Annotated in this window: 51 protein-coding genes (1 of these 51 only partly in view); 19 read left to right on the top strand and 32 right to left on the bottom strand. The window is 67.1% G+C overall.

What is annotated here, in order from left to right; genetic code table 11:
• On the top strand, positions 1–19 hold the 3' portion of the coding sequence (locus tag CFE50_RS00255) for a hemolysin family protein (protein ID WP_286729433.1). Its footprint begins 1,346 nt before the window's first position; only the last 19 of its 1,365 coding nucleotides appear in the window; the start codon falls outside the window, past its left edge; the stop codon is at positions 17–19.
• A 12-nt stretch (positions 20–31) separates the two neighbouring features.
• On the opposite strand, the gene CFE50_RS00250 is transcribed toward CFE50_RS00255, so the two are convergent.
• The 4 genes from CFE50_RS00250 to CFE50_RS00235 all read right to left on the bottom strand — a co-directional run bounded on the left by CFE50_RS00250 (position 32) and on the right by CFE50_RS00235 (position 9,694).
• The gene (locus CFE50_RS00250; RefSeq protein WP_286729431.1) at positions 32–1,933 is read right to left on the bottom strand and encodes a sensor domain-containing diguanylate cyclase; all 1,902 of its coding nucleotides are present in this window, start codon (positions 1,931–1,933) and stop codon (positions 32–34) included.
• 187 nt (positions 1,934–2,120) lie between these two features.
• The gene (locus CFE50_RS00245) at positions 2,121–3,008 is read right to left on the bottom strand and encodes a M23 family metallopeptidase (RefSeq protein WP_286729428.1); all 888 of its coding nucleotides are present in this window, start codon (positions 3,006–3,008) and stop codon (positions 2,121–2,123) included.
• 142 nt (positions 3,009–3,150) lie between these two features.
• A complete protein-coding gene (locus CFE50_RS00240; RefSeq protein WP_286729426.1) occupies positions 3,151–4,719 on the bottom strand; it encodes a hypothetical protein in 1,569 nt (522 codons plus the stop codon).
• Positions 4,712–9,694, bottom strand: a complete 4,983-nt coding sequence (locus CFE50_RS00235) for an AAA domain-containing protein (RefSeq protein ID WP_286729422.1) — start codon at positions 9,692–9,694, stop codon at positions 4,712–4,714. The genes CFE50_RS00240 and CFE50_RS00235 overlap by 8 nt, the downstream gene beginning before the upstream one ends.
• A gap of 1,434 nt (positions 9,695–11,128) precedes the next feature.
• Between CFE50_RS00235 and CFE50_RS00230 the strand changes: the two genes are divergently transcribed.
• Entirely contained in the window at positions 11,129–11,929 is an 801-nt protein-coding gene (locus CFE50_RS00230; protein ID WP_286729419.1) for a helix-turn-helix domain-containing protein, read from the top strand.
• 216 nt (positions 11,930–12,145) lie between these two features.
• Here the strand turns inward: CFE50_RS00230 and CFE50_RS00225 are convergent, their stop codons facing one another.
• From CFE50_RS00225 to CFE50_RS00195, 7 genes are all read right to left on the bottom strand, one after another.
• Positions 12,146–13,042, bottom strand: coding sequence for a peptidoglycan DD-metalloendopeptidase family protein (locus CFE50_RS00225; RefSeq protein ID WP_286729416.1), 897 nt, complete (start codon positions 13,040–13,042; stop codon positions 12,146–12,148).
• 77 nt (positions 13,043–13,119) lie between these two features.
• Complete coding sequence (locus CFE50_RS00220; protein WP_286729414.1) at positions 13,120–14,040, bottom strand: response regulator; 921 nt, start codon at positions 14,038–14,040, stop codon at positions 13,120–13,122.
• A gap of 72 nt (positions 14,041–14,112) precedes the next feature.
• On the bottom strand, positions 14,113–14,838 hold the full coding sequence (gene phoU / locus CFE50_RS00215) for a phosphate signaling complex protein PhoU (protein WP_241808632.1): 726 nt from the start codon (positions 14,836–14,838) through the stop codon (positions 14,113–14,115).
• Positions 14,839–14,896: 58 nt separating this feature from the next.
• Entirely contained in the window at positions 14,897–15,724 is an 828-nt protein-coding gene (pstB, locus tag CFE50_RS00210; RefSeq protein ID WP_241808631.1) for a phosphate ABC transporter ATP-binding protein PstB, read from the bottom strand.
• A gap of 15 nt (positions 15,725–15,739) precedes the next feature.
• On the bottom strand, positions 15,740–17,452 hold the full coding sequence (pstA, locus tag CFE50_RS00205) for a phosphate ABC transporter permease PstA (protein WP_286729410.1): 1,713 nt from the start codon (positions 17,450–17,452) through the stop codon (positions 15,740–15,742).
• On the bottom strand, positions 17,439–19,724 hold the full coding sequence (locus tag CFE50_RS00200) for an ABC transporter permease subunit (protein ID WP_286729407.1): 2,286 nt from the start codon (positions 19,722–19,724) through the stop codon (positions 17,439–17,441). Before CFE50_RS00200 ends, pstA begins: the two co-directional genes overlap by 14 nt.
• A 94-nt stretch (positions 19,725–19,818) precedes the next feature.
• On the bottom strand, positions 19,819–20,790 hold the full coding sequence (locus CFE50_RS00195; RefSeq protein WP_286729404.1) for a PstS family phosphate ABC transporter substrate-binding protein: 972 nt from the start codon (positions 20,788–20,790) through the stop codon (positions 19,819–19,821).
• A gap of 266 nt (positions 20,791–21,056) precedes the next feature.
• Between CFE50_RS00195 and CFE50_RS00190 the strand changes: the two genes are divergently transcribed.
• From CFE50_RS00190 to CFE50_RS00180, 3 genes are all read left to right on the top strand, one after another.
• The gene (locus CFE50_RS00190) at positions 21,057–22,364 is read left to right on the top strand and encodes an MFS transporter (protein ID WP_286729401.1); all 1,308 of its coding nucleotides are present in this window, start codon (positions 21,057–21,059) and stop codon (positions 22,362–22,364) included.
• A gap of 11 nt (positions 22,365–22,375) precedes the next feature.
• Complete coding sequence (locus CFE50_RS00185; RefSeq protein ID WP_286729397.1) at positions 22,376–23,557, top strand: M20 aminoacylase family protein; 1,182 nt, start codon at positions 22,376–22,378, stop codon at positions 23,555–23,557.
• 102 nt (positions 23,558–23,659) lie between these two features.
• Positions 23,660–24,526 carry an SMP-30/gluconolactonase/LRE family protein gene (locus tag CFE50_RS00180; RefSeq protein WP_286729394.1) on the top strand — a complete coding sequence of 289 codons (867 nt, stop codon included), beginning with the start codon at positions 23,660–23,662 and terminating at the stop codon, positions 24,524–24,526.
• A 20-nt stretch (positions 24,527–24,546) separates the two neighbouring features.
• Here CFE50_RS00180 and CFE50_RS00175 read toward each other — a convergent pair whose 3' ends face one another.
• Genes CFE50_RS00175 through arnB form a run of 9 tightly spaced genes read right to left on the bottom strand, consistent with a single transcriptional unit; the run spans position 24,547 to position 35,020 of the window.
• The gene (locus CFE50_RS00175) at positions 24,547–26,229 is read right to left on the bottom strand and encodes a glycosyltransferase family 39 protein (protein ID WP_286729391.1); all 1,683 of its coding nucleotides are present in this window, start codon (positions 26,227–26,229) and stop codon (positions 24,547–24,549) included.
• Positions 26,229–27,626 carry a UDP-glucose dehydrogenase family protein gene (locus CFE50_RS00170; RefSeq protein WP_286729388.1) on the bottom strand — a complete coding sequence of 466 codons (1,398 nt, stop codon included), beginning with the start codon at positions 27,624–27,626 and terminating at the stop codon, positions 26,229–26,231. Before CFE50_RS00170 ends, CFE50_RS00175 begins: the two co-directional genes overlap by 1 nt.
• The gene (locus CFE50_RS00165; RefSeq protein ID WP_241807521.1) at positions 27,623–28,024 is read right to left on the bottom strand and encodes a DMT family transporter; all 402 of its coding nucleotides are present in this window, start codon (positions 28,022–28,024) and stop codon (positions 27,623–27,625) included. The genes CFE50_RS00170 and CFE50_RS00165 overlap by 4 nt, the downstream gene beginning before the upstream one ends.
• Positions 28,021–28,362 carry an EamA family transporter gene (locus CFE50_RS00160; RefSeq protein WP_286729384.1) on the bottom strand — a complete coding sequence of 114 codons (342 nt, stop codon included), beginning with the start codon at positions 28,360–28,362 and terminating at the stop codon, positions 28,021–28,023. Before CFE50_RS00160 ends, CFE50_RS00165 begins: the two co-directional genes overlap by 4 nt.
• Positions 28,359–30,002, bottom strand: a complete 1,644-nt coding sequence (gene arnT, locus CFE50_RS00155) for a lipid IV(A) 4-amino-4-deoxy-L-arabinosyltransferase (protein WP_286729382.1) — start codon at positions 30,000–30,002, stop codon at positions 28,359–28,361. Before arnT ends, CFE50_RS00160 begins: the two co-directional genes overlap by 4 nt.
• Positions 29,999–30,880 (bottom strand): 4-deoxy-4-formamido-L-arabinose-phosphoundecaprenol deformylase, encoded by an 882-nt coding sequence (gene arnD, locus CFE50_RS00150; RefSeq protein WP_286730839.1) that lies wholly within the window; start codon positions 30,878–30,880, stop codon positions 29,999–30,001. The genes arnT and arnD overlap by 4 nt, the downstream gene beginning before the upstream one ends.
• 11 nt (positions 30,881–30,891) lie before the next feature.
• The gene (arnA, locus tag CFE50_RS00145) at positions 30,892–32,871 is read right to left on the bottom strand and encodes a bifunctional UDP-4-amino-4-deoxy-L-arabinose formyltransferase/UDP-glucuronic acid oxidase ArnA (RefSeq protein WP_502694655.1); all 1,980 of its coding nucleotides are present in this window, start codon (positions 32,869–32,871) and stop codon (positions 30,892–30,894) included.
• A 14-nt stretch (positions 32,872–32,885) separates the two neighbouring features.
• Positions 32,886–33,875 carry an undecaprenyl-phosphate 4-deoxy-4-formamido-L-arabinose transferase gene (gene arnC, locus CFE50_RS00140; protein WP_241807518.1) on the bottom strand — a complete coding sequence of 330 codons (990 nt, stop codon included), beginning with the start codon at positions 33,873–33,875 and terminating at the stop codon, positions 32,886–32,888.
• The gene (arnB, locus tag CFE50_RS00135) at positions 33,872–35,020 is read right to left on the bottom strand and encodes a UDP-4-amino-4-deoxy-L-arabinose aminotransferase (protein WP_286730835.1); all 1,149 of its coding nucleotides are present in this window, start codon (positions 35,018–35,020) and stop codon (positions 33,872–33,874) included. Before arnB ends, arnC begins: the two co-directional genes overlap by 4 nt.
• Positions 35,021–35,319: 299 nt before the next feature.
• Between arnB and CFE50_RS00130 the strand changes: the two genes are divergently transcribed.
• The 5 genes from CFE50_RS00130 (at position 35,320) to CFE50_RS00110 (ending at position 39,188) form a co-directional block, all read left to right on the top strand.
• Positions 35,320–35,595 carry a hypothetical protein gene (locus tag CFE50_RS00130; RefSeq protein ID WP_007161495.1) on the top strand — a complete coding sequence of 92 codons (276 nt, stop codon included), beginning with the start codon at positions 35,320–35,322 and terminating at the stop codon, positions 35,593–35,595.
• The gene (gene zapA, locus CFE50_RS00125) at positions 35,592–35,882 is read left to right on the top strand and encodes a cell division protein ZapA (protein ID WP_286729371.1); all 291 of its coding nucleotides are present in this window, start codon (positions 35,592–35,594) and stop codon (positions 35,880–35,882) included. The genes CFE50_RS00130 and zapA overlap by 4 nt, the downstream gene beginning before the upstream one ends.
• A gap of 627 nt (positions 35,883–36,509) precedes the next feature.
• On the top strand, positions 36,510–37,061 hold the full coding sequence (locus CFE50_RS00120) for a chorismate mutase (protein WP_286729368.1): 552 nt from the start codon (positions 36,510–36,512) through the stop codon (positions 37,059–37,061).
• A 58-nt stretch (positions 37,062–37,119) separates the two neighbouring features.
• Positions 37,120–37,797, top strand: coding sequence for a response regulator transcription factor (locus CFE50_RS00115; protein WP_241807515.1), 678 nt, complete (start codon positions 37,120–37,122; stop codon positions 37,795–37,797).
• Positions 37,794–39,188, top strand: coding sequence for a sensor histidine kinase (locus CFE50_RS00110; RefSeq protein WP_241807514.1), 1,395 nt, complete (start codon positions 37,794–37,796; stop codon positions 39,186–39,188). Before CFE50_RS00115 ends, CFE50_RS00110 begins: the two co-directional genes overlap by 4 nt.
• Positions 39,189–39,305: 117 nt before the next feature.
• Here the strand turns inward: CFE50_RS00110 and CFE50_RS00105 are convergent, their stop codons facing one another.
• The 4 genes from CFE50_RS00105 to CFE50_RS00090 are packed head-to-tail and all read right to left on the bottom strand — an operon-like array spanning position 39,306 to position 43,809.
• Complete coding sequence (locus CFE50_RS00105; protein ID WP_502694666.1) at positions 39,306–40,535, bottom strand: thiolase family protein; 1,230 nt, start codon at positions 40,533–40,535, stop codon at positions 39,306–39,308.
• A gap of 23 nt (positions 40,536–40,558) precedes the next feature.
• Complete coding sequence (locus tag CFE50_RS00100; RefSeq protein ID WP_286729358.1) at positions 40,559–41,110, bottom strand: DUF3237 domain-containing protein; 552 nt, start codon at positions 41,108–41,110, stop codon at positions 40,559–40,561.
• Entirely contained in the window at positions 41,103–42,335 is a 1,233-nt protein-coding gene (gene mhpT / locus CFE50_RS00095) for a 3-(3-hydroxy-phenyl)propionate transporter MhpT (RefSeq protein WP_286729355.1), read from the bottom strand. The genes CFE50_RS00100 and mhpT overlap by 8 nt, the downstream gene beginning before the upstream one ends.
• 10 nt (positions 42,336–42,345) lie before the next feature.
• Positions 42,346–43,809 (bottom strand): alginate export family protein, encoded by a 1,464-nt coding sequence (locus tag CFE50_RS00090; protein WP_286729352.1) that lies wholly within the window; start codon positions 43,807–43,809, stop codon positions 42,346–42,348.
• A gap of 394 nt (positions 43,810–44,203) precedes the next feature.
• Here CFE50_RS00090 and CFE50_RS00085 point away from each other — a divergent pair, with 394 nt between their 5' ends.
• Complete coding sequence (locus CFE50_RS00085; RefSeq protein ID WP_007160277.1) at positions 44,204–44,539, top strand: I78 family peptidase inhibitor; 336 nt, start codon at positions 44,204–44,206, stop codon at positions 44,537–44,539.
• A 55-nt stretch (positions 44,540–44,594) separates the two neighbouring features.
• Here CFE50_RS00085 and CFE50_RS00080 read toward each other — a convergent pair whose 3' ends face one another.
• On the bottom strand, positions 44,595–45,242 hold the full coding sequence (locus tag CFE50_RS00080; protein ID WP_286729342.1) for an HAD hydrolase-like protein: 648 nt from the start codon (positions 45,240–45,242) through the stop codon (positions 44,595–44,597).
• A gap of 97 nt (positions 45,243–45,339) precedes the next feature.
• Between CFE50_RS00080 and CFE50_RS00075 the strand changes: the two genes are divergently transcribed.
• Entirely contained in the window at positions 45,340–46,236 is an 897-nt protein-coding gene (locus CFE50_RS00075) for an alpha/beta hydrolase (RefSeq protein ID WP_286729339.1), read from the top strand.
• Here CFE50_RS00075 and CFE50_RS00070 read toward each other — a convergent pair.
• Both CFE50_RS00070 and CFE50_RS00065 read right to left on the bottom strand, forming a co-directional pair.
• Positions 46,233–46,721 carry a GNAT family N-acetyltransferase gene (locus CFE50_RS00070; RefSeq protein ID WP_241807509.1) on the bottom strand — a complete coding sequence of 163 codons (489 nt, stop codon included), beginning with the start codon at positions 46,719–46,721 and terminating at the stop codon, positions 46,233–46,235. The genes CFE50_RS00075 and CFE50_RS00070 overlap by 4 nt on opposite strands.
• A 37-nt stretch (positions 46,722–46,758) precedes the next feature.
• Positions 46,759–47,349 carry a TetR/AcrR family transcriptional regulator gene (locus CFE50_RS00065; RefSeq protein ID WP_286729335.1) on the bottom strand — a complete coding sequence of 197 codons (591 nt, stop codon included), beginning with the start codon at positions 47,347–47,349 and terminating at the stop codon, positions 46,759–46,761.
• A 76-nt stretch (positions 47,350–47,425) separates the two neighbouring features.
• On the opposite strand from CFE50_RS00065, the gene CFE50_RS00060 reads away from it, so the two are divergent.
• Together CFE50_RS00060 and CFE50_RS00055 are read left to right on the top strand one after the other, a co-directional pair.
• On the top strand, positions 47,426–48,055 hold the full coding sequence (locus tag CFE50_RS00060) for a glutathione S-transferase family protein (RefSeq protein WP_286729332.1): 630 nt from the start codon (positions 47,426–47,428) through the stop codon (positions 48,053–48,055).
• Between the two features lie 149 nt (positions 48,056–48,204).
• A complete protein-coding gene (locus CFE50_RS00055; RefSeq protein ID WP_286729329.1) occupies positions 48,205–48,963 on the top strand; it encodes an SDR family oxidoreductase in 759 nt (252 codons plus the stop codon).
• A 305-nt stretch (positions 48,964–49,268) separates the two neighbouring features.
• On the opposite strand, the gene CFE50_RS00050 is transcribed toward CFE50_RS00055, so the two are convergent.
• Together CFE50_RS00050 and CFE50_RS00045 are read right to left on the bottom strand one after the other, a co-directional pair.
• Positions 49,269–49,556: a helix-turn-helix domain-containing protein gene (locus CFE50_RS00050; protein WP_027598600.1), complete on the bottom strand. Its 288-nt coding sequence runs from the start codon at positions 49,554–49,556 to the stop codon at positions 49,269–49,271.
• A gap of 5 nt (positions 49,557–49,561) precedes the next feature.
• Positions 49,562–49,876: a type II toxin-antitoxin system RelE/ParE family toxin gene (locus tag CFE50_RS00045; protein ID WP_286729323.1), complete on the bottom strand. Its 315-nt coding sequence runs from the start codon at positions 49,874–49,876 to the stop codon at positions 49,562–49,564.
• A 196-nt stretch (positions 49,877–50,072) separates the two neighbouring features.
• On the opposite strand from CFE50_RS00045, the gene CFE50_RS00040 reads away from it, so the two are divergent.
• Entirely contained in the window at positions 50,073–50,606 is a 534-nt protein-coding gene (locus CFE50_RS00040) for a DUF924 family protein (protein ID WP_169854642.1), read from the top strand.
• A gap of 11 nt (positions 50,607–50,617) precedes the next feature.
• Here CFE50_RS00040 and CFE50_RS00035 read toward each other — a convergent pair whose 3' ends face one another.
• Positions 50,618–51,565 (bottom strand): GlxA family transcriptional regulator, encoded by a 948-nt coding sequence (locus CFE50_RS00035; protein ID WP_074583442.1) that lies wholly within the window; start codon positions 51,563–51,565, stop codon positions 50,618–50,620.
• Between the two features lie 97 nt (positions 51,566–51,662).
• Here CFE50_RS00035 and CFE50_RS00030 point away from each other — a divergent pair, with 97 nt between their 5' ends.
• From CFE50_RS00030 to CFE50_RS00020, 3 genes are read left to right on the top strand one after another with little or no spacing between them, the layout of a single operon-like run.
• Entirely contained in the window at positions 51,663–52,469 is an 807-nt protein-coding gene (locus CFE50_RS00030) for an SDR family NAD(P)-dependent oxidoreductase (RefSeq protein WP_286729318.1), read from the top strand.
• Positions 52,470–52,495: 26 nt separating this feature from the next.
• Entirely contained in the window at positions 52,496–53,260 is a 765-nt protein-coding gene (locus CFE50_RS00025; RefSeq protein WP_286729315.1) for an SDR family oxidoreductase, read from the top strand.
• Positions 53,261–53,311: 51 nt separating this feature from the next.
• The gene (locus CFE50_RS00020; RefSeq protein ID WP_286729313.1) at positions 53,312–54,484 is read left to right on the top strand and encodes an MFS transporter; all 1,173 of its coding nucleotides are present in this window, start codon (positions 53,312–53,314) and stop codon (positions 54,482–54,484) included.
• Between the two features lie 42 nt (positions 54,485–54,526).
• Here CFE50_RS00020 and CFE50_RS00015 read toward each other — a convergent pair whose 3' ends face one another.
• Entirely contained in the window at positions 54,527–55,042 is a 516-nt protein-coding gene (locus tag CFE50_RS00015; protein WP_286729310.1) for a carboxymuconolactone decarboxylase family protein, read from the bottom strand.
• Positions 55,043–55,165: 123 nt separating this feature from the next.
• Here CFE50_RS00015 and CFE50_RS00010 point away from each other — a divergent pair, with 123 nt between their 5' ends.
• A complete protein-coding gene (locus tag CFE50_RS00010) occupies positions 55,166–55,987 on the top strand; it encodes an AraC family transcriptional regulator (protein WP_144945668.1) in 822 nt (273 codons plus the stop codon).
• Here CFE50_RS00010 and CFE50_RS00005 read toward each other — a convergent pair.
• The coding region (locus tag CFE50_RS00005) for an integrase core domain-containing protein (protein ID WP_286730833.1) at positions 55,984–56,115 on the bottom strand (132 nt) is incomplete at its 5' end. The genes CFE50_RS00010 and CFE50_RS00005 overlap by 4 nt on opposite strands.

Raw genomic sequence — 56,115 nt, 5'->3', positions numbered from 1 at the left:
CCAGCCGGAGGAACGCTGAGGCGACGCGGCCTCAGCCGCGCCCGCTGGCCAGTTCCGGCAGGCCATCGCTCAGGCAGACGCGATTGCGCCCGCCGCGCTTGGCCGCATAGAGCGCCCGATCGGCGTCTTCCAGGAGCCCCAGGCCGTGTTCGAGATTGCTCGGCACGGCTACCGCGACCCCGACGCTGATCGACGGCCGCAGGCGGCCCTGCTCGGTCTGCAATTCCAGCCCTGCCACCTCCTGGCGGATGCGCTCCGCCAGCGTCCGGGCCGCCTGCTGGTCGCTCCCGGGCAGGGCGATGACGAATTCCTCGCCGCCATAGCGCGCCGCCACCTCCCCCGCCCGCTGAACGTGCCTGCGCAGCACCTCGGCCACGCACCTCAGGCATTCGTCGCCCAGGGTGTGGCCGTGGGTGTCGTTGACCGCCTTGAAATGATCGATGTCCACCAGGAGCACCGCCAGCGGCCGTTCGGCGCGGATGGCGCGGCGGATCTCCTGCTGGAAGACCCGCTCGAAATGCCGGCGATTGCCGAGTCCGGTCAGGGAATCGGTCTGGCTCTGGTGCAGCAGTTCGCGATTCAGCCGTTCGAGGCTGGCCTTGGCCTGCTGCAACTCGACGGTGCGCAATGCCACGCGCAATTCCAGTTCGACAAAGGAGGCTTCGCGCTCCCGGGCCAGGGCGCTGGAGGCTTCCAGCGCCTGCCGCTGCGCCTCGATCCGCGCCCGGCGTTGCAGACTCAGGCCTTCGGTGAGCCCCAGCGACAGCATCACGAAGCCCAGGGCGAAGCCGGCCATCTGTCCATGGAAGGCCGGACTGTCGGCGGGCAGCCAGCCGGCGACCGCCAGCAGCTGGATCGAGCTGCCCAGCAGCAACAGGGCCCAGGCCGCGCTGAACCACAGCGCCATGCGGCTGCCGCGCAGCGCCAGGTAGGTAGTGGTACCCAGCAGCCCGAGGCAACTCAGCGCCATCATGCCGAGCATTTCCTGGAAGCTCAGCAGGTGCGGCCAGATCAGCGCGATGACCAGCGCCACGTTCCAGTAGCCGATCAGCAGGCGATTGCCGAAATCGATCCAGCGGTCGCCGTGATAGAGGCTGAGCAGGTAGCGCACGAACAATCCGCCACTCAGAAAACACAGGGCGGTAAAGACCAGGTGGGCACGCAGGGCGAAGGCCGGACTCTCCGGCCAGAGTTGCCAGGCGCCATAGCCGCTGGTGACCGCCTGATAGCCGATGACGCTGAGCAGATAGAGGGCATACCAGCCAAAGCCAGAGCGGCGGCCAAAGCTCCATAGCGTGAGGGTCAGCAGCAGCATGGTGATCAGGCAACCAAAGAAGCTGCCGACCAGCCAGGCATCCTGCTGCGCCTCGTGCAGATAGGCGGCCGGCGTCACCAGCCGCAGCGGCAGGACAAAGGTCTCCCGCGAATCCAGCCGCAGGTAGACCTCCTCCACCGCGCCAGCGGTCGGCGCCAGGGCGAACATCAGCTGGCGCCCGGGCAGTGTCCGTTGCGAGGCCGGCAAGGCCAGGCCGCTCTGCTGCAATGGACTCCAGCGGCCATCGGCATCGCGGGTGCGCAGGTCCAGGCGATCCAGCACCGGCCAGCTCGGAATCAGCCACCAGGCCTGGTCATCGCGGCCCTGGATGGCGAAGCGCAGCCAGAGGCCCTGGCGGCCGTCGTGGAGCAGCATTTCCAGTTCATCGGGTGCATGCCAGCCGTCCTCGCCCCCGCGTGGGCGGGCGGCGGCCTCGGCAAAGGTCAGACTGGCCGGCGCCTTGAGGATCTCCAGCGCCGGTCGCGGATCGTAGCTGCGCCCCGGATCCTCGAGCCGCAAGACCTGCGCCTGGCCGTCGAGGGCGATCAGCAGCCATACCAGCAGGTGCAAAGCCCGATTGCGCCCACCGGCGCACAGGGCGGCCAGGAATCCATTCATGGGGCGGCATCCATAGCCTGAAGGAAGGGAAGGCCACGGTAGAACCCGCGGCCTGGAGGAATAGCGTGGTGATAGCATAACGCCACCAACCCCATTCCTGCCAAGGGATTTCTGACCGCGCAAAGGGGCCTGGTCACCTTGCAGACCCCGTGGCATTACCCTATCTGGAAAGCCCTCATGCGAGGTTTTAGCGGTCGCCTAGCGCCATGTTGGGCAGGGCTGCCAGCGGCCGCACGAAGCGGAAGGGAATGGAGACCATTTCACCGCCTTCGTGAGACTGGACCACGAAGTGCAGATGGGGACCGGTGCTGCGTCCGGTGTTGCCCGATTCCGCGAGGGGCGTGCCGACCTCCACCCGCTCGCCCGGCCGCACCTTGACCGACCCACGGCGCAGGTGCAGATAGGCGCTCTGGCTGCCATCCTCGTGAGCGATGCGCACGAAGTTGCCGGAGGGATTGGGACCATGGCCGAACTGGCCGTTTTCCACGTCGATCACCGTGCCGGCACGGGCGGCGCTGATCGGGGTACCCTCGGGCATGGCGATGTCCACCGCATAGCGCCCCTTGGGCGTGTTGTGGCTGAAATCGCCGCCCGCGCCCTGGGTCACGTAGTAGACGCCCTGGCGCCAGGGCCAGGCGTAGCCGTAGCCGATGCCGTTATCGGCACCGCCCGGAACACCGCTCGCCAGCGCTGGCAGGGCGCCGACCGGCAGCTGCGGACTGTAGCTGAAGGCCTGGTCGAAGTGCATGGGAAAGCCCTGCTGCCGCTTGCGGATCACCGCCAGCTGCACCGTGGAGCGTGGCTCGATGACCTGGCGGATCGGGCGCTCGCCACCGGCCACGTTGACGGTGCGCTGCAGGCGCAACTCGACCCGCACGGGCACGTCGAAATCGTTGCGAACCTCGAAAATGCGGCCTTCACTGGCATTGCGCACCTTGAGCTTGACCTGCCCCTTGCGGGCCGGACTCTTGGCGGAAGTCTTGGTCAGGGTCGCCTTTTCGGCCGCCGGCGCGAGGGCGGGCACGGCCAGGGCGAGGCTCAGGCAGGTGATCAGGGCGGTCAGGCGTCGGTCCATGGCATAGGGCCACCATGATGGGCAAGGACAGAACCTAACAAAGCCGTGCAGACTGGGCGATGGCCAAACCACGGCTTTGTGAAGCCGCTGGCAAAGCATCGTCGTAAAAAGCCCTAGTTTTGCAGGGCTTTCGATTGGCTCTTCATACGGAAGGCTGTGACCGTTCCCCGTCCGCATCTGAAGCGCTTGGTGTTTTTCCAAGTGAAAGTCTGGGCTTTCTGTTGGCCGTGCTGTAGAGGGCCTTACACGGTCCTAACAGCTCGTCTGCATTCCGAGCGCCGTCACTCCAGGCAAGTTCTGCCTTTCCCCTATGCCTCACTAGCTCATCAAGATAGGCTTCTATCTTTTCCATTCGATCAGGATCAATCGTGACGTATCCAACCGGGACAGTCACCGCACTGGAGCTGTCGGGTTGCACATGGTACTGAACCACCGCGAGCTGACCTGGGATCAGTAGGATCTCGACTCTAGACGCCATATCGCTGCCCCGATACACAATCCCGTTAGCGATGCGGGTGTGGTACAGCGATTTCAGCCTTTGGCAATCTTTGAAGTCATCGAGCCCCATGATCGCCGTAACCCAGCCACGATCCTCGCCATTCTCGGAAAGGAGCTTCGACAGTTTGAAGCCGAAGTCACGCAGCCCCGTGTTAGCAGCCCATAATGGCACATTGCTGGCGAGCCAAAACGCACGATGGGTATCGTTTGGCTTCCACTGCTTGGATACAGTCTCCAGCATCCGATCTAGCGTCTTCTGATTATTTTTGGCAAAGACAGGCCCGACGATCGCGCGGGTGTCGGTCGAGCCAAAGCCGGTTTTACGATTGGCATGATCGATCAGCCATAGGCCAAGATCCAGGCCGCGATCATCCACGTAGCGCTCAAGCACTGGGTCGTCGAATACACGGCAGTACCGTTCGAGGCTCATACCTGGCACCGGCATCCGCTTACCCAGGTCATTCAGGTAATCGGAGAGCTTGGCCTGGATCTCCATCGACAAGGGCCGATGCCGGGTCGAGCCATCCCCTTCCTGGATGGCTTTGATGACATCGACAGCTCCGTCCTGGTTTGGCTTCACCCAAATGTCGATGTCGATCGGAATCTGCACAAATCTGCCCGTGCCGCAGCTTTCGACCTTGTAGAGACGGGTTTTGCGCTTCTCGAATTCAGGCCTGTTCGAGTAGTCCAGGAACGCCCTGAACTGCCTTCCGAAGGCCTCAGCCACTCGGCCAGGTGCAGGACTATGGTTCTCCGAAGGAATCGGGATCTCGGGAAGGCCATACCGCCCCTTCTGCAGATTCTTGCTGGGCATCACCGTTACCGTGAGCGCCTCGAAGACTACGCTTTCGTTTTTGGTCTCGTACTTGGTGAGGCTCGGTGTGGCATCAGGATTGCCCTTGGTACGGTCAAGCAGGATGGTGCTCGGCACAAGGTTGTTCTGGTCGTTGTACTTCACCAGTTTGTTTTTGGTGAGCGTGTCGATGAGAACCTCAATCTCTCGCGCGTTGATGTCGAAGTAACCCTGGAGCTCGCTGGGTGCAAGTTCTCCCATCGCGATTAGCAGACGGCAGGTAAATTCCTCAATCGCGGGCAGCGGTATTTCCTGCGTCCAGGCACAGCCGATGTCATACCGGTAGGCAGGGATCATCAGGGAGATGACGTTACACAGGCGGGTACCACCCTGTTCGTTGTTTTCGTGCGTTTCAAACATGGCGGTTGCCCTCAATCACAGTGGTGCCATCCACCAGCTCGTATTCCTCTTTGCCAGCGGCAATTTGCTTGGCAATGAAACCCAACACATCGGCCAGAGCTGATTGCTGATTGCCGGCCTCCCACATCTGCTTGGAGCCAATGATGACAAGGCGCTCCTGTGCGCGTGAGAGCGACACGTTGATCCGGGACGGCTCAATCAGGAAGCCCTGTTTTCGCTGAGGATTGTGGCGTACCAGATTCAGGATGATGATCTGGCGCTCCTGGCCCTGATAGGAGTCGACCGTCGCGATATCAATCAAATCGCGCAGGGGCGCCATCCATTCCTGACGCGACATCTCGGTCTCGATGATCTTCTTTTGCGCGCTGTACATGACGATGATCCCGATCGGATAGGGATGCTTTTCGCTCTTGGTCTCTTTCAGTTTGTCCAATGAGGAGGAGTTTGCGATCTTGCGCAACAGATCCATGCAAACCTGCATCTCGTGGATGTTGATGTACTTGCCGCTACCTTTGCTTAGATCCTCTTCCCACACCGAGCGGGCGCCAGAGCCACTGTCGATCCAGCTCACCGGCTTATTCATGGGATAGGGCAATTCGCTGAACCAGGGCTTCGCCGCTTCTCGATGGCTGCGCAGCTTGCCGCCATAGAAGCAGTGGCTGATCACCTCCCCGATGGGCTCGATCATGCGGTACTGGGTATCCAGCGTGACCCCATCGTTCGCGATGAAGGCTCGTTCGAAGTCAGTTTTCTTGACCTCGGCCTCATCGATCTTCAAGTGTCGTGCGACATGCTTGATCTGATGATTGTCGTAATGAGGCGGAAGCTGGCGATGGTCGCCGACCAGTAGAGCGCGCTTGGCGCACTGCAGCACGATCATCAGCTCCGAGGCCTGTGCCCTACCCGCCTCGTCCACGATGACCCAATCAAAGCTTTGCTCTTCGATGTTCAGCCAGCGGGCGCCCATGCCTACCAGCGTGCCCGTGACCAGCTGACTAGTCTTTACGAAGAACTGGTCAAAACTACCCTGACCAGAGGTCAGTACATCAATCCAATCCTTGCTGATAGTGATCAGCTGCATCAAGCGTTGCAGCGCCAGCTGGTTCGTGACGCCGTGCATGATCGCTATCTGCCTGACCAGCTCCTTCCAGTAGCCAGGATTGACGACTTCAGGCAGAGAGAATTCATAGCCCCGCGTGCGGATGATGTTCTCGACAATGGCCACACCGTCGGTAATGCCCCGAGAATACTCATCTTTCTTGATGTGGTAGTCGGTCGTTTGCTCACCACGCTTCTCCAGGAGCAACAGCTTATCCCCTAGTGTCGCGATGCGGGCCAACAGCGGGCTGATACTGCGATGAAGCTTGGCTACTTCCTCGACGAAGTCCTTATCGAGAAGCAAGCGCTTCGCCAGGGCATTGATGCGCTTTTCATACTCCCGCTGGAATTTGTGCTGCATGCGCATCTGCAAAGCACTGGGATGGCACTGCAACAGCTTCTCGTCAATCTGGTGCTCCCGACCAAGGCGCACCACACTGATCGTGTTGCCCATCTCCTCACAGAGCTCGCGAGCCTTGATGGCCACGGTGTCGACGGAGGTATGTGATTGGCCGACTAGCAAGATGTTGCGCGCCAGGTTATTGCTGAACAAGTAATCAATTAGCTTGCTAACGAAGCTCGTTTTCCCGGTGCCGGGCGGCCCCTGAATAACTTGGAGCGGTGCCCGGCTGATAACCTGCTGAAACGCAACAATCTGCTGTGGATTTAGAACTTCAGGCGAACCCTTGTAGTTGTCGTATCTGCTACGGATGGACTCTTCCGAGGGCACCGCGTGATGAGGGCGTGCACTTATTTCACCCTCTTCATCGAAATAAGAAGGCAGCGACGGAATCCGTGCTTTACCCGCCAGTACGCTGTCCATCGCACGCTGCCGGCGAAAGCGAGACGCGTGATTAAGTTTGGATTCAAAAAAGAGCTCTGTGCCTGCAGGGATTTTCTTGCGGAAAGAGCCCAGTGATTCCCCCTGCGGTTTTACGGCAAGGGTGATACCGCCCGATTCCTCAGGCACGACCCAGCCAAAGTGGCGCTGATCGCTCGCCAGGTAGATGCCGATCTCCTCGTCTTCGCCGCCCGAGAAATCTAGCTCGTTACCCGACTTGAGGACGCAGGGGATGTGCCAGTGACCCGTCTTGCTTTCGGTAATGGCGCCTTCACCTACCTCAACCTTGAGGCGTTGTTCACCCTCGGTTTTGAGAAGCGCCTGCCAGATATGGTGGGGCTTGATGGTCTGCGCAACCGTTTCGCTCTCATCAAGGTCGAGAGTCCCTTCCTCGTCCAGGCCAAACATCTCGTCGAGCAGATCGATGACGTCATCTTGATTCAAGACGAAGTTCAGCAGCGAGTCCGGCAAGTTGTGAGGTGTGAGGCCGCGTTGAATCATGACCGGACGGGTAAAGGTTGCCGCTGCGCGAAATGCCGCCTGGGCGTACTCGTGCAAACTGGTCTCTTCGATCCATGCGGTGGTGATGAATCGCTTCTCGGGGTTTATCCGAAAACGGAGCTTCTGGTAATTCCCGGTCAAGGTGCAAAAGAGCTCACCTACGTACTTGTCCGAAATCTGCACGTTGAGGTGGTATTCAAGACCCGATTCCTGAAACAGAGCGGGCTGTTCTGGAAGCGAATTGTTCGGGAAAACAAGCCTTATGGGTGGCTCCTCGGGCTTTTCAGGCTCATCCTTTTTGGCGAGCAGCTGATCGATGCAAGCCTTAAGCAGGCCAAGCTCTACCGGCACTCCATAGGGCTGCTCCGCCGCCGCCTGGATCTCAGATTCAAGCTCGACAGGGATCTCATCGCCAAAGAGCTCTGCGACCATGCGGTAAACGGCAAATTTGTCGCGGCCAAAGCTATCGGTTGCGGCAGGGTTGGACGGGCCGTAGCTGGTGTTATGCGGCTCGGATGCGCCACCCCAGTCTAGGGCGTCGATCAGCACGAGTTTGGCTGACGGGATGCCCTCCTCGGCATCACTGGTCTGCACGAGTACGTTATCAGGGTGGAGGTCGCCGTGTGCAAATTCACTGGCATGGATCTTCAGGATGATGTCGCACAGCTGCTGCGCGATGCCAAGGCGCTCCTCGACCATTACGAGGTCGCCGACATAATCCGCCCAGGTTTGGCCTTCTTCGTAACGCGTGACGATGAACAACCCTTCGCCTTGGCCAAACATGCCGTGTTTGAGCACCTGGGTGATTGGCAGCGCATTGTTGATGGCTGTCTCGATGCGCATACGCATCCGCAAGAGACGCCGGTTGATGCCCGGATTTTTTCCGTCGATAGCGGCTTTCTGCCAGAACTTCAGGTACCCCTGCTCACCGCCGACGGTGCAGCGGTAAGCGATTTTTTCGCCCATGAGCGGCGGCGCCGCGCCTGGGATAGGCGGAAAGTGCGTAATCAGGTAGAAGGGGCTGAGGTCGCTCTTTATGAAATCACCAGCGGTAAGGCCTGCGATAACCTCTGCGTTGTCATCGAACAGTCGATCATCACCGAGGGCGATCGTGTTGAAGGTCGCATGCATATCGGCAGCGTTCGCAAAGCGGTTCTGGTGTTCCAGATCCATGGCCTTGGCGAAGAAAGCGTCAAGCTTCCCTTCAAACGGATCGTTCTCGACAGGTGTCCAGACGCACAACCCCTCTTCAGTTTTCATTTTCTGGTCAGGGAAGCAGATCTTGTGCGCAACGATGGCAAGCAGGTAGACGTCTTGGGCAAAAGGATCGTGAATATCTCCATCCTCGCCATAAACGTCTTCTGGAAGCAGCGACTGATTACTTTTGATCAGGCTGCTGAGCTCCTTCACAGTACCTTTTTCGGGCAGGAAAGCATTGTGGAAGCCACTGACCAGGATATGGGCGCTGTCTTCGGCGTACCAGAGCACTTGTGGCTGGATATCGCGGTGCGCCACAGACATCGTGTGCATTTCGGCAAAGGGCTGTAGCAACGCGCGGACGATGTCCAGCTTCTGCTCGGGCGACCACTTATGAGCGTTGCCGGCGATGAAGTCGCTCAGGCGACGTGTATTGCTCTTGAGCTCGTAGGCCGCAACACAGTCTTCGCCGATGTTGTCTTCGTCAGGCGCTTCGATTGGCCTGAGCATGTAATTCTGGAGGGTGCTGTTGGTCGCAGAGGCGGTGCGGTAGAGATGATCTTCCCGAGTCACGATTCGCTGCCAGATAGCGTCCTCGCGATGTATCAGGCCCAGAACCGTCAGATCCCAGCGGCGTATCAGCGCTTTCTGGTTGTGGTATTTCTCGTGCTCAGCAGAGTATTCGGAGAATAGGCCATTTCCATGCTGGTGATCCGGGGTATCCGTAAGGGCGCGATAGCCCTTGATCTTAAACGTAGCGGGCTCTACACGCGTCCCGGTGAAGAATGCATCGAAGTGCTTGAGGTTCGCGGGATCATTAGGTCGCTTGAAGTTGATTCCGTCGAACCGAAGGAATTGATGCCCCGTGATCAGTTTGGCGTAACCAGCCTCCCCTCGGATGGTCATGAACTCATCAAGGGTATGGACGAAAAGCCGATCGTTTGGCTGCAGAGTGGCTGGCTTCGAGGTACCACACATTACGACATGGGCTTCGACGCTAGGATAAAAACCGAGCTTGTGCTGCAGCTCCGTCTGAATGATCTTCAGCAGGCGCAGCGCCTGGTCGCGCTTGGTGTGGTAGGGACTCTTTGAACGGCGCTTGCCGTTTACATACCAATTTCCGTTGTAGGAGGTGAGCTCACCATTCCAGTTTTTGAGCTCAACGACCAAGAGCCGGTCGTGGGTCACGATCAGCAGGTCGAATTCCATCGAGCCTTGCGAGTCCGTTACAAGGACAGAGGCATAGGCGTGCCAGGAGTCGCGAAGCTCCGCCTCCATTCGAGCGACCGCCTTGGTCTCACTGCCGTGGAGCCCTTGGCCTCTAACGATGATCTTCATGCCGCGTCCTCGTGTTTCGGGAGGCTAGGCATCTGCTTAGGCATCCTGCCTCCATCAATGCAATCCGTGTCTTGGAGCAGCAGCTTGTCGATAAAGGCTGACTTTTCCGGGTGATCGCATCCTAGCCTAAGACTGGCTTGGCGGGAAGATGTGAAGCGCGTCAATTTTTTGCAAATTCTGAAGCAACAAAACCGCCGTTTTGATTTTATATCAATGTGAATTTTAGATTTTTTACAATATAAAATATATTTTTAAATTGACCAGCCCAGCCAATTGCTCTGCCACTGCGATCTTATCAACAGCAACACGGTTATCGATAACAGCCTAATATTGAATACATAAACCGGCACCTGATCAAACTTAATTTTCTTTGCAGGTCACAAAAAGATTTGCTCCAGATACTCGCAAAGCATTTAAGTTTTCGGCAGCCATATACTACTATGCCTAAATTTTTATTTTTCCAGCTTCCCTGTGAATCACACCACAAGCCCGACCCAAGTCGCCCTTTAAGTGTTAGCGAAGCTTTTCGATGCCAGCACATCAATTAAAGGTTACCGCGACCTCTAAGCTACTCTCAACCCCTAGTTCGTACGAGAACCAAAGTTTCTTTGGTTCGATACTCATCAAATAAATGACCAGTGATGATTGGCTGGTGATCAGCAAGACTTGCAATTGGATCTGTTAGTTAGCGCTTTCAGGATCATCTAATTTACGTAGAAACAGCAGTGACCGATGACCTATCAAAAACTATTTGCATGACGCGACCAGTTAGCTTTTTTGACAAAAACACTGCCGGTCAACTCACGGCCTTACTTGTGCATGATATGGAGCGCGGCGTAGAGCAAGCGTATCCAATAACAGTATTAGCGTACTCCTCAAGTCGAAGGCGCTATTTATTCCATCGTACGTCGATCCGCACGCATCCCTAGGCCTCAGCTGATATAGCGATGGCCTATGAGGGATGAGGGATGAGGGATCATCTATCACACGGCGTCAGGGTCGCCTTTTCGGCAGCCGGCGCGAGGGCGGGCACGGCCAGGGCGAGGCTCAGGCAGGTGATCAGGGCGGTCAGGCGTCGGTCCATGGCATAGGGCCACCATGATGGGCAAGGACAGAACCTAACAAAGCCCAGCAAGGCGGGCGACGGTCAAACCTCGGCTTTGTGAAGCCGCTGGCAAAGCATCGTCGTGAATAAAAAAGCGTGGCACTCAAATCCCTGTGCCACGCTGCCACCGATCGGACGGTAGTTCAAATACAGGCCTGATGGTTCAGGCAGGTCAGCCAAGCGGCGGGTGTTCTGTGCGACACTCCCGCAAGAGGCAGGTTTTCGGCGTGCAGAGGGATCACCCCTTGGGCGCGCCCAATGCTCCGGCCATAGTGCTGCAGGTTAGGCCCTGGCACCTTGACCCTGCCCAACCGAAACGGACAGCTGTTATGCAGGAACAGACAATCGACCCGACGCGGAGCGTGGTGGCGGATGCCCCCGTTCCGCCCGCCGGGCCGCTGGTATCCCAGCTAGGCACCTTCGCCCATGGCCAGGTGTGGCCGCCGCACGTGCACGATCAGGCGCACCTGATGTACACGGTCAACGGCGTGCTGGAGGTCACCACCCACGAAGGGGTCTGGTACGTACCGCCCAAGCAGGCGATCTGGATTCCGCCGCGCATCGAGCACCAGGCGCGGGCCAATGGCGAGGCCACCCTGCAGGTGGTGATCATCGAATTGCCGAGCGGCCTGCCCTGTCCCCAGGCGGCTACCCGCATGGTGCTCATCTCGCCGCTGCTGCGCGAACTGCTGCGCTGCCTGAGACGCGGCGGCGCGGCCTACAGCGAAGCCGAGCTGGGCAGCCACGTACGGGCGCTGATGCTGGCGGAGCTGGTGTTTCTTGAAGAGACCGCGCTGCACCTGCCGGCGCTGGCCGACCGGCGCCTGCGTGCCATCCAGACCAGCCTGCACGCCGACCCCGCCGACGACACGGCGCTGGCGACCTGGGCGCAGCAGTTGCACCTCTGCTCGCGCAGCCTGGCGCGGCTGTTTCTCAAGGAGACCGGCACCAGCTTTTCCACCTGGCGCCAGCACACCCGGCTGATGCTGGCCCTGCCGCGGCTGGCCGCCGGCGAGTCGGTGACGCGGGTAGCCCTGGATCTGGGCTATGCCTCGCCGTCAGCCTTTACCCGGATGTTCCGCCGGGTGCTGGGCGTCTCGCCGAGCGAGTACCTCGACGCCCAGGGCTGAAACTAGGCAAGGGTCAGAGCCTGCTCAAAGGCTAGCGAGCTAGAGCCAAACAAGGCCTAGGCGGCCCCACGAAAAGCCCTGAGGAAGCGGATCGGACCCGCGCCTGGGTTTACAGATGGTAAATGAGCATTAAGACGGGGCCGCCCAGGCGGGGCTGGCCTTCCAGGGGCTTTCCGACGCCGTTTGGCCGACGCGCAGCAGCCTTTGAACAGGCTCTCAGGGGCCGCCGACGGCGAAGTTCGGCAGGCTGTCCACCGCCTGGGCGAAGCGGAAGGGAATGGATTCGACCGCCTCGCCGGTGTTGCGCTGGACCACGAAGTGCAGGTGGGGCCCGGTGCTGCGCCCGGTGTTGCCCGAAGACGCCAGCGGCTGGCCCGGGCGCACCCACTGGCCTTCGGCGACCTTGATCGAACCGCGCTGCAGGTGCAGGTAGACGCTCATGGTGCCGTCGTCGTGGAGGATGCGCACGAAGTTGCCGGAGGGGTGGGTGCCGCGCCCGTCCTGGTCGTTCTCCACCTCCACCACCTGGCCGGCGCGCGAGACCACGATGGGCGTGCCCTCGGGCATGGCGATGTCCACCGCATAGCGACTCTTGGGCGTGTTGTGGCTGAAGCCACCGCCGGCGCCCTGGCTGACGTTGAAGGGACCGCCCAGCCAGGGCAGCGGATAGGCGAAACCGGAGGCGAAGACAGGGGTGGCACTGCCCATCAGGGTGGTGAGCTGCGGGGTATAGCGCTGCGGACGGCCCGGGTCGGGCGCGATCAGCGTCGCCAGACGGGTCAGGCTGCGCGCCGGCAGGACCTTGCGGATGGGCGCCGCGCCCACCCCGCTGACGTTCTGCAGCGCCGAGAGGCGCAGGGTGACGGTCACCGGCAGGAAACTGTCGTTGCGCACCTCCAGCACCGTGCCGCCGGCATAGTGCCGCGGCTGCAGCTTGACCCGCTGGTCGAGCCGCTCGATGGGATCGTCGCTGAAGGTCATCACCTTGGCGCCCTTCTGCGCCTTGTCGGTGTAGGTGACCACGCCGTTGGCATCGACGTACTTGTAGATGGGCGCCGCCAGGGCGGGACCCGCGAGGGCGAGCGACAGCAGCAGGCGACAGGCAAGGGGCATGGGCAGGGCGTCAGAAATCCGCGGTGTCTCAGCGCGAAGCAGTCTCCGTGCCAGGCCCTTCATCGCGCCGCCCTGCCCTAGGCGCCCGGCACGTAGTGCCGCTGGGCGGTGCCCTTGGCGATCAGCCGCGACAGGTAGTCGAGCTTGGCCGGGTCCCGGTCGATGAAGCGGAAGTTGACCTGCACCCACTCGCTGGCCGGCGTCGCTTCCACCGCGCTGAGGGAATGCAGATAGCCATTGAGGCGCGCCACGTCATTGCCGTCTTCGCCCTGCTCCAGGTCGAGCACGGCGGTTTCCAGGATCTGCGGCAGCGGATCGCCACGGCGCACCACCAGCAGGGCTTCCTTGATGCTGATGGCCTTGATCAGACAGGCCATGCTGGCGTTGGGCAGGCGCAACTGGCCCTGACCGAAGTTGGCGGCGGCCTTGCCACGGGCGGGTGGCGGCGGCGCGGTGCTGGTGAGCAGGGCGGCACTGGAGGCGGCGGCCGGCGCCGCGACCGGTGCGGCGGCGGGCTGGACCACGTCGCTGCGGCCAGCGGTCAGGGCACCGAGGGAGTCATTGGCGAAGCCGGTGGCCGGGCGCGGCTGGGCGCCGGCCTGCAGCTCGGCGAGCTTGCCGGTGCGCTGCAGGGCCTTCTTGACCTTGGCCGCCAGCTGTTCGTTGGAGAACGGCTTGCCCATGTAGTCGGACACGCCGGCCTGGATGGCCTGGACGACGTTTTCCTTGTCGCCGCGGCTGGTGACCATGATGAAGGGCACGCCCTTGTGGTCCGGCTGGGCACGAAACCAGCTCAGCAGTTCCAGACCGGTCATGCCGGGCATTTCCCAGTCGCAGAGGATGAGGTCGAAGCGCTGCTTGCCGAGCAGTGTCTGGGCGCGGCGACCATCGGCCGCCTCGTCCACCGTCAGCCCGGGAAACAGATTGCGCAGGCCCTTCTTGATCAGATCGCGAATGAAGGGCGCATCATCCACCACCAGTACGTTCAACTTGCTCATCGGTCACTCCATGCCAAGTCTTCCAGCATAGCAGGCAGGTCCGGGACGACACCCGGGGAGTGACCGGGCGGATCATTCGCGCGACCGATTGACCTCTTCGGCCATGCGCTTGAGGCCCATGTGCCGTACGTCGGTGCCCTGCACCAGGTAGATCACCAGTTCGGCGATGTTGCGCGCATGGTCGCCGACCCGTTCCAGCGAGCGCAGCACCCAGATGATGCTCAGCACGCGGGAGATCGAGCGCGGGTCTTCCATCATGTAGGTGGCCAGTTCGCGCAGCGCGGACTTGTATTCGCGGTCGATCAGCTTGTCGTACTGGGCCACCGAGAGGGCCAGGTCGGCGTCGAAGCGGGCGAAGGCGTCCAGCGCCTGGTGGACCATCTTGCGCACCTGTTCGCCGATGTGGCGGACCTCGACGTAGCCGCGCGGGGCCTCGCCGTCCTCGGTCAGCTCGATGGCGCGACGGGCGATCTTGGAGGCCTCGTCGCCGATGCGCTCCAGGTCGATCACCGACTTGGAGATGCTGATGATCAGGCGCAGGTCGGAGGCCGCGGGCTGACGGCGAGCGAGGATGCGCAGGCATTCCTCGTCGATGCCGCGCTCCATGATGTCGATCTGGTCGTCGATGGTGCGTACCTGGCGCGCCAGGCCGGCGTCGGCGTCGATCACCGCGCGCACGGCGTCGCTGACCTGCTTTTCCACCAGACCGCCCATGGCCAGCAGGTGGCTGCGGACCTCTTCCAGTTCGACGTTGTATTGCTGGGAGATGTGCTGCGTGTGGCCTTCTTTGTTGATCATGCTGTCAGTCCTGCCTGAGAGGAGCGAGTCGCCGGGTGGGGCACCGGCCTGCCTGGAACTAGCCGTAGCGGCCGGTGATGTAGTCTTCGGTCTGCCGCTTCGCCGGATTGGTGAAGAGGGTGTCGGTGTCGCCGTGTTCGACCAGCTGGCCCATGTACATGAAGGCGGTGTAGTCGGAGACCCGCGCCGCCTGCTGCATGTTGTGGGTGACGATGACGATGGTGTACCGCTGTTTCAGTTCGTGGATCAGCTCTTCCACCTTGAGGGTGGAGATGGGATCCAGCGCCGAACAGGGTTCGTCGAGCAGGAGCACATCGGGCTGCACGGCGATGGTGCGGGCGATCACCAGGCGCTGCTGCTGGCCGCCGGAAAGGCCCAGCGCCGACTCGTGCAGGCGATCCTTGACCTCTTCCCACAGCGCCGCGCCGTGCAGCGCCCATTCCACCGCCTCGTCGAGCACCCGCTTCTGCTTGATGCCCTGGATGCGCAGGCCGTAGACGACGTTCTCGTAGATGCTCTTGGGAAAGGGATTGGGCTTCTGGAACACCATGCCCACGCGCCGCCGCAACTCGGCGATCTCGGTGCCGCGGGCATAGATGTTCTGGCCGTCGAGCAGGATCTCGCCGTCGATGCGGCAGTCTTCCACCAGGTCGTTCATGCGATTGAAGCAGCGCAGCAGGGTCGACTTGCCGCAGCCGCTGGGGCCGATGAAGGCGGTGACCCGCTGCCGCGGGATCTCCAGGGCGATGTCGTGCAGGGCCTGCTTCTTGCCGTAGAACAGATTGAGCCGCGGCACCGACAGGGCCACGCCACCTTCGTTCGCCGCAGGCTGGGCGCTGGCCGCGTAGGCGGCGGCGGTTCTGAAGATGGAGGAATCGGAAGGCATGGGTTCTCCGAGGCGCTAGTCTTCCAGCAGCCGGTACTTTTCGCGCAGCCGGTTGCGCAGGAACACGGCGGACAGGTTCAGCCCGGCGATCACCAGCACCAGCAGCAGCGCGGTGGCATAGACCAGCGGGCGGGCGGCTTCCACGTTGGGGCTCTGGAAGCCGACGTCGTAAATGTGGAAGCCCAGGTGCATGATCTTCTGATCCAGGTGCAGATAGGGATAGTTGCCGTCCAGCGGCAGCGAGGGCGCCAGCTTGACCACCCCCACCAGCATCAGCGGCGCCACCTCGCCAGCGGCGCGGGCCACGGCCAGGATCAGCCCGGTCATCATCGCCGGGCTGGCCAGCGGCAGCACCACCTTCCACAGGGTCTCGGCCTGGGTCGCGCCCAGCGCCAGGGAACCCTCGCGGATGCTCCGCGGGATGCGCGCCAGGCCTTCTTCGGTGGCGACGATCACCACCGGCACGGCGAGGATCGCCAGGGTCAGCGAAGCCCACAGCAGCCCCGGGGTGCCAAAGGTCGGCGTGGGCAGACTGGCCTGGAAGAACAGCTGATCTAGCGAGCCGCCCAGCACATAGACGAAGAAGCCCAGGCCGAAGACGCCATAGACGATGGCCGGCACCCCGGCGAGGTTGTTGACGGCGATGCGGATGGTGCGGGTCAGCGGCCCCTGGCGGGCGTATTCGCGCAGATAGATGGCGGCGATGACGCCGAAGGGGGTGACGATCACCGCCATCAGCAGGGTCATCATCACGGTGCCGAAGATGGCCGGGAAGACGCCGCCCTCGGTGTTGGCCTCGCGCGGATCGGCGCTGAGGAATTCCCACAGCTTGCTGCCATAGAAGCCGAGCTTGGCGCCCAGCCCCATGGCGTTGGGCTGGTAGGCGCGCACGATGCGCGACAGATTGAGTTCCAGGGTGCGGCCCTCGACGTCGCGCAGCACCACGCTGTCGCGGCGGCGCTCCTGGCGCAGGCTGGCCAGCTGGTCCTCCAGGTCGCCGTAACGGGCTTCGAGCTCGGCGCGGCGGGCGGCGAGATCGGCCTGGGCGGTGGCGTCGAGACCACCGTCCAGCTCCAGGCTGCGGCCCTCCAGGCGCAGGCGTTCCAGGGCGTAGTTGACGCTGCCGATGTCTTGCTTTTCCAGGCGCTCCAGCTGGTCGCTCAGGTCGCGGGTGCGCAGCAGGCGGCGCTGCAATTCGGGCACGGCCGCGACGCCCTTGGCCACCTGGCGTCCCGCTTCGCGCACCTCCAGCGCATAGCCGTAGAAGTTGCCCCACTCGCGGCGCTCCAGCACCAGGGCGTCGGCCGGGGTCTGGCGATCTTTCAGCCAGTCGCCGACCAGCCAGACGAAGTCGCTGCCATAGAGGTCGCGATTGCCCAGCTTGAAGAGTTCGCGGGTCAGGGTTTCGCCGCTGTCGGCCGGCAGGGTCACCCCGGCACTGCGCAGCCGCTCGGCCGGTAGCGTCTCCTGGTCCACCACCTGACCGAGTACCAGGCGCGCTTCCAGGCCCGGCGGCGTGTAGCGCGCCTGCACCACCTCGGCCGGCCAGAAGTGCGCCAGGCCGCGCACGGCGAGGATGCCGATCAGCCCCAGGGTCATGAGCACGGCGATGGCCACGGCGCCGGCGCTGAGCCAGACCCCGGGGGCGCCGCCGCGCAGCCAGCCGCCCAGGGAGCGCCGCGGCCGGGCGCCCTGCCGCGGCGGCGCGCCAGCGCTAGAGGGCCGCATATTTTTTCCTCAGCCGCTGGCGGATCAGTTCGGCCAGGGTGTTCATCAGGAAGGTGAAGCTGAGCAGCACCAGTGCGGCCAGGAACAGCAGCCGGTAATGGGTGCCGCCCACCTCGGATTCGGGCATCTCCACGGCGATGTTGGCCGCCAGGGTGCGCATGCCCTCGAACAGGTTGGCATCCATGATCGGGGTGTTGCCGGTGGCCATGAGCACGATCATGGTCTCGCCCACGGCGCGGCCCAGGCCGATCATCAGCGCCGAGAAGATCCCCGGGCTGGCGGTGAGCAGCACCACCCGCACCAGGGTCTGCCAGGGGGTGGCGCCCAGCGCCAGGGAACCCAGGGTCAGGCTGCGCGGCACGCTGTAGATGGCGTCTTCGGCGATGGAGAAGATGTTGGGGATGACCGCGAAGCCCATGGCCAGGCCGATGATCAGGGCGTTGCGCTGGTCGTAGGCGATGCCCAGGGTCTGGCTCAGCCAGAGGCGCAGGTCGCCGGCGAACAGCAGGCCCTCCAGCCAGGGACTGAGCCACAGCGCCAGGGCGGTGGTCAGCAGCACCACCGGCAACAGCAGCAGGCTTTCCCAGCCTTCCGGGAGGCGCTCGCGCAACGTCAGCGGCAGGCGCGACCAGCCAAAGCCCGCGGCTAGGATGGCCAATGGCAGGAGCAGCAGCAGGCTGAACAGTCCCGGCAGGTGATTTTCCACGAAGGGCGCGAGAAACAGCCCGGCGAAGAAGCCGAGGATCACCGTGGGCAGGGCCTCCATCAGCTCGATGACCGGCTTGACCGTGCGCCTCATGCGCGGCGCCATGAAATAGGCGGTATAGACCGCCGCGGCGATGGCCAGGGGTGCGGCGAACAGCATGGCGTAGAAGGCCGCCTTGAGGGTGCCGAAGGTCAGCGGTGCCAGGCTCAGCTTGGGTTCGAAGTCCGCGGTGGCGGCGCTGGACTGCCAGACCCGCGCCGGCGCCTCGTAATTCTCGTACCAGACCTTGCCCCAGAGCGCCGACCAGGATACCTCGGGGTGCGGATTGTCCAGGCGGAAGCCGAGCAGCCGGCCGTTTTCTTCCAGCAGCAGCCGATCGGCGCGCGGCGACAGCGCCAGCACCCCGGCGGCGGGGGCGATCTGTTCGCGCAACAGGGTACGTCCGGCGGTGCTGTGGAAGACCCCCAGTTCGCCCGTGGAGTCCAGCGCCACGAAGCCCTTGCGCCGCTGCTCCGGCACCAGCTGGACGATGGGCGCGGTGCCCAGCTGGAAGCTGCGGATAGGCCTTAGCACCGGCTCGCCGTCCTGACCGCGAACCATGAACCACTGGCCGATGCCGCCCTTGGCGGTCCCCACCAGCAGGGACACACCGCCCAGCAGCTGGGCGCTGGCGGTGACCTCGTCGTCGGCCGCGTCGAGCAGCTTGTAGTGGCCGTTGAGGCTGCCGTCGCGGAGGTCGAAGACATCCGCCTGGGCGCGGCCGTTGAGGGCATAGAGCCAGTGCCCGCGAGGGTCGAGGTAGAGCGCCTTGGCCGCGGCGTTGAGCGGTCCGAGGGTGATCGAGGTACGCACGGGAGCGGCCGCGCCACCGGTCACCGGCGCCGCCAGCCCGGTCAGGCGCAGGGCGATCACCCGGTTGCCCTGGGCACCGGCCAGCACCAGCAGGTCCTCGTCACCGGCGATGGCGACCCGCTCCAGGGCGCTACGGGAGGCGCCCAGGTCCAGCGGCTCGCGCCCGTAGGGAAAGTCCAGTTCCGGGGTGATGACCCGGTTGCCCTGGGGATAGCGGGAGACATAGCGCTTGTGCGCCACCAGCACGCGACCATCGGACAGGCCCAGGGCGATCAGCCCGCGCGGGGCGTCCTGGGCCTGGCTGCTGATGGTGACGCCGGGCGGCAGCGGCAGGCGTTCGCGCATGACCGGCTGGCCGTCGGCGAGGGTGAAGAAGGTGGCCTCGCCGGCTCGGGAAAGATGCAGGCCGAGGCGATCCTGCTCGTCGATGCCGAGCAGCAACGGCGCCCCGGCGGCCGCCAGCCAGTCGGGCTGGGGCAGCGGCTGGGCCTCGAGACTGGCGCCGCGCAGCAGCGGCAGCACCACATAGGCCAGATAGAAGAAGATCAGGGTGATGGTGGCCAGCACGGCCAGCCCACCGGCCAGCACCGAGCCCCGTATCAGTCGGTCCTGCAGGGCCCGCCAGCGTCGCCGCCGGCGCAGTGCAGGCGTGTTGAAGTCCAGCCGAGCGGGGCCGCGAGGATCGGGCGGGGACGGGGGTACCGGGGATATCATGGCGCAGAGCCTAATCACGTCGTGTGACAGAAAGGTTACAGCGAATGGACGGCCAGAGGCGCTACGCCCGGGACGGGCGCAGGGTGCCGAGCGCCTAGTAGCCCAGGGTCTTCAGGGCCTGCTGCACCACCGCCGCCGGCAATGGGATGTAGCCGTCCTTGACCACGGCTTCCTGGCCGCTGCGCGAGAGGATCAGCCGCAGGAATTCCCCCTCCAGGGGATTGAGCGGACGATTGGGCGCCTTGTTCACATAGACGTAGAGATAGCGCGCCAGGGGATAGCGCCCGGAGAGGGTGTTCTCCTGGTTGTCCTCGACGAAATCGGTGGTGCCCGGGCGGGCCAGCGCCAGGGTGTGGACGCTGGCGGTCTGGTAGCCGATGCCGGAGTAGCCGATGCCGCCCAGGGACTGGCTGATGGCCTGGACCACCGAGGCCGAGCCCGGCTGCTCGTTGACGTTGGCGCGGAAGTCGCCACGGCACAGCGCCGCTTCCTTGAAGTAGCCGTAGGTGCCCGACACCGAATTGCGGCCGAATCTCTGGATCGGCCGCCTGGCCCAGTCGCCGGTCAGCCCCAGGTCGCCCCAGGTCTTGAGTTCGTGCGGACCGCCGCAGAGCCGGGTGCTGGAAAAGATCGCGTCGACCTGCTCCAGGGTCAGCTGGCGCAGCGGATTGTCCTTGTTGACGAAGATCGCCAGGGCATCGATGGCCACCGGCACCGCGGTGGGCGGATAGCCGAAGCGCTGTTCGAAGGCCTGCAGCTCGGCGTCCTTCATCTTGCGACTCATGGGACCGATGCCGGCGGTGCCCTCGGTCAGCGCCGGCGGCGCCGTGGACGAGCCGGCCGCCTGGATCTGGATATTGAGGTTGGGATACTCGCGCTTGTAGCTCTCGGCCCAGAGCGTCACCAGGTTGGCCAGGGTGTCGGAGCCCACGCTCGACAGATTGCCGGAGATCCCGCTCACCTTCTGGTAGACGGGGATGGCCGGGTCAACGCCCTCGGCCCGAGCGGTCGTGCCACCGAGCGCCAGGGCGAGCGCCACAGCGGTCAGCGGACCTTTGATGTCCATGCCGGATTCCTCGCGGGGATGGGAGACGGACCTGGGCCGGCGACGCTCAGGCGCAAGCCGGCACTCTAGGCGCGCATTGTGACGGATTTATGAGCAAGCGCCAGCCGCAGCGGCAGGTTCGACTAGGCTGCAAGAGGGCCTGCGCTGCACCACCCTGGCGCACGCCCGATCGCCGGCCCCGCCACGACCGCCCAGCCACGCGGCCCGCGCGGACCGGACCGTCATTTGCATAGCTAAGCATTCATCTCAGTGCAGAGGAACGCACCATGGCCCAGGCTCTTCCGACGTCCTCCTCCCGCGCCGACGTGGCCCCCGCCAGCACGGTCGCCACGCCCTCGCGGGCCAAGCTGATCGCCGCGGCCAGTCTCGGCAACGGCCTGGAGATGTTCGACTTCACCGTGTTCAGCTTTTTCGCCGCCATCATCGGCCAGCTCTACTTCCCTTCGGATACGCCCTACGGCTCCCTGCTGATGGCGGTTGGCGTCTTTGGCGTCGGCTTCGTCATGCGCCCCCTGGGCAGCATGGTGCTGGGCGCCTATGCCGACCGCCACGGGCGCAAGCAGGCCATGCTGCTGACCATTTCGCTGATGGGCCTGGGCAGCGCCCTGATCGCCTTTACCCCGACCCATGCCCAGATCGGCATCGCCGCGCCGCTGATCCTGCTGCTGGGACGGCTGCTGCAGGGCTTTTCCGCCGGCGGCGAGATCGGCGCCGCCACCACCCTGCTGCTGGAATCGGCCAGCCCCGGCCGGCGCGGCTTCCATGTCAGCTGGCAGGTGATCAGCCAGGGCGGCAGCGCCCTGCTCGGCGCCGGTCTGGGCGCCCTGCTCACCCGCAGCCTGTCCGAGGCCGAGCTGCATGCCTGGGGCTGGCGCATCCCCTTCCTGGTCGGCCTGCTGATCATCCCGGTCGGCCTCTATATCCGCCGCCAGGTGGACGAGACCTGGAGCGGCGCCGGCACGGTCGAGGGCGGCCCGGTGCGCGCCTTCCTGCGCGAGCATCCGCGGCGCTTCGGCCTGGGCCTGTTGATCGTGATGTCGGCGACCCTGCTGACCTACCTGATGCAGTTCTACATGCCCACCTACATGACCCGCATCGTTGGCCTGCCGGCCACCAGCGCCTACCTGGCCGGGGTGGCCTCCAGCGCCGTGCAGATGGCCGCCGCCCTCGCCGCCGGGCTGCTGCTGGATCGCTTCGGTCGCTACAAGCCGGTGGCCCTGATCAGCCTGGCGGTGGCCCTGCTGGGCATCTATCCGGCCTTCGTCTGGCTGAACGATCCCACCACCCAGGGCCTGGCCTTTGCCGCCCGCTTCGTGGTGATCACCGCCATGAGCGTCAACATGACCGCCGGGCTCTTGCTGATCCTCGCCGGCCTGCCGCGCCCGGTGCGCGCCACGGGCCTGGCCATGACCTACGCCCTGGCGGTGACGCTGTTCGGCGGCACCGCCCAATTCATCGCCACCTGGCTGATCGGCGCCACCGGCAGCCCGCTCGCCCCGGCCTGGTACCTGATCGGCATGCTGCTGATAGGATGGCTGGCACTGCTGAGCTATCCCGAACGCCACCTGGATTGAGAGAGATCGCCATGAGCCTCGCCACCGCTGCGGATCAAGACGCCACCGCCCGTCATATCGCCGGCTACCTGCCGGACATGGTCGCCCTGCGCCGCGACATCCACCGCCATCCCGAACTGGGTTACCAGGAACAGCGTACCAGCGACCTGGTGGCCGCAGCCCTCGCCGGCTGGGGCTACGAGGTCCATCGCGGGCTGGGCGGCACCGGGGTGGTCGGTACCCTGCGCGCCGGCAGCGGCAGCAAGGTGCTGGGCATCCGCGCCGACATGGACGCCCTGCCGATCCTGGAGACCACCGGCCTCGACTACGCCAGCCAGCACCCGGGGCGCATGCACGCCTGCGGTCACGACGGCCACACCACCACCCTGCTCACCGCCGCCCGCTGCCTGGCCGAGACCCGCGCCTTCGACGGCACCCTGCACCTGATCTTCCAGCCGGCCGAGGAAGGCCTGGGCGGCGCCCTGAAGATGATGCAGGACGGCCTCTTCGAGCTGTTTCCCTGCGACCAAGTGTTCGGCCTGCACAACATGCCGGGCGTGCCCACCGGCAAGTTCTGCTTCGTCGACGGCGCCGCCATGGCCTCGTCCGACACCGCCCTGCTGCGCATCCGCGGCCAGGGTGGCCACGGCGCGGTGCCGGACAAGGCGGTCGATCCCATCGTCGCCAGCGCGGCCACGGTGATGGCGCTGCAGACCGTGGTCTCGCGCAACGTGGCGCCGCTGGATACGGCGGTGATCACCGTGGGCAGCATTCACGGCGGCGAGGCTTCCAACGTCATCCCCGATGCGGTGGAGATGAAGCTCACCATCCGCGCCTTCCAGGACAGCACCCGCGACCTGCTGGAGCAGCGCATCGGCGCCCTGGTGCGCGCCCAGGCGGAAAGCTTCGGCGCCACCGCCGAACTGGACTACCAGCGCGGCTATCCGGTGCTGGTCAACCACGACGGCCCCACCGCCTTCGCCCGCCAGGTGGCGATCGAGCACTTTGGCGCCGAGGCCCTGCATCCCTTCGCGCCCATCCCGGCCAGCGAGGACTTCGCCTACATGCTGCAGCAGGTGCCCGGTTGCTACCTGTTCGTCGGCAACGGCCCCAGCGCCAACCTGCACAACCCGGCCTACGACTTCAACGACGCCCTGCTGCCGGTGGGCGCGCGCTACTGGGTCAAGCTGACCGAATCCTTCCTCACCGCCTGAGGCCCCGCCCCGCCGGCCCCCTTACCCGGGGTGCCGGCGACGGATTCTTCACGCGCGAGCCGCTAGACTGCCCGGTCATCGTTCAGCCACAGAGAGATCGCCATGCGTCGTGTTCCGCGCCTGGGCTGGCGCCAGGGTCTGGCGCTGGGCGTCGCCGTGCTGGCCGCCGGCTTCGCCTATCCGGCCTGGCGGCATTTCCATCCGGTCAGTGCGGCCGAGGGCTGGCGCTATCGGGAAGTCGCCGCCGACATCCCCATGGTCAGCGCCCTGGCCCTGGACGCCGATGGCAGCCTGTTCGTGACCCAGGAATTTTCCAGTCGCCGCGGCAGCCTGCTGCGGCTGCTGCCCAATGGCGAGCGCCAGCCGGTGCTGGGCGAGTTGTCCAAGCCGGATGGCCTGGTGATGTTCCAGGGCGGTCTGGTGGTCAGCCAGGAAGGCGGACCGCTGCCGGTGTTTCTCCTGCGCGACGGCCAGCGCCAGGCCCTGTTCGACGGTAACGACGTCGAGGGCGTCGCCACCGATGGCCAGACCCTCTATGCCATCGAGGACCTGCCGCGCGGTCGCCTGCTCAGCTACGACCCGCTGCAGCGGCGCCTGGCGGTGCTGCGTGACGGCCTGGAAGAAGGCGAAGGGGTGGCGCGCTGCCCGGATGGCCGGCTGTTCTATACCGAAAAGGCCAAGGGCTGGGTCAAGCAGTGGCAGCCGGGAGGGACCGATACCCTGGTCGCCGCGGGTCTCGACGCGCCGGGCTTCGTGCAGTGCTCGGCCGATGGCCTGTGGATCACCGAAGACGCCACCCACGGCGCCCGGGTGCTGCTGGTCAAACCCGACGGCCGCCTGGTCACGGTGCTTTCGCACCTGCGCTCGGCGCAGACCCTGATCCCGCGCGGCGACGGTCATTACCTCGTCGCCGAGCAGGGCCGCAACCGCATCCTGGAGTTCTCGCGAGACGCCGGAGCCGCTCGCTAGGGCGAGCGGCTCCGGGGACTTCAGGGCAGGCGATACACCAGGCAGGGATTGCCGTTGAGGCGGCGACCCAGCACCGGGGTGAGGTCGGCCAGCGGGGTGCCCGCCAGCAATTCGCGGTCGTCGCGGGCGAGGATGACCCAGGCGCCGGACGGCAGGTGCGCCAGGTCCGCGACCTGCGGCCGGGCGATGAAGATCGGCTGCTCGTCGTGGTCCAGGTTCATCATGTAGCGGATCGCCCAGCTGTCCTGGCCGAGGCCGAAGAACACCAGGGGACCCGGCTGCTGCTGGCGCAGACCCTCCACCTGCTGGACGAAGCCGCGGGTGTCGTACTGCAGGTCCTGGGCCGGCTCCACCACCGTGACCAGCATCAGCCACTGGGCGGCCAGCGCCAGGGCGCTCAGCGTCAGCAGGCGGCGGTTGCCGTCCAGCCGGCGCCAGCTGACCAGGGCGGCGATCTGCAGCAGGACGAAGGCCGGCACCAGCAGCGCCAGGGAGACATCCGGCCAGTAGCCGTGGCGCTGCCAGAGGTGGCGACAGACCAGCATGGCCACCAGCGCCAGCCCGGGCAGCGCCAGCACCAGCGCGGTGTAGACCGGCGCGATGCGGCGGAACCCGCCCTCGGCGCGCAGGAGGCCATGGGCGGCGATGGCGGCCAGGAAGGGCACCATGGGCACCACATAGTAGGCGCGCTTGAAGTGCGGGATCGACAACCCGACCAGGATCAGCAGACCGCTGCCGGCCAGCCCCAGCAGCAGGCGGCGCTGGGCGGTGTGCGGCCAGGCCAGCAGGCGGCGGCGCTCGGCCGCCAGCACCAGCAGCGCTAGCGGCAGCACCGGCAGATAGCGATAGAGCCCCAGCTGCAGATAGAACCAGAACGGCTTGCCGCTCTCGTCCAGCCGGCCGGTGACCTGCATGTGCCAGACCTCGGCGGCGAAATCCGCGCCGCCCTCGTGGTGGGCGAGCTGGATCAGCGTCCACCAGCCGAGGGCGAGCAGCGCCAGACCGGCCAGGCCGTAGCCGAACAGGCGCTGCAGGGCGAGGGTGCGCCGGGCCGGTTCGCCCCAGGCCACCACCAGCCAATAGAGGCAGACCACGCCGCAGGGCTCGATGAGGCCCAGCGGACCACGGATGGCGAAGCCCAGGGCGAACAGTGGCAGCACCAGCAGGCGGCGCAGCGGGCGACCGTCACGGTCGGCGCTGTAGAGCAGGTAGAAGCAGAGCAGCACCACCAGGGCGACCAACTGGTCCAGGCAGACCGCGCGGGCCTTTTCCAGCCACTGCGGGGTCAGGGCCACCAGCAGCACCGTGAGCAGCGCCCAGGCGCGGCGGGTGTCGGCCAGCAGGCGATAGGTCAGCGCCAGCACCGCGGCCGAGGCCAGGGCGGTGGGCAGCACGTTGGCCAGGTGATTGGGCGCGCCGATCACCCGCGCGGCCAGCCAGCTCAGCCAGGTGGCGGTGCCAGGATAGTCCGGATAGGGCTGGCCGTAGGTGGTGGCGAAAAAGGACGGGCCATGGCGAAACATCTCGCCGAGAAAGACCGCCCAGCGGCCGTCGAAGCCCTGGGGCGCCTGGTTCCAGATGCCGAGGGTGAACATCAGGGTGGCGACCACCCCGAGCAGCAGGCTCTCGCGGCGCAGGCGACTGGCCGCCGGCAGCGCGGCCAGGGGCGCGCTGCGTGGGGTCAGGGGCATGGGCGAGACCATCAGGCGGCGTCCACGCGGCGGGTGACCTGGGGACCGCCCAGGGCGGCGCCACGGCCGATGGCGAAGTATTCGATGCCACGACGCTCCATGCGCTCGGGATCGAACAGGTTGCGCCCGTCGAAGATCAGCGGCTGGTTGAGCTGGCGGGCGATCAGATCGAAGTCCGGCGCCTTGAACTGCTGCCACTCGGTGCAGATGACCAGGGCATCGGCGCCGGCCAGGGCGGCCTCGGGGGTGCCCATCAGCGCCAGGCGCTCGTCGTGGCCATAGAGGCGCTGGGCCTCGGCCATGGCCACCGGATCGAAGGCGCGCACCTTGGCGCCGGCCGCCCAGAGGGCTTCCATCAGCACCCGGCTGGGGGCATCGCGCATGTCGTCGGTGTTGGGTTTGAAGGCCAGCCCCCAGAGGGCGAAAGTGCGGCCGCGCAGGTCACCGTCGAAGTAGGTGTTGATGCGCTCGAACAGCTTGGTCTTCTGGCGCACGTTGATGGCTTCCACGGCGCGCAGCAGGTCCAGCTCCACCTGGTTCTCCTCGCCGGTGCGGATCAGTGCCTGCAGGTCCTTGGGGAAGCAGGAGCCGCCGTAGCCGCAGCCCGGGTAAATGAAGTGGTGGCCGATGCGCGGATCGGCGCCGATGGCCTGGCGCACCGCCTCGATGTCGGCGCCGACGTGCTCGGCCAGTTCGGCGATCTGGTTGATGAAGCTGATCTTGACCGCCAGGAGGCTGTTGGCGGCGTACTTGGCCAGCTCGGCGCTGCGCAAGTCCATGCACTGGATGCGGTCATGGTTGCGGTTGAAGGGCGCATAGAGTTCGCGCATCACGTCGCGGGCCACTGGCGAGTCGGTGCCCACCACGATGCGATCGGGCTTCTTGCAGTCGGCGATGGCGGCGCCTTCCTTGAGGAATTCCGGGTTGGAGACCACCTCCACGTGCAGGGTGCGGCCCTCTTCGGCGAGCACCTCGTGGATCAGCGCGCGGACGCGGTCGCCGGTGCCCACCGGCACGGTGGACTTGTTCACCACCAAGAGCGGATCGCGGGACACCGGCTGGCCGATCAGCGGCTCGCGGCGCAGGCGGGCGATGGTCTCGGCCACGGCGAAGACGGCGGACAGATCGGCCGAGCCGTCGACAGCCGGCGGGGTGCCCACGGCGATGAACTGCACGGCACCATGGGCCACGGCCTCGGCGGCCTCGTGGGTGAACACCAGGCGGCCGGCGGCCAGGTTGCTGCGCACCAGCTCTTCCAGACCCGGCTCATAGAGGGTCACCTCGCCGCGCTTGAGCTTGTCGATCTTGGCGCGGTCGATGTCCATGCACACCACCTGGTGGCCGACTTCCGCCAGCACGGCGGCCTGCACCAGACCCACGTAGCCGATGCCGAAAACGCTGATGTTCATAGGGTATTCCTCAGGGTGGGAGCGGCGCTGGCGCGAGGCCCGCCGACGAGGGCGACACCGGCCACGACCAGCGCGACGCCCAGGGTTTTCCAGGGGGTGAAGGATTCGGCGGCACCTGGCAGCCAGGCCGCGCCGAGGTGGACGAAGACGTAGGAGAGGCCGAGCGCCGCATAGGCGCGACCCAGCGGCAGGCGCGCCAGGGCGGCCAGCCAGGCAAGCAGCGACAGGCCGTAGCAGAGAATGCCCAGGGCCAGCAGCAGCCCGGCCGCACTCAGCAGCGCCGCGGGCGCGCCGACCCAGCTGGCCATGGCCGGCAGCCGCACCAGGGCCGCGCGCAGGGCGAGTTGCGCCAGGGTGGTGAGCAGGATGCTCAGGCCGAGGGGCAGCAGGCCGTTCATAGCTGGCCGCCCAGCAGTGCGGCACCGGCGACGATGCACAGGCAGCCACACCAGGCGCGGGCGTCCACCACCTCGCCGAACACCAGGCGCGCCAGCAGGGTCACCGCCAGGGTGTTGAGCGACAGCAGGGGATAGGCGATGCCCACCGGCACCCGCTGCAGCACCGCGCACCAGACCAGTAGGGCCAGGCCCAGGCAGACCAGGGCGCCCCACAGCCAGGGCGAGCGCAGTCGCGCGGCCAGGGCGTTGCCGGCGGCCACCGCGCACTTCTGGCCCAGTTGGCCGGCGCTGGTGAGGCCGATCACCGCGGCGATCAGCAGGCCGTCGAGGGCGGTCATGGCGTCGGCCTCGGATAGACCAGCAGCACCAGGCGCTCGCTGGCGATGCTCTCGCCGGGCTCGGGCAGGCTGTCGAGCAGCTGGCGATCGCTGGGGCCGTCGACCCGCAGGAGGATGGCCACCGGGCCCTGGTCGCGATGGGCGGCGAGCCAGGCGGCCAGGTCGCGCTCTTCGATCAGCCGGCCGCTGGCCGGTTCGCGGGCGAAGCCGTACTTGAGTTCGCCCGGACCGCCCACCAGCACCACGTCGTCGCGGTGGGTGGCCCAGGCCAGGCTGGCGGCCACGCCGAGGTCGTTGCTGACCAGCAGGCCGGCATTCTTGAAGTGGCCGAGCTGGGCCTGGATGAAGGTGCTCGGCAGCTTGTTGTCGACCAGGCTGTTGGGCAGGGCGATGGACAGCAGCGGCAGCAGCACCCAGAGCGCCAGGGCCGGCGCCAGCAGGGTGCGCCGCGGCCAGACCAGCGCGGCTAGACCGGCCAGCAGCAGCGCCAGGGGCGCCAGCAGGGCCAGGGCGCGGGTCAGGCCTTCGCCGCTCTCATAGAGGCGACCACCATAGATCAGCAGGGCGGCAAGGCCGGCCAGGCCCAGCAGCAGATTGCACAGGCCGTTCAGCCGCAGGGCAGCGGTGGCGCCGCGCCGGCCCGCCTCCTGCAGGGTGCGCGCCAGCAGCGGCACCAAGGCGGCCAGGGTCGGCAGCAGGTAGGTCGGCAGCTTGCCGCGGCTGAGGCTGAAGAACAGCAGCTGGCCGACCACGGCGATGCCGAGGAAGGCGGTGCCGCGGTGACGGCGGTCCTGCCAGAGCTGGCCCAGGGTACGCGGCAGGAGGCCGGCCCAGGGCAGGATGGCCAGCAGCAGCACCGGGCCATAGAACCAGAACGGCCGCTCGTGCTGGGCATCCTGGCCGGCGAAGCGCTGGATGTGCTCGTGCCAGAAGAAGAAATTCCAAAAATCGGCATCGCGCTGGGCCACCAGCAGCGCCCAGGGGGCCACCACCAGGACCGCCACCAGCACCGCCAGGGGACCGCGGCAGAGCAACTCGCCCAGGCGCCGCTGCCAGAGGAAGAAGGGCACGGCCACCAGCACCGGCAGCACCAGGGCGAGAAAGCCCTTGGTCAGCAGGCCGCAGCCACAGGCCAGCCCCAGCAGCACCCATTGCACCAGGGCCGCGCCACGGGTCTCGGCGGCCTGGGCCTGCCAGAGCGCGAGCAGCGCCAGGGCCATCCAGAAGGCGAACTGGGCGTCGAGGGTCACGTAGGTGGCCAGCCCCGCCACGGCCACGCAGGAGAGATAGACCACCCCGGCGAGCAGCGCCAGCGGGCGGTCCTGCCAGATCAGCCGGGTCAGGCGCACCACCAGGGCGGCGGTGGCCAAACTGGCCAGCAGCGGCACCAGGCGCACGCTGAACAGCGAGTCCCCGAGCCAGGCCTGGGCGATGGCCTGGGTCCAGTAGCCGCCGATGGGCTTCTCGAAATAGGGCAGACCGAGGAAGTGCGGCACCACCCAGTCGCCACGCCGCCAGAGTTCCTGGGCGATCTGCGCATAGCGCGACTCGTCCGGAATCCACAGGCCGCGCCAGGCCAGCGGCAGGGCATAGGCCAGCAGAGCCAGCGGTAGCAGCATCCACAGGCGACGCCGACTCATGCCTGCACGCCCAGCCAGCCCTGGCGGCCGGCCAGGCTGCCACGCACCAGATTGCCGGCGGGCAACTGGCGCGGATCGGCCGGCAGGCGGTCGCCCAGGGTCAGGAACAGGATGCCCTCCTCCCGCGCGGCCTTGAGCAGGACGCGGAAGTCCTCGGCGAAGGCGATGCCTTCCACCTCGGCGTGCAGGGTGTAGACGTTGAGCGCCCCCGGACGAAAGCGCTTGAGCAGATAGCCGTTCCAGTCACCGGCGGCCAGCTCCGGGCCGACCACCTCGTCGAAGGTCGGCATGTCCACCGGCACCTGGGGGGTGCCGTGGCTGCCGTTGCCCAGCCGCGGGCGAAACAGCGCACTGCCGCGGCAATCGCTGTTGTAGCGGAGACCGAAGGCCTCCTTGGCCAGTACCACGCGCGGATCGGCGCGCCAGCCGGCAGCGGCGGAGCAGTCGACCCTGGCGCCGAGGATGTCTTCCAGGGCCTGCAGGCCACGGCCGAATTCCTGACCTAGACGCTCCAGGCTCCAGCTGCCGGTATGGGCCTGCCAGGCGTGGTGATCCCAAGCGTGCAAGCCGACCTCGTGGCCGCGGGCGCGGGTCTCGCGCATCAGGTGACCGAGGTCGCGACCGATGGGCCGACCCGGCCAGGCGGTGCCGGCCAGGAGGATGTCCCAGCCATAGAGGCTGGCAGCCTTGGACCTCAGCATCTTCCACAGGAAGGTGGGCTTCACCAGGCGCCAGAGGTGGCGCCCCATGTTGTCCGGCCCGACGCTGAAGAAGAAGGTGGCCTTGACCCCGGCTTCGTCCAGCAGGTCGAGCAGCCGCGGTACCCCTTCGCGGGTGCCGCGATAGGTGTCCACGTCGATGCGCAGGCTGGCCGGGATCAGGGTGTTCATCAGGCCTCCCGCTGCGCCAGGGCTTCGCGCAGGAAGAAGTCCAGCGTCTTGCCGACGGTGGCGGCCATGGCGGTGGTCGGCTGCCAGTCGATCAGGCGGCGGGCGTTTTCCACGCTGGGCTTGCGGTGGGCCACGTCCTGGTAGCCGTCACCGTAGAAGCTCTTGCTCTCCACCTCGCGGAAGCCGGCGAAGGGCGGGAATTCATGACGCAGCGGATGGGCCTCGAACTGGGCCAGCAGCTCTTCGGCCAGTTCGCGGATGCTCGCTTCGTTGTCGGGGTTGCCGATGTTGACGATCTGGCCGTCGCAGCGACCGCCCCTGTTCTCGATGATGCGGAACAGCGCCTCGATGCCGTCGTCGACGTCGGTGAAGCAGCGCTTCTGGGCGCCACCGTCGACCAGCTTGATCGGGGTGCCTTCCACCAGGTTGAGGATCAGCTGGGTGATGGCGCGGGAGCTGCCGATGCGCGCCGAGTCCAGGCGATCCAGGCGCGGGCCCATCCAGTTGAACGGACGGAACAGGGTGAATTTCAGACCCTTGGCGCCATAGGCCCAGATGACCCGGTCGAGCAGCTGCTTGGAGACCGAGTAGATCCAGCGCTGCTTGTTGATCGGGCCGACCACCAGGTTGGAGCGATCTTCGTCGAAGCGCTCGTCCTGGCACATGCCGTACACCTCGGAGGTGGACGGGAAGATCACGCGCTTGCCGTACTTCACGCAGTGGCGGACGATCTTGAGGTTTTCCTCGAAGTCCAGTTCGAACACGCGCAGCGGATTGCGGGTGTATTCGATGGGGGTGGCGATGGCCACCAGCGGCAGCACCACGTCGCACTTCTTGATGTGGTATTCCAGCCACTCGGTGTGGATGGAGATGTCGCCTTCCACATAGTGGAAATTCGGATTGGCCTTGAGCCGCTCGATGGCATCGGAGCCGATGTCCAGGCCATAGACCTCGTACTCGCCGTCGGCCAGCAGGCGCTCGGAGAGGTGGTTGCCGATGAAGCCGTTGACGCCCAGGATCAGCACCCGGGTGCGGCGCTTGGCGCGGCGATCCTGGCGATGCAGGCGGGCACCGGCCACCAGGCCGGCTTCGCGGGCCAGTTGCGGACCGGACAGATAGAGGCCGTTGTCGCCCAGCTGGCCGGCCTGGATCTCCAGGACACCCTCGCCACAGGCGATGCGCAGGGGCTCCAGGCTCAGCACGCTGCCGGGGGTCTGGTCATGGGCTTCCTGACGCGCCAGGGCGCTCCAGACGATCAGCTTGCGATCACCGATCCAGCCGAAGGCGCCCGGATAGGGTTGGGTCACGGCGCGCACCAGGTTGCCCAGTTCCACGGCCGGACGGCTCCACTCCAGCTCGCCATCGGCGGCGCTGCGGCGGCCAAAGGTGGTAGCCTGGCTTTCGTCCTGCTCGCGCTCGGTCAGCCGGCCTTCGGCCAGGGCCGGCAGGCTGTCGCGCAGGAGCGTCTGGCTGGCTTCGCGCAGCTTGGCGTGCAGGGTCAGGGCGGTGTCGTCGGCGGCGATGGCGACGCGCTGCTGGGCGACGATGGCGCCGGCGTCGGCGCGCTGGACCATGCGGTGCAGGGTCACGCCGGTCTCGGTCTCGCCGTTGACCAGCACCCAGTTGGCCGGGGCACGACCGCGATAGCGCGGCAGCAGCGAACCGTGCAGGTTGTAGGCACCGCGCTTGGCGCAGGCCAGGACGTCGCCCGACAGCAGGTTGCGGTAATAGAAGGAGAAGATGAAATCCGGCTCCAGGGCGCGGATGCGCTCGACCCAGATCGGGTGGTTGACGTCTTCCGGGGCGTGCACCGAGATGCCATGGCGGGCGCAGAGCTGGGCCACCGAACCGAAGAAGCGGTTCTCGCTCGGGTCATCCGGGTGGGTGAAGACGGCGGCGATGGGATAGCCGGCCTGGATCAGCGCGGCGAGGCCGGCGCAGCCGATGTCGTGGTAGGCGAAGACGATGGCGGTTTTCATCAGGGGCGTTCCTGTTACTGGACCTGGCGCAGCGGCGCCGGCGAAGGAGAAAGGGTGGCGGCGCGGATCACTTGTTCCACGTGGAACCGGGGCCGGGCACGGACGTCGTGGTACACCCGACCGAGGTACTCGCCGAGCAGACCGAGGCCGACGAACTGGGCGCCGGTGAAGATGAACAGCACGGCGAACAGCGAGAACACGCCATCGGCCGCCCACTCGGCGCCGTGGGTGACGCGCAGTACCAGCAGCAGCGCGGCGAAGAGGAAGCCGAAGACGGCCAGGCCACCGCCGAACAGGCTGAGCATGCGCAGCGGGGTGGTGGTCATGCAGGTCAGCAGGTCGAACATCAGGTTGATCAGCTTGAGGAAGCCGTACTTGGAATCCCCGTGCTCGCGCTCGGCGTGGGCCACCTCGATCTCGGTGGTGTGGCGGGCGAAGCTGTTGGCCAGGATCGGGATGAAGGTGCTGCGCTCGTGGCAGGCCAGCATCGACTGCACCACCTGGCGGCGATAGGCGCGCAGCATGCAGCCGTAGTCGCGCATGGCGACGCCGGTGGAGCGCTGCACGGCGCGGTTGATCAGCCGCGACGGCAGGGTGCGCAGGTAGGAATCCTGGCGCTGCTGGCGCACGGTGCCGACCACGTCGTAGCCCTGGGCGGCGGTGTGCACCAGGCGCGGGATCTCTTCCGGCGGATTCTGCAGGTCGGCGTCCAGGGTAATGATCAGATCGCCCCGGGCCTGCTCGAAGCCGGCGAGGATCGCCGAGTGCTGGCCGTAGTTGCGATTGAGCAGCACCGCCACCACCGGGCTGTCCGGCTCGCTGGCGGCCTGCTGCAGGAGTTCGGCGCTGCGGTCGCGACTGCCGTCGTCGACCAGGATGATCTCCACCTGGCAATCCAGCAGGCGGCAGGCGGCGCGGGTGCGGCGCAGGAGTTCCGGCAGGCTGGCTTCTTCGTTGTAGACGGGGATCACCACGGATACCCGGTCGATGGCATAGGGCTTCATGCGCCTTTCTCCAGCAGGTCTTCGATGGCGCCGACCACGCGGTCGACGTCGGCGAGGGTCATGTCGGGAAACAGCGGGATAGAGCACAGCCGTGCCGAATTCCATTCGCTGTTGGGCAGCGCCAGCTCGGGCCAGCGCTCGCGGTACCAGGGATGCAGGTGGGTGGCGGTGAAATGGATGCCGGTGCCGATGCCGCGCGCCTTGAGGCCGGCCATGAAGGCTTCGCGCTCCATCCCGCAACGCTCGGGGCAGATGCGCAGGATGTAGAGGTGCCAGGCGTGGGTCTGGGCGTAGTCGGGCAGTGCCAGGGGCGCGACCGGCAGCTGCGCCAGGCGCTGGGTGTAGGCCTGGGCCAGCAGCCGGCGGCGGCTGTTGATGTCGCCCAGGCGATCCAGCTGCACCAGGGCCAGGGCGGCGTGGATGTCCGAGAGGTTGTACTTGAAGCCGGGCTCCTGCACCTGGGCCTGGGGCTTGCGGCCCAGGGCGTGGCGGTCGAAGGCATCCACCGCCAGGCCGTGGAATTTCAGCCGGCGCACCCGCTCGGCCAGGGTGGCGTCGTCGGTCACCAGCATGCCGCCTTCGGCGCAGGTCAGATTCTTGATGGCGTGAAAGCTGAAGATGGCGGTGCCACGCTGGCCGATGGGCTCGCCCTGGTAGCGGGTGCCGGCGGCGTGGGCGGCGTCTTCGATCAGCGCCACGCCATGCTCGCGGGCCAGGGCGCGCAGCGGGGTCAGGTCGCAGCTGGCGCCGGCGTAGTGCACCGGCACGATGGCCTTGGTGCGCGGGGTGATGGCGGCGGCCACCTGCTCGGCGGAGACCATCAGGGTGTCGCGGTCGACGTCGACGAATACCGGGGTGGCGCCGATCAGGGTGATCATGTTGGCGGTGGAGACCCAGGTCAGCGAGGGGGTGATCACCTCGTCGCCCGGGCCGATGTCCAGCGCCAGCAGGGTCACGTGCATGGCGGCGGTGGCCGAGCACAGGGCCACGGCGTGGGCGGCGCCCACCGAATCGGCGAAGCGCTCTTCCAGCAGGTTGGCCTGGGGCCCGGTGGTGATCCAGCCCGAGGTCAGCACCTGGCTCACCGCGGCCACTTCCTCGGCGCCGATGCTGGGCCGGGAGAACGGCAGGAAGGGCTCGTCCAGCTGGCGCGGGGCGGTGCTCTGGGACAGATCGGTCATGGCGGCTCATCCGAAGCGAGGGGCGCCGGAACAGGACAGCCGACGCGATGAGCCCAGGCTAAGGCGTCTTGCCTTACGGCCCCCTTAGCGCAAGCTGACAACTGCCTGACAGCCGGTCAGCTCGCTGGTCACCCCCGTGAACCTCTTGGCAAAACAAGGGCTTAGCCCACGACGAATGGGGTGCCGGTGATCGGTGAGAGGCCTAGAATGCTGCCCCCTGCCCCCTGGCAGTCCCGAACCTGACACGAGAGACGACCGCGCCCATGCTGGACAACACCCTGAGCGAACTGGAAACCGCCATCCGCGACCTGCTGCAGCGCAACCAGCGCCTGACCGCCCGCACCCAGGAACTGGAGCAGGCTCTGCTGGCCGCGCGCGAGGAAAACGACACCCTGCAACTGAGTCTGCTGGAGCAGGAAGAGCACGGCGCCAGCACCCGCCAGCGCGTGGAAGGCCTGCTGGCCCTGCTCTCGGCGCAGTCCGTCGAGCAGGCCGTGGCCGCCGACGCCGAGCAGCGCCACGCGGCCAGCGTCGAGTGAAGACCGCCAAGACGGGCGCCGACGACGAGGTGGAGGTGCTCGGTCGCCGCTACCGCTTCAAGGTGGCCGAAGGCGACCGCGCGGCCCTGCAACAGGCCGCCGCCCGCCTGCGCGACGAACTGGTCGCTATCCAGGGCGACCGCCGCCGCGGTGACGCCACCGAGCTGCTGGTGCTGGCCGCCCTGCGCCTGAGCCTGGACACCGCCGCCGACGCCGGCGCCCTCAATGCCCTCGACACCCGCCTCCAGGCCCTGACCGCCGAGATCCGGGCGGCGCAGGAGGCGTAGGAAGCGGGTTGGGATGAGTAAGACGCGCCGCGCGAAGCCATCGACCTACGCAGTCACGGCACCCGCGTGGAAAACGCTTTGCGGTTTTCCACCCTACGCCAGCCCACCCCCCCGCGCCGCTCCGCCCCCCTCGCCCTCCGGGAGAGGGCTGGGGTGAGGGTGCGGATCCGCACGGAGCTACCGACCTGCGCAGGACTCCGTAGGGTGGATGACGGCGCAGCCTCATCCACGGAAGCACGGTACCCGCGTGGAAAACGCTTTGCGGTTTTCCACCCTACGCCAGCCCAACCCCCGCGACGCTCCGCCCCCTCTCCCTCCGGGAGAGGGCTGGGGTGAGGGTGCGGCTCCGCACGGAGCTACCGACCTGCGCAGGACTCCGTAGGGTGGATGACGGCGCAGCCTCATCCACGACGGCACGGTACCCGCGTGCAAAACGCTCCGCGGTTTTCCACCCTACGCCAGCCCACCCCCCCGCGCCGCTCCGCCCCCTCACCCTCCGGGAGAGGGCTGGGGTGAGGGCCGCTCCAACCACCTCACCCCCGCACAACCGCCCTGCCCCGGCCATCTTGACCGCCCCGCGGCCCCGTGCGAGCTTCGGTGCCCTTTCCCCTGCCCTGGAGGTTCGTCATGTCGGGTATTCGCTGGCTCGCCCTTCCGCTCTTGAGCATCGCCCTCGGCGCCCAGGCCGCGCCGGCGCCGCTGCCGGCCCTGCTGGACGCCATGGCCCAGCGCCTGACGCTGGCCGATGGGGTCGCCCGCAGCAAGCACGACAGCGGCAAGCCGGTGCTGGACGAGGCCCGCGAGCGCCAGGTGCTGGAGGACGTCGCCCAGGCCGCGCCCGCAGCCGCCGTCTCCCCGGCCACCGCCCAGAGCTTTTTCGCCGCCCAGATGGAAGCCAACAAGCTGGTGCAATACGGCCTGCTGCAGGCCTGGCGGCGCCACGAACGGCCGCTGCCCGCCAAGACGACGGACCTGACGGCGCTCAGGACCCAGCTGAACGACCTCCAGGCCAGGCTGCTCGCTGGTCTCGCCGCCACTAGCGAATTGCGCGCCGCCGCGGACTGCCCGGCAGAGCTGGACCGCGCCCTCGCCGCCCACCTCGCCGCCGCGCGCCCCGATGACCTCCACCGCCTGGCGCTGGTGCGGGCGCTGGGCGATTTCTGCGCCCTGCCCCGCTGAGCGCCTGTGCATAATCGGCGGTACGGCGACCGAATCGCGTTGAATCCGAGGATCCCCCATGCACATCCTGCTGGTCGAAGATGACGCCACCCTGGCCGACGGCATCCGTCGCGTCCTGGAAGGCCATGGCATGCAGGTCGACCTCCTGCGTAACGGCGCCGAGGCCGATGCCTGGCTGCGCACCACCCGCTTCGCCGTGGTGGTGCTGGACATCGGCCTGCCCGGTGGCCTGGACGGCTTCGAGGTAGTCCGCCGCCTGCGCCAGCGCGGCAGCGACCAGCCGGTGCTGCTGCTCACCGCCCGCGACGCCATCGACGACCGGGTGCACGGCTTCGAGGTGGGCGCCGACGACTACCTGGTCAAGCCCTTCGCCGTGCCCGAGCTGGTGGCGCGGATCAAGGCGCTGGTGCGTCGCGCCGGTGGCCAGAACAGCGCCGACCTGACCCTCGGTGTCCTGCGCCTGGACACCGCCGCCCACCAGGCGCGCCTCGGCGACACCGCGCTGGATCTCTCGGCGCGCGAGTGGGCGGTGCTCGAACACCTCTTGCGCCAGGCCGGCAAGGTGGTCTCCAAGCAGCAGATCATCGACGCCCTGGCGCCCTGGGGCAGCGAAGACCTGACCCACAACGCCGTGGAGGTCTATGTCTCGCGGCTACGGCTGAAGCTGGCCGACTCCGGGGTCGGCATCCGCACCGTGCGCGGCTTCGGCTATCGCCTGGAAGAAGCCGCGCCATGACCGCCACCGCGCCCAGCCTGCGCCGGCGGCTGCTGAAATGGCTGGTGCTGCCGGTGCTGCTGGTCAATCTCGGCGGCGCCGTGGTCAGCTACCAGTTCGCCCGCAAACCGGCGTTCAGCGCCCTGGACGGCGATCTCACCGACGCGGCGATCCTGTTGCTCGAACAGCTGGAGGTGGACGGCAATGGCCGCCTGTGGCTGCCGACCGAAGCCGACTACCTGCTGCGCCACAACAGCCACGACCACGTCTGGCTGGCGGTGCGCAGCCTCGACGGCCAGTTGCTGTTCGGCGATGGCGCCATGCCGGTCCAGGAGATCACCGACGAGATGCGCGACGGCCATACCACCGCGCTGCGCACCCGCATCAACGACCGCTCGGTGTTTATGGTCGGCCGCCTCGGCGAGGTGGCCGGGCAACCGGTGGTGGCCAGCGTGGCCCAGACCCTGAGTCGCCACACCGCCGCCCTGCAGCGCATGGTGCTGACCCTGGTGGCGGTGCAGATCCTGGTCGCCCTGCTGATCGCCGCCCAGCTGCTCTGGGCGGTGCGCCGCGGCCTCAAGCCCCTGGAACGGCTGGAGCGCCAGCTCGACAGTCGCCACTACGATGACCTGGCGCCGCTGCGCGAAGAAGGTGCGCCCCGCGAACTGGGCACCTTCGTCACCGCGCTCAACGGCCTGCTGCTGCGCATCCGCGAGGGCGCGCGCAACCAGCGCGCCTTTCTCGACGACATGGCCCACCAGTTGCGCACCCCGCTGGCCGGCATCAGCACCCTGACCCAGTGGTTGCGCCAGCGCCATGCCGGCGATGCCGAAAGCGCCGCGGCCCTGGCGCAACTCCAGGCCGCCACCGAGCGCATGACCCGCCAGACCAACCAGTTGCTGACCCTGGCCCGCGCCGCCACCGCACGGCTGGAGAGTCCGCCGCGCGAGCCCCTGCGGCTGGACGAACTGATCGGCGAAGCCATGCCCAGCCAGCTGGCCCAGGCCGATGGCCACGGCATCGACCTGGGCTACGAACTGGAGCCGCAGACCGTGCAGGGCAACGCCTTCCAGCTGCGCGACCTGCTCGACAACCTGGTCGACAATGCCCTCAGATACACCCCGCGCGGCGGTCAGGTCACGGTCCGCCTGCGCGGCCAGGCCGGGGCGACGGTGCTGGAGGTGGAAGACGACGGTCCGGGCATCCCCGAGGCGGAGCGCGAGCGGATCTTCGAGCGCTTCTATCGCCTCGACAGCGGCATCCACGGCACCGGCTTGGGCCTGGCCATCGTCCGCGACATCGCCACCGCCCACGACGCCGGCATCGAACTGGCCACCGCCACCGGCGGCCACGGCCTGCGCGTGGCTATCCACTTCCCACCCCTGGTCATGCCGCCGGCGGAGGCACCGTAGGTTGGGCTGAGCGCAGCGAAGCCCAACACGCCAGAGCCCTGTCCTACCCCTCACCCCAACCCTCTCCCCGAGGGAGAGGGAGCCGTGCGGCACGGAACTAAATCCCGGTGCTCTGCCCTATCCCCGCCACCCCGGATTCTCCAGCAGCACCGCCATCCCCTGCCCACCGCCGATGCACACCGCCGCCACCCCGTATCTGAGCCCCTCGGCGCGCAGCTGGCGGGCCAGGGTGATGGCCAGGCGCAGGCCGGTGGCAGCCAATGGATGCCCCAGGGCGATGGCCCCGCCGTGCACATTGAGTCGCGTTGGATCCAATTCCAGGGCCTGCTGCACCGCCAGCAGCTGGGCGCCCTGGGCTTCGTTGATCTCCAGGCGGTCGATGGCCTCCAGCCTGAGGCCGGTGCGGTCGAGCAGGCCCTGGATGGCCGGCACCGGGCCGCTGCCCATGACGTCCGGCGACACCCCCACCACGCAACTGCCGCGCACCCAGGCCAGTGCCCGCTCCGGTGCGGCATCCGCGCCCCGTGCCAGCAGCACGGCGGCGGCGCCGTCGGCCACCGCGCAGCTGTTGCCGGCGGTCTGCACCCCGCCCGGATGCACCGGCGCCAGCCGTGCCAGCGCCTCCCGCGAGGTCTCCCGCGGATGGCTGTCATGCTCGACCACCGCGCAGCCCCGCGGCAGGCGCAATTCCCGCGGCGCCAGGCCCGCGCGCTCGAAACGCGCCGCCGCCACCGGCACGATCTCCTCGCGAAACCAGCCCTGGCGCTGGGCCGCCAGGGCCCGCTCGAAACTCCGCAGCGCCCAGGCATCCACCGCCTCGCGGGCGAGGCCATGGCGCTGCGCCAGACGCTCGGCGGTGGCGATCATGTCCAGGCCGGCCGCCGGGTCCTTGAGCGCCTCCCAGAGAAAGTCGTGGAATTCCACCGGTGCGCCGAGGCGAAAGCCGCTGCGGTGGGTATAGGCGGCGATGGGATTGCGGGTCATGGACTCGGCCGCCACGCACAGCACCCGGCTGGCCTGGCCGCTCTGCAACTGATCGCCAGCCTGGCGCAGCAGCTCAAGGCCGGTGCCGCAGACCCGTTGCACCTGCAGCGCCGGCACCGCCTCGGGCACCCCGGCATAGAGGCCGATATGGCGTGGCAGCAGATAGGCATCGAAGCTGGCCTGGGCCACCGAACCGGCCAGCACGGAATCCACCGCACTGGCCTCATGCCCGCGCGCCAGCAGCGCCCGCGCCACGGCGATGCCCAGGTCGGTGGGCGATACCTGCCCAAGGGCGCCATTCAGATCGGTCCAGGGCGTGCGCACGCCATCCAGCAGCAGGACATCGTCGTAGAGCGCACTCATTCCGGTGGGCATCGGGTACTCCTCTATTGCAGCAGGTAGGCGTCGTAGACCACCGCCTTGCCCAGGCGCATGGCGCTGCCCACGCCCAGGGCGCGGTTGAGCCAGGCATAGGCCGGTGCGGCGGTCTCGAAGGTCAGGGTGACGCGAAAGAAATAGCGCCGGGGATCCACCGGCTTGCCGGCGGCCAGCTCGCGCATCACCTCCGGCGGGCCGTAGCGATAGCCCTTGGTCTGCAGATAGATCAGGGCGCCATCGTCGGTCTGCAGCAGATAGCGGGTGTCGATGATGGCGAGACCATCGGCGGTCACCACCTGCCAGTCGGCGCCGTTGTCGAGGATCCGTCCATGCAGGCGCTGGCCGTCGAAACGGCCGCCGGTGATGGGGATGATGCGCCGCTTGCCCAGGTCACTGGTCTGGCCCAGCTCCCAGACCGGAGCGTCGAGGGCCACCTCGAAGCGCGCCAGGGGTTCGAGCTGCAGCGGCGGAGGCGTGGCGGTGGCCGGATCGCCGTCCATGGTGGCCGCCCGGGCCAGGCCAGTCAGCGTCAGCAGGGTGACGAGCAGCAGACTACGCATGGCGAGGCGCCTCCGCGCGGGTTGCAGCCGCCGGCACCGGCGCTCGCCGGTGCAGCAGGGCCAGCACCGCGCCCGCGGCCACCAGCACCGCCGGGGTGGTGGCCACCACCAGGGTCGCCGCGCCTCCACCCAGGGCCAGGACCTGGCCCGCCAGCAGCGGTCCGGCCATGGCGCCCAGGCGCCCGACCGCCACCGCCGCACCGGTCCCGGTGGCCCGTACCGCCGCCGGATAGAGTTGCGGCGCCAGGGCATAGAGCACCAGCTGGCCACCGACCACGAACAGCCCGGCGGCGAAACCGGCCAGGGCCACCAGCGGATAGGCCTTGGCCAGCCCCAGCCCGGCGAGGCCGAGCAGGATGCCCAGGTAGATGGCCAGCACCGTCAGCCGCGGTCGCCAGCGATCCATGAGCAGGCCGAACAGCACCGAGCCGATGCCGCCGCCCAGGTTGAAGAGGATCTGCACACCCACCGCCTGGCCGCGGCTGAAGCCCTGCCCCACCAGCAGCGACGGCAGCCAGTTGAGCAGCATGTACATCACCGTGAGGGTGAAGAAGTAGCCCAGCCACAGCAGCAGGGTGGTCGACAGCGGAATGGCGCCGAGCCAGGCCCCGCGCGGACCACCCGCCTGAGTCTCGCCTCGACTGCGCAGAAAGCCGGCGGTCTCCGCCAGGTAACGCCCGAGCAGCGGCGCCACCAGCAGCGGCGCCAGGCCGCCGACATAGAACACCGTCTGCCAGCGGCCGACGTCCAGCAGCCCCACCACCGCCGCCAGGGCGCCACCGAGGGGCACGCCGCAGTACATCAGGCTGACCGCGGTGGCCCGGGCGCGCTCGTCCACCGATTCGGCGGACAGGGCGATCAGGTTGGGCAGCGCGCCGCCCAGGCCGATGCCGGTGAGCAGCCGCGCCAGCAGCAGACTCTCCAGATTCCAGACATGGGCGGTGGCCACCGAGAAGACGCCAAAGATCAGCACGCAGGCGATCAGCACCCGCTTGCGGCCGATGCGATCGGCGCACCAGCCACCGATGAAGGCGCCGGGCAAGAGGCCGAGGATGCTGGCGCTGAACACCAGGCCCATCTGCCCCGGCTGGAAGCCAAAGGCCTTGGCCATGGCCGGGGCGGCGATGCCCATGGCCTGGAGGTCCATGCCCTCCAGCAGGGCGACGATAAAGCACAGCAGCAGGGTCAGGCGGGCCCCGGGCGGGGCGGTCGAGAGCAGGCGCATGGTGGACTCCTCAGAAGCGGAAGGTGGTGGCGGCCATCAGGAAGCTGGTGTCGTCGCCATCGGCCTGGCGCACGGCGGCGCCGGCCTGGAAGTAGCTGTATTCCAGGTCCAGGGTCAGGTTGGCGGTGGGCATCCAGCGCAGGTTGTTGCGCCAGAGGGTGCCGGCCTTGCGCGCCGAGCTGGCGGCGGTGCCCGGCACCGTGGTCATGCCCGGCAGGTAGACGCCGTCTTCGGTGCTCTGCCGCCAGACGCCGAACAGCCCGCTCTCCAGCTGCAGCGTCGGTCGCGGCGCCAGGGTCAGCAGCGGGCCGACCAGATAGAGGTTGGCCAGGGTGGTGAGCCCGGAGTCGCCATAGAAGCCGTTCTTGGGAAAGAGCGGATCGAAGGTGCCGACGCGGTCGTCACCCAAGCCGTGATCGCCGCTGGCGGCGTCCACCCGCAAGGCCAGCCGCGGCTTCCAGGCGCCGCCCAGGCGATAGCCGGTTTCGCTGCTCAGGCCCCAGGCGCGGATCTGGGCGCCGGCCAGATGCCCGCCCTGCCCGGCCAGGTCCCAGCTCCAGTCCCAGGGACCGGCGTTGCCGAACAGGCGGAAGCCGGCGGTATAGCGCTTTTCCGCGCCGGTCAGGCCGTCCAGGGTGCGCTGGTCGGTCTCCAGGCCGAAGCCGTAGACGTCGAGCTTGAGCGGCCCGGTCAGCGGCAGGATGCCATAGAGGCCATAGAACTTGACCGCGTTGTTGGAGCCGTCGTCGAAGCTGTCTTCGCCGGTCACCACGGGCCGCAGGCCGAAGGCGTCCAACCGGTAGCCGTCCGGACGGGTCCAGGCCAGGCGCAGGCCGTCGAAGTTGAGGCGAATGTTGCGCGCGTCGCGGTAGGTGACGAAGGCCTGGTTGCCGTAGCCCAGCTCCTGGCGACCGATGCGGGTCATCAGCTTGCCACCGGCCAGCGGTGTGTTGAGGTCGATGAAGGCCTGGTGCAGCTCGGTGCGGCTCTGGTCGTAGGGACCATAGAGCGCCTTGTTCCAGGCACGGGTGTTTTCCAGCTGGACGAAGGCGCGCACGGCGTCATCGAACAGGTGCAGATCGGCGTGCAGTTGCAGGCGCTGCTGGATGTAGTGATCGGTATCCACCCCACGCCGGCCAAAGACCGGATTGCGGATGGTGTCGAAGCGGTAGCGCGCCTCGCCACCGGTCTGCAGCCAGGCCGAGTCACCGAGGCGCTGGTAGCGCAGCCCGTCGAAGGGATCGGTGCGCTTTTGCGGATCGTCGAGGAAGCGATAGTCCTCGGCCCAGCGCGGCGGTCCGGGCGGCAGGGGACGCGCCGTCTCCAGGCTGTTGAGCGGCTTGGGACGGGCGCTTTCCAGGGTGGTGGAAGGCGCGGCGGCAAGGCCCTGGCTGGCGAGCAGGGAGGCGAGAGCGGTAAAGGCGAGGCACGAGCGAGCCCGTGCGCAGGCCGGAAGCGAGCGCGAAAAAGACATGAGATGACCGTCCTGACTGAGGATGCGGAAGGCGCCGCGGGGGCGCGCGGATCAGGGCCTAGCGGGCGCGGATCGGGTAGCGGTCAGGCGGGAGGGTGGTTGGATAGCGAGCTGACATGGCGGGTGTCCCTTTGTTGTTGTTGTCGTCACCGTGGGGGCCGGGTGGCCCTGGTTCGATGATGGTCGATGGCAGAAATGGATCAAGCCATCCAACCCGAATCTGGCCGATTACCGAACGTTATATTTATTAACTTTATGCCTGCAGGATGACCGGTTATCCGGGTCTCGCAACGTCTTCTGTATCGCGCTTTGTAACAATGCCCGCCCTCGAGGGGTCCATCAGGAGGCCCGTACGGGTTAAGGTTCCTTCTCTCACGATCGAAAAGGCGAACTCATGAGCTTCAAGACTCCCCTCCTGCTGGCTGGCGCCGCGCTCTTCACCCTGCTGGCCGGTTGCGGCTCGCACGAAACCCAGAGCAGCCCGGCGGCCGCCTCCTCGGCCCCAAGCGGCGCCGTCAGCAGCAGTGGCCGGTGCAACTCCGACGCGGTCCAGGATCTGGTCGGCAAGGCCCTCTCCCCGGCCCTGGCCGAAGAAGGCCGGCAACGCGCCGGTGCCCAGGTCGTTCGCGTGGTCCGTCCGCAGGACCCCATGACCATGGACTTCAACTCCCAGCGCCTGACCATTACCACCAGCGCCAGCCTGGTGGTGCAGACCGCCACCTGCGGCTGATCCCCGTCGCGCCCCACGACCTGCCGACCCCGGTCGCGCAGGTCGGCGCCTGCCGCTAGAGGCCGAAGCCCTGGCGCAGGGCCGCCACGCTGTGGAAGTGAAAGGCCGGGCGATGGCGCTCCAGCTCTTCCCGGCTGCCGAAGCCATAACCCAGGGCCACCGCCGCCACGCCGTTGGCCCGGGCGGCGATCAGGTCGTGCTCGCGGTCACCCAGCATCAGGCAGGTCTCCGGCGCCAGGCCTTCGGTGTCCAGCACGAAACGCAGCAACTCGGTCTTGTCGGTGCGGGTGCCATCCAGCTCACTGCCATGCAGGGCGATGAAGAATTCCGTCAGCGCGAAGTGCCTGAGGATCTCCACGGCGAACACCCGCGGCTTGGCCGTCACCAGATAGAGCCGCCGCCCCGCCGCCTGCAGCGCGGCCAGCAACTCGCGAATGCCCGCATAGACCTCATTCTCGTAGAGGCCGGTGGCGCGGAAATACCCCCGGTAAGCCTCCACCGCCCGCCAAGCGCGCGTCTCGTCGAAGCCGTAGTGGGTCATGAAACTCTGCAGCAGCGGCGGGCCGATAAAGACCTCCAGCCTGCGCAGATCGGGCTCCTCGATCCCCTCGGTGCGCAGCGCCACCTGGATCGCCCGGGTGATGCCCAGGCGCGAATCGGTGAGGGTGCCATCGAGATCGAACAGCAGATGGGGGTGATGCATGGGGCGTCCTGGGCGGCGAAGATCCCCGTCAGTATGGCGACCGGGGGCAGAGATCGGTAGGCTCGACCGCTCCACTGGAAATGAGTCTTGTTCGCTGATGCCGCTTTCGCCCCGTTTCGCCCGTCAGAGCACCTGGCTGGCCCTGCCGCTACTGCTGGCCCTGGCCCTGCCGGGCCAGGCGCGCCCCATCGATCAGCCCATGGACGCTCAGGTGCTCCAGCAGCCGGGCCACGGCTATGCCTTCAGCGAACTCCAGCTGGATTCCACCGACGGCGCCCGCCACTACCAGGTGTGGATCGCCCGACCCGCCACCCCGGCGCCAGCCGCCGGCTATCCGGTGCTCTATCTGCTCGACGGCAACGCCGCCCTGGGCGGGCTGAATGCCGAGTTGCTCGACACCCTGGCCAAGCGGCCCCATCCGCCCGTGCTGGTGGCGGTGGGTTACACGGGCGGCAAGCGTATCGATGGCCCGGGTCGGGCCTATGACTACACGCCCTCGGCCCCCACCAGCGAGCGCTTTCGCGAGATGGCCACCGGCGGCGCCGACGTCTTTCTCGCCTGGCTGCTGGAGCGCCTGGAGCCGGCGGTGGCCCGCCAGGTCCCCCTGGATCCTGGCCAGCGCGCGCTCTGGGGTCACTCCCTGGGCGGGCTGTTCGTCCTCCACGCCCTGCTCACCCGCCCGGACGCCTTCGCCCAGGGCTACGCCGTGAGTCCTTCGCTGTGGTGGAGTCCCACCGTGCTGCCGCAAGACGACGAGCAATTGAAGGCGCGCTTCCAGGCCCATCCGGCCCGCCTGGTGCTGCTGCAGGGCGGCGCCGAACGCGAACTGCCCGCGCACTTCCAGAGCGAGGTCCCCGCCGACGCCACCCGGCGCCTGGCCGACCGCCTCGGCCAGCTCCCCGGCATCCGGGTGCGCTACGAGGTACTCGAAGGCCTGGGCCACGGTCCCATGCTGCCGGCCTCGTTGCAGATGGTGCTGAGCGAGTGGCGCTAGTCCGCCAACCAGCGATACATCACATGGCAATCCACCAGCCCCAGGCTGGCGTGGCGATAGGCCCTGGGCAGGGTGCCGACGATCTCGAAGCCGTGCTTCTGCCAGAGCCGCACCGCCACCTGGTTGCTGGCCACCACCGAGTTGAACTGCATCGCCTGGAAGCCCAGGTCGCGGGCCACCTGCAGGGAGTGCTCGCAAAGGGCGCCGGCCACGCCCTGGCCGCGAGCGGCGGGGGCGACCATGTAGCCGCAATTGCAGACATGATCGCCTGGCCCCATGGCATTGGCCTTGAGGTAGTAACTGCCGAGCAGCTGGCCGTCGCGCTCGGCGACAAAGGTCGCCCGCGGTAGCTCCACCCAGAGGCGCCAGGCCTCGTCGCGGGTCATGTCCGGGTCGTAGGCGTAGGTCTCCCGGGCCTGGGCGACCTGCTGGATCAGCGGCCAGACCTGGTCGAAATCGGCGGCTTCGAGGGGGCGAATCTGCATGGGTGACTCCGGCGGACAAGGGAGCCGCCAGTGTCGCCTAGCCGAGTGTCGCTGCCAAATCACCGCCCTCTTCCAGCAGCCTCTGGGCGCCCTGGCGACAGGCCGCCAGCAATTCCTCGGCGAGGCCCTCGTCATCCAGCGCCCGTGCCAGGGCCACGCCCCCGATCAGGGTGGTGGCCAGTTGCAGCGCCCGGGCGCGCCGCTGCGCCGGCGGCCCCGACAGATCCTGCTCCAGTCGGCTGACGAAGCGCGCGAAGAAGCGGGTATAGCTGCCCCGGATGGCGGCCTCCCGGTGGGTGACGTCGGCCGCCAGAAAGGCCAGCGGGCAGCGCAAGGCTTCGCCCTCGGCATGCTCGCGACTCAGGTAATGCTCGACCAGTTGCCCGAGGCCTTCGCTACCGAGACCGTCGAGCCGGGCACTGCCGACCCGCGCGGCATGGGCGATGGCCTGGTCATAGACCTCGGTCTTGGTGCGGAAGTGGTGATAGAAGGCGCCGCGGGTGAGACCGGCATCGGCCATCAGGTCATCGAGGCCGACCGCATCGAAGCCGCGCAGGGCGAACAGGCGGGCGGCGCTGTCGAGGATGCGCTGGCGGGTCTGCTCGCGCTGATCAAGGGGCCAGGCCATGGCTACTCCAGATTATGTTCTTGAACATAAGGTCTCCTTTGCCAGCATGGAGCCTTCTTTGCAAGGAGCCTGCAGCATGACGCCCTATCTCTTCGGTCCCGCCTTCAGCACCCTGGTGCGCAGCGTGCGCCTCCATGCCCTGGAACAGGGCCTGGAGCTGCCCTGTGGCCTCGCACCCGCCGGCCAGGCCATCGCCTGGCGCAGCGAAGCCCACCTGGCGCTGCACCCCTTCGGCCAGGTGCCGGTGCTGTTCGATGGCGAGCTGCGGATCTTCGAGACCCTCGCCATCTGCCGCCATCTCGATCGTCGGCTCTCACCGGAGCGCGATGGCAACCCGGAGCAGGACGCCTGGAGCAGCGCCCTGCTGACCACCGTGGATAGCCGTCTGGTCCGCCGCTATCTGCTGCGCGTCGCCGGGCCGCGACCCGATCCCTTCCGCACGTCGGAGGACGAGCAGCGCGCCCTGGCCGACGTCGATGCGACCCTGGCCGTGCTCGATCGCCAGCTGGGCGACCAGAGCTTTCTCTGCGGCGCCGACTTCAGCCTGCCCGACGCCCTGCTGGCGCCCATGCTCGACTATCTGGAGCCCCTCCCCGACCTCCACTGGCAGACGACCTGGCCCCGCCTCGCCGCCTATCTCGACCGCTTGCGCGCGCGACCCTCCGGCCAGGCGATCCTGGTGGCGACCGACTTCAAGCTGCGCTGAGCCCAGGTTAGCTACCGGTGATCCCCTACCTCACCCAACACACCGCAACCATCCCCTCTCCCCCCGGGAGAGGGTCAGGATGAGGGCCCACCCGCCACCCCTCCCTACCTGCTAGCCTTGGAAGCTCCTCCCCCGCCCAAGGACCGCCCATGACCACCATCCGCCCCATCGCCCTCGTCACCGGAGCCTCCCAGGGCATCGGCCGCGCCGTCGCCCTCGGCCTGCTGCAGGACGGCTTTCGCGTGGTCCTCGCCGCCCGCCGCGCCGAACCCCTGGAGGCCCTCGCCGAAGAGGCGCGGCAACAGGGCGGCGAAGCCCTGGCGGTACCCTGCGACGTCACCGATGCCGCCAGCGTCGAGGCGCTGTTCGCTCGCATCCGCGAGACCTACGGCCGCCTGGACCTGCTGTTCAACAACGCCGGTGTCGGCGCCCCGGCGGTGCCCATCGACGAGCTGGAACTGGACGCCTGGCACCGGGCGGTCAACACCAACCTCACCGGCGTCTTTTTCTGCAGCCGCGCGGCCTTCGCCCTGATGCGCGCGCAATCGCCCCGCGGCGGGCGCATCATCAACAACGGCTCGATCTCCGCCCACACGCCACGCCCCTTCAGTGCGCCCTACACCGCCACCAAGCACGCCGTGGCCGGGCTGACCAAGGCCCTGGCCCTGGACGGCCGCGCCTTCGACATCGCCTGCGGCCAGATCGACATCGGCAACGCCGCTACCGAGATGACCGAGCGCATGGCCAACGGCGTGCTCCAGGCCAACGGCAGCACTGCCGTGGAGCCGCGCATGGACGTCAGGCACGTCGCCGACGCCGTCCGCTACATGGCCAGCCTGCCGCTGGACGCCAACGTCCAGACCCTGACGGTGATGGCGACCAAGATGCCCTATGTGGGGCGGGGCTGAGGGGTTCCACGTGGAACCCCAATGGGCTGCCAAGAGGGCGGTGAAAGCCATTCCTTCTGCCGCCTCGCATGAAGATGATTTCTAAGCTGCCGCGGAGGCAGCTTAGAAGACTCAGCCCGTCGTTGGCGAGCCGGTGTCACGGTTCACTGCTGTATAGGCAGCATTAGAAAATGCCGGGTTTTTCCAAGGTGCGTAGCGATAGGTTCACTGCCGTGCAGGCAGCTAAGAAAGCATCCCAACCCAGACTGGGGTAAGGGGGAAAATTCATTGCCGCAACGGCAGCTCACAAACTAGGACTGGGACGGTCAAGCCTCCAACGCCGCCAGTACATGCACGGGATCGTTCTTTAGCGCTACCAACAAGGCCTTCGCCGGCCCGGTAGGTTCGCGGCGGCTCTGCTCCCAGTTGCGCAACGTACCGACGTCGATATTGAGCTTTCTGGCGAACTGCGCCTGGCTCAGACCGGTATTCTTGCGGATCTGCTTGATCTGCAAGGCATCGACGTGGAATTCACGGGAAGGTTGTCGCTCACCCCGGACGATTTCGTCCATTTGGGTAACGCTTTCCATGAGGTCATCCAGGAACTTGGTCATGCTGTCTATCTCCACTTTTCGATCATGGCCTTCAGGGCTTTCCGGTCCTTGACGGAAAGGTCATCCTTCTCACTCTTGGGGTAGATCAGTAGCAGGGCAATGCGAGCATCGGCAGCGAAGTGATAGTAGATCACCCGAAAGCCGCCACGCTTGCCATGGCCACCGCTGGCGACACGGATCTTGCGTAGGCCGCCGGTATCCCTGATGACATCGCCTGCCGTCGGATTTTGCGCCAGTTCACGTTGGAAAGCGGCGTAGGCATCATCCTCAAGTAGCTCTTTGACGAGCCGAGTGAAGACCGGCGTTTCGATAAAGATCATGTCGCAATCCATGCGTCATTGGCGTACCCAATCATACGGGGGCCAACATATAAGTCAATGACGCACCACCCCCATGACGCAGCCTCCTCGGATAGCCGCGTCTCACCGTACCAAGCAACCGTTTGCCGCAGGTCTCCAGGCTATGCTTTGTGGAACCAACACCCAGGCAAGCCGGGATCGATCGGAGGAAGACAGCATGCAACCACAGGAGGTCGTAACCTTCTGGCACTCTGCCGGCAGGCGCAAATGGTTCAGCGGCGGCCCCGAGTTCGACACCGAATGCCGTACACGCTTGGAGGCAGGGCATTTCGCTGCGAGTCGTCGCGAATTCGATAGCTGGGCCGCCAGCGCCGAAGGCGCCCTGGCCCTGTGCCTGCTGCTCGACCAGATCCCGCGCAATATCTATCGCCACAGCGGCCACGCCTTCGCCACCGACGGCCTGGCCCTGCAGCACGCGCGACAGGCGATAGCCGCCGGCCTGGATCAGCAGGTCGAAGCCGAGTTGCGCGCCTTCTTCTATCTGCCGTTCGAGCACTCCGAGACCCTGGCCGATCAGCAGCGCTCGCTCGAACTGTTCGAGGCCCTGGGCATCGAGCACTATCGGCGCTATGCCGAGGCCCATCGGGAGGTGATCGCCCGCTTCGGCCGCTTCCCGCACCGCAACCGGGCGCTAGGCCGCATCAATACGCCGGACGAACAGGCCTGGCTGGATGCCGGCGGCGGTTTCTGAAGACCCAGGGTTCAGGCCAGGCGGCGGGCATCGCGGCGGATCATCTGCGGCGGTACGCCGAAGCCGCGCATGAACACCTCGCGCAGATGGCGGCGATCGCGAAAGCCGGTCTCGCGGGCGACCGTTTCCAGCGAATGACGAGTCTGCTCGATCATCAGCCGCGCCGCCTCCAGGCGCAGCCCCTCGATGGCCTTGGCCGGTGACTGTCCCGTCTCGGCGGTGAACACCCGGCTGAATTGCCGAGGACTGAGGTGGGCGACCTCAGCCAGCTCCTCGACACTCAAGGCGCGGCCCAGGTGCTGCCGGGCGTAGGCGAGCGCGGTCTGGATACGATCCGACTTGGGCGCCAGGGCCAGCAGCTCCGAATGCTGGGTCTGACCGCCCGAGCGAAATTGCTGCATCACCAGGCGATGCGCTACCGAACGGGCCACGTCCATGCCCAGGTCCTTCTCCACCATCCCCAGCGCCAGATCCAGGCCGGCGGTCATGCCGGCGGAAGTCCATACCGGACCATCGACGATGAAGATGCGGTCTTCCTCGACGCGGATCTGTGGATAGCGTTCCTGCATGGCCCGGGCGAACGACCAGTGGGTGGTGGCCCGGCGCCCATCGAGAAGGCCAGCCGCTGCCAGGGCGAAGCCGCCGGTACAGATGCCGGCGGTGCGCCGCGCCTGGGCGCCGGCCTGGCGCACGAAGTCCAGCAGCGTCGGCGATGGCTCGGTGGCCAGGGGCGTCAGGTTGCCGACGATGAACCAGGTATCGGCGCGGCCCGGCGTACCCAGGGCTTCGGTCTCCACCAGCAGTTGCTGTGAAGAACGCACTAGGCCGCCCCGTTCGGAAAAGATCGCCTGGGTATAGAAGGGCTCGCCCAGGACCAGATTGGCGAATTCGAAAACGCTCTGGGTCGCCAGCGCCATCACCTGGAAACGCTCGCCCAATACATAGCCGATCCGGTGCATGGCTGCTCCTGATGTCCTAAATCATGACTATAAGCGTCATTTGCGCCATCGACCAGCGCGCTCATCATGGCCTCACACCCACCCCGGAGACACGATGATGACCCGCTCCCCACAAGGTACTGCCCTGATCACTGGCGCCTCGTCCGGCATCGGTGCCCACTACGCCGAACAACTGGCCCAGCGCGGCTACGACCTGATCCTGGTCGCCCGGGATCGCCAGCGCCTGGATGCCCTCGCCCAGCGCCTGACCGACGCGACCCGCCAGAGCGTCCAGGTCCTGCCGGCCGACCTGGCCGACCCTGCCGCCCTGGCCGAGGTCGAGGTCGAGCGCACCCTGCGGGAAGACGCCAGCCTCACCCTGCTGGTCAACAACGCCGGGATGGGTACCCATACGCCGCTGCTGCAGAGCGATCCGGCGCAGATGCTGCGGATGATCGCCCTCAACGTCACCGCCCTCACCCAGCTGACCTATGCCGCCGTGCCCGCCTTCGTCGCCCGCGGCCGTGGCGCCATCATCAACGTCTCCTCCATCGTCAGCCTGGCGCCGGAGTTGCTCAACGGCGTCTACGGCGGCAGCAAGGCCTATGTCACGGCCTTTACCCAATCCCTGCAGCGCGAGCTGGCCGGGACCGGCGTGCGCGCCCAGGCCGTGCTGCCCGGCGCCACCGCCACCGACTTCTGGGCGCGCGGCGGCCTGCCGCTGGCGCACCTCGATCCGGAGATCGTCATGAGCCCGGCCGACCTGGTCGCCGCCGCCCTGGCCGATTTCGAGGGTGAGGTCGCCATCTCGATCCCCTCGCTGCACGACCTGTCCCGCTGGGAGACCTACGAAGCCAGTCGCCTGGCCATGGCCGACCAGTTGTCCAGCCGCCAGCTCGCCCCCCGTTATCACACCGCCCATTGATCTTGATCCCGAGAGGAGCACACCCCATGAAACTGACCGACAACACCGTCTTCATCACCGGCGGCACCTCCGGCATTGGCCGCGCCCTGGCCGAGGCCCTGCACCATCGCGGTAACCAGGTGATCGTCGCCGGTCGCCGCCAGGCGCTGCTCGACGAGATCGCCGTCGCCAATCCTGGTATGGATACCGTGCTGCTCGACATCGGCGACCCGGCGCAGATCAAGGCCGTCGCCGCCGAAGTCATCGCCCGTCACCCCGGTCTGAACGTGGTGATCAACAACGCCGGCATCATGCCCTTCGACGATGCCGGCGCCGGCGATCTGGACGATGCCCAGGCGGTGCAACTGGTCACCACCAACCTGCTCGGCCCGGTGCGGGTGAGCGCCGCCTTCATCGAGCACCTCAAACGGCAGCCGACGGCAACGCTGATCAACAACACCTGGGTGCTGGCCTTCCTGCCGCTGGCGGCCACGGCGCTCTACTCGGCCACCAAGGCGGCCCTGCACTCCTACACCCTGTCCCAGCGCTTCCAGCTGCGCGACACCTCGGTGCAGGTGCTGGAGATCGCCCCGCCGTGGGTGGACACCGACCTGGTCCACAAGAGTGGCGACAGCCGCGCCATGCCCCTCGACGATTTCATCGCCGAGACCCTGGACAAGCTGGCCACCGCCGAGACCGAGGTGCTGGTGGATCGCGTGGTGCCGCTGCGCGCCAATCCCGGTCCCCAGGAGCACGCGCTGATCAACCAGTTCAACCTCTCGCTGGTCGAGAACCCCATCCCCGTCGCCTGACCTCGGCACGCCGGCCGCCTTCTGCGGTCGGCGTGCGTTCTGGAGCCTCCCATGTCCCCACTTCCCTTGCCCGGGGCCCTGCGGCCCCTGAGCCTGGCCTACTTCGTCCAGGCGGTCGGGGCGCTGTCGGTCGTCGGCTGCCTGCAGGCGATTTCCCGCGAGTGGCACCTCAGCGACAGCCAGAGCGCCTACCTGCTCAGCCTCTTCGGTATCACCTTCGCCCTGGCGGCGCCCTTGCTGCAGATACTGCTCGGCCATTGGGCGCGGCGTACCCAGGTGCTCGGCGGGCTGCTGCTGTTCAGCCTGGCCGCCCTGCTGCTCGCCTGCGCCGCCGATTACCCGACCCTGCTGGTCAGCCGGGTGCTGATGGGTGTGGGCGCCGGTTTCATCGGTCCGGTGCTGGGCGCGCTGGGCGCCGGTCTGGTCAGCCGCGAGCAACAGGGCAGCGCCATCGCCACGGTGCTGCTAGGGCTGAGCCTGGCCAGCCTGGTGGGTCTGCCGCTGAGCGCCTGGGTCGCGACGGCCCTTGGCGTGCGCCCGCTGTTCGCCGGCATCGGCGGACTGGGGCTGCTCACCGCCTGGCTGATCTTCAGGCAGGTGCCCGATCGGGTCCCGGGCGAGCGCATCGCCCCGGCCGTGGTCGCGCGGCTGCTGACCACCGCCCACTCGCTGCACGCCTTCCTGGTGGTGTTCTTCATCGCCGCCGGGGTGTTTTCCACCTACGCCTTCCTCACCCCCATCGTGCGCCAAGACTTCCACGGCAGCGTCGCCGATGTCTCCCTGGCACTCGCGGTGCTGGGTATCGCCGGGGTGCTGGGCAATCTGCTGGTGATCCGCGCCGCCCGCCGCTTCAGTGCCGAGCGGCTGCTGCTCGGCGGCCTCCTGCTACTGGCCCTGGCGCTCTCGATCCTGGCCCTCGGCCAGGGCCGCTTCGTGGCGCTGCTCCTGGGCCTGGTGGTCTGGGCGTTGGCCACCGACATCCTCTGGCCGTCCCAGCAGAGACGTATCCTCGAACAGCTCGCCGAGGTACGGGGCATCGCCCTGGCGCTGACCGCCTCCTTCATGTTCTGCGGCATCGGCGTCGGCACCTTCGTCGCTGGGCAGGTCTATCCCCGCCATGGCTTCCAGGGACTGCTGCTGACGTCGCTGGCTTTCCTGCTGCTGGCGCTGTTCAGTCTGCAGCGCTCCAGGCGCACGGCGACCGCGCCGCCGCTGCCGGCCTGACCCGGCCATGAAAAAGGCCCCTGACCGGGGCCTTTTTCATGCTCAGGCGGCGGGCGGAAAATCCACTTCGGTTGCCGCCAGGTTGTTGAGGTAGTTGGTCAGGGTCAGCAGGCTGACCTGCGCCACCACCTCGACGATCCTGGCATCATCCAGACCGGCTGCGCGGGCGGCCTGCAACTGCTCGTCATGCAACTGGCCACGCTGCTCGGTCACCTCCCGCGCCAGGCGCGCCACGGCGCTGAGCGTACCCGCCCGGGCGGCGGTCAGCTCCGCAGCGGTCAGGCCGGTCTTGCCACCGAAGAATTCATGGGCCGCCAGGCAATAGTCGCAACCGTTGACCGCCGAGGCCGCCAAGGCCACCACCTCGCGCTCCTGGGCGCTGAGTCCGCTCCTGCCCAGCGCCTGGGCCAGCGCCAGATAGCCTTTGAGCGCTGCCGGCGAATGCGCCAGGGTTGCGAAGGCGTTGGGTAGGAAACCGAGGCCCTTCTGGATGCCCTGCAGGGCGGTTTGCGCCTCGGCGGAAGCCTGGTCGAGGGTAAGGGGGGCGATACGGGTCATGAGGGTGCTCCTTGGGTTGCGGCCTGGTCATCAGGCGTGGAACCAGATTAGGCAGGGCGACTTGACGCCTGGACGCCCAGCGTCCAAACATCGCGACAGATCGTCCAAATCGGTACCTCGTCCATGGATCGCCTCGCCGTCTTGCTCGACCACTTCGCCTTCACTGCGGACAGCTACCACCAGGGCGCCTTCTGTGGCGTGAGCCGCCATGCGGACGGTGAAGCCACCGGCCAGGTCCACCTGCTGCGCGGCGGACGCCTGAGCTTCGCAACCGCACGGGGCGAGCGGCAGGACCTGGTCGAGCCCAGCCTCATGCTGGTGATCCGTCCGCGCGCGCATCAGCTGAGCACCCCGGACGATAGCCCTGCCGAGCTGGTGTGCGCCTCGCTGGCCTTTCGCGGTGGCCCGGATAACCCGCTGACCCGCGCCCTGCCGGATTACCTGGTCAGTCCACTGCGCCAGCTGCCAGGTCTCGCTGCCAGCGCCGACTGGCTGTTTGCCGAGGCCTTTGGCAACGACTGCGGGCGCGGCCTGGTGCTCAACCGCCTGTTCGAACTGATGATCATCCAGCTGCTTCGTCAGCTGCTGACCCGCCCCAGCGCCACGCCTGGCATGCTCGCCGGCCTGGCGGATCGCCGGCTCGCGCGTGCCCTGACCGCCCTGCACGAACGGCCCCAGCAAGCTTGGACCGTAGCCGAGCTGGCGGGCCTGGCCGGCATGTCACGCGCGGGTTTCGCCGCACATTTCCAACGTGTCGTCGGCAGTGCCCCAGGCGACTACCTCACCCGCTGGCGCATCGCCCTGGCGCAACAGCGCCTGCAGCAGCGCCGCCCCCTGGCGCTGATCGCCGACGAGGTCGGCTACGAAAGTCCCTCGGCCCTGGCCCGCGCCTTTCGCCGCATCATTGGCGCGAGCCCGACCGAATGGCAGCGGGCACAGGCCTAGGTGTGTAAACCCAGTACGTTATTCAGTGGCAACGGAGCGCGACTGATTGGCGGTTGGTAGTTGAGGCTGGAATGTGGCCTGTGCCAGTTGTAGTGATGCAGCCACGCGGGTAAGTGCTGGGCGCGTTG

The sequence above is a fragment of the Pseudomonas sp. PGPPP4 genome, from assembly GCF_002256045.1.
Lineage (GTDB): Bacteria > Pseudomonadota > Gammaproteobacteria > Pseudomonadales > Pseudomonadaceae > Chryseomonas > Chryseomonas oryzihabitans.
Note: the sequence above shows the minus strand (reverse complement) of the source record. Positions and strands in the feature narration are given on the sequence as shown.

Coding starts and splice junctions, on each gene's coding strand:
- CFE50_RS00185 (WP_286729397.1), top strand. CDS start 22,376: ATGAGCCTCGCCACCGCTGCGGATCAAGACGCCACCGCCCGTCATATC.
- CFE50_RS00030 (WP_286729318.1), top strand. CDS start 51,663: ATGACCCGCTCCCCACAAGGTACTGCCCTGATCACTGGCGCCTCGTCC.
- CFE50_RS00100 (WP_286729358.1), bottom strand. CDS start 41,110: ATGCGTAGTCTGCTGCTCGTCACCCTGCTGACGCTGACTGGCCTGGCC.
- CFE50_RS00060 (WP_286729332.1), top strand. CDS start 47,426: ATGACGCCCTATCTCTTCGGTCCCGCCTTCAGCACCCTGGTGCGCAGC.
- CFE50_RS00225 (WP_286729416.1), bottom strand. CDS start 13,042: ATGCCCCTTGCCTGTCGCCTGCTGCTGTCGCTCGCCCTCGCGGGTCCC.
- CFE50_RS00220 (WP_286729414.1), bottom strand. CDS start 14,040: ATGAGCAAGTTGAACGTACTGGTGGTGGATGATGCGCCCTTCATTCGC.
- CFE50_RS00075 (WP_286729339.1), top strand. CDS start 45,340: ATGCCGCTTTCGCCCCGTTTCGCCCGTCAGAGCACCTGGCTGGCCCTG.
- CFE50_RS00010 (WP_144945668.1), top strand. CDS start 55,166: ATGGATCGCCTCGCCGTCTTGCTCGACCACTTCGCCTTCACTGCGGAC.
- CFE50_RS00250 (WP_286729431.1), bottom strand. CDS start 1,933: ATGAATGGATTCCTGGCCGCCCTGTGCGCCGGTGGGCGCAATCGGGCT.
- CFE50_RS00195 (WP_286729404.1), bottom strand. CDS start 20,790: ATGGACATCAAAGGTCCGCTGACCGCTGTGGCGCTCGCCCTGGCGCTC.
- CFE50_RS00170 (WP_286729388.1), bottom strand. CDS start 27,626: ATGAACATCAGCGTTTTCGGCATCGGCTACGTGGGTCTGGTGCAGGCC.
- CFE50_RS00040 (WP_169854642.1), top strand. CDS start 50,073: ATGCAACCACAGGAGGTCGTAACCTTCTGGCACTCTGCCGGCAGGCGC.
- CFE50_RS00110 (WP_241807514.1), top strand. CDS start 37,794: ATGACCGCCACCGCGCCCAGCCTGCGCCGGCGGCTGCTGAAATGGCTG.
- CFE50_RS00080 (WP_286729342.1), bottom strand. CDS start 45,242: ATGCATCACCCCCATCTGCTGTTCGATCTCGATGGCACCCTCACCGAT.
- pstA (WP_286729410.1), bottom strand. CDS start 17,452: ATGCGGCCCTCTAGCGCTGGCGCGCCGCCGCGGCAGGGCGCCCGGCCG.
- pstB (WP_241808631.1), bottom strand. CDS start 15,724: ATGCCTTCCGATTCCTCCATCTTCAGAACCGCCGCCGCCTACGCGGCC.
- CFE50_RS00240 (WP_286729426.1), bottom strand. CDS start 4,719: ATGTTTGAAACGCACGAAAACAACGAACAGGGTGGTACCCGCCTGTGT.
- CFE50_RS00120 (WP_286729368.1), top strand. CDS start 36,510: ATGTCGGGTATTCGCTGGCTCGCCCTTCCGCTCTTGAGCATCGCCCTC.
- CFE50_RS00245 (WP_286729428.1), bottom strand. CDS start 3,008: ATGGACCGACGCCTGACCGCCCTGATCACCTGCCTGAGCCTCGCCCTG.
- CFE50_RS00045 (WP_286729323.1), bottom strand. CDS start 49,876: ATGATCTTTATCGAAACGCCGGTCTTCACTCGGCTCGTCAAAGAGCTA.
- CFE50_RS00015 (WP_286729310.1), bottom strand. CDS start 55,042: ATGACCCGTATCGCCCCCCTTACCCTCGACCAGGCTTCCGCCGAGGCG.
- mhpT (WP_286729355.1), bottom strand. CDS start 42,335: ATGCGCCTGCTCTCGACCGCCCCGCCCGGGGCCCGCCTGACCCTGCTG.
- CFE50_RS00200 (WP_286729407.1), bottom strand. CDS start 19,724: ATGATATCCCCGGTACCCCCGTCCCCGCCCGATCCTCGCGGCCCCGCT.
- CFE50_RS00115 (WP_241807515.1), top strand. CDS start 37,120: ATGCACATCCTGCTGGTCGAAGATGACGCCACCCTGGCCGACGGCATC.
- CFE50_RS00050 (WP_027598600.1), bottom strand. CDS start 49,556: ATGACCAAGTTCCTGGATGACCTCATGGAAAGCGTTACCCAAATGGAC.
- CFE50_RS00175 (WP_286729391.1), bottom strand. CDS start 26,229: ATGGTCTCGCCCATGCCCCTGACCCCACGCAGCGCGCCCCTGGCCGCG.
- CFE50_RS00055 (WP_286729329.1), top strand. CDS start 48,205: ATGACCACCATCCGCCCCATCGCCCTCGTCACCGGAGCCTCCCAGGGC.
- CFE50_RS00130 (WP_007161495.1), top strand. CDS start 35,320: ATGCTGGACAACACCCTGAGCGAACTGGAAACCGCCATCCGCGACCTG.
- CFE50_RS00165 (WP_241807521.1), bottom strand. CDS start 28,024: ATGAACGGCCTGCTGCCCCTCGGCCTGAGCATCCTGCTCACCACCCTG.
- CFE50_RS00090 (WP_286729352.1), bottom strand. CDS start 43,809: ATGTCTTTTTCGCGCTCGCTTCCGGCCTGCGCACGGGCTCGCTCGTGC.
- CFE50_RS00230 (WP_286729419.1), top strand. CDS start 11,129: ATGCAGGAACAGACAATCGACCCGACGCGGAGCGTGGTGGCGGATGCC.
- arnC (WP_241807518.1), bottom strand. CDS start 33,875: ATGAAGCCCTATGCCATCGACCGGGTATCCGTGGTGATCCCCGTCTAC.
- CFE50_RS00190 (WP_286729401.1), top strand. CDS start 21,057: ATGGCCCAGGCTCTTCCGACGTCCTCCTCCCGCGCCGACGTGGCCCCC.
- CFE50_RS00065 (WP_286729335.1), bottom strand. CDS start 47,349: ATGGCCTGGCCCCTTGATCAGCGCGAGCAGACCCGCCAGCGCATCCTC.
- CFE50_RS00235 (WP_286729422.1), bottom strand. CDS start 9,694: ATGAAGATCATCGTTAGAGGCCAAGGGCTCCACGGCAGTGAGACCAAG.
- CFE50_RS00160 (WP_286729384.1), bottom strand. CDS start 28,362: ATGACCGCCCTCGACGGCCTGCTGATCGCCGCGGTGATCGGCCTCACC.
- CFE50_RS00035 (WP_074583442.1), bottom strand. CDS start 51,565: ATGCACCGGATCGGCTATGTATTGGGCGAGCGTTTCCAGGTGATGGCG.
- arnT (WP_286729382.1), bottom strand. CDS start 30,002: ATGAGTCGGCGTCGCCTGTGGATGCTGCTACCGCTGGCTCTGCTGGCC.
- CFE50_RS00070 (WP_241807509.1), bottom strand. CDS start 46,721: ATGCAGATTCGCCCCCTCGAAGCCGCCGATTTCGACCAGGTCTGGCCG.
- CFE50_RS00020 (WP_286729313.1), top strand. CDS start 53,312: ATGTCCCCACTTCCCTTGCCCGGGGCCCTGCGGCCCCTGAGCCTGGCC.
- CFE50_RS00105 (WP_502694666.1), bottom strand. CDS start 40,535: ATGAGTGCGCTCTACGACGATGTCCTGCTGCTGGATGGCGTGCGCACG.
- CFE50_RS00025 (WP_286729315.1), top strand. CDS start 52,496: ATGAAACTGACCGACAACACCGTCTTCATCACCGGCGGCACCTCCGGC.
- arnA (WP_502694655.1), bottom strand. CDS start 32,871: ATGAAAACCGCCATCGTCTTCGCCTACCACGACATCGGCTGCGCCGGC.
- phoU (WP_241808632.1), bottom strand. CDS start 14,838: ATGATCAACAAAGAAGGCCACACGCAGCACATCTCCCAGCAATACAAC.
- CFE50_RS00085 (WP_007160277.1), top strand. CDS start 44,204: ATGAGCTTCAAGACTCCCCTCCTGCTGGCTGGCGCCGCGCTCTTCACC.
- CFE50_RS00180 (WP_286729394.1), top strand. CDS start 23,660: ATGCGTCGTGTTCCGCGCCTGGGCTGGCGCCAGGGTCTGGCGCTGGGC.